Source organism: Pseudomonas yangonensis, from assembly GCF_009932725.1.
Lineage (GTDB): Bacteria > Pseudomonadota > Gammaproteobacteria > Pseudomonadales > Pseudomonadaceae > Aquipseudomonas > Aquipseudomonas yangonensis.
In genome coordinates, this window is sequence record NZ_BLJU01000010.1 from 1 (window position 1) to 57671 (window position 57671).

52 protein-coding genes and 1 pseudogene (1 of these 53 running past the window's edge) are annotated in these 57671 nt (G+C 62.8%); 28 read left to right on the plus strand and 25 right to left on the minus strand.

The annotated features are described in order from the left end of the window. Window positions 1–136: 136 nt before the first annotated feature. On the minus strand, window positions 137–1336 hold the full coding sequence (gene tyrS, locus GYB81_RS13690) for a tyrosine--tRNA ligase (RefSeq protein ID WP_161897863.1): 1200 nt from the start codon (window positions 1334–1336) through the stop codon (window positions 137–139). A 181-nt stretch (window positions 1337–1517) separates the two neighbouring features. Here tyrS and GYB81_RS13695 point away from each other — a divergent pair, with 181 nt between their 5' ends. Both GYB81_RS13695 and GYB81_RS13700 read left to right on the plus strand, forming a co-directional pair. Further along, complete coding sequence (locus tag GYB81_RS13695) at window positions 1518–2945, plus strand: peptidoglycan DD-metalloendopeptidase family protein (protein WP_161865911.1); 1428 nt, start codon at window positions 1518–1520, stop codon at window positions 2943–2945. A 3-nt stretch (window positions 2946–2948) separates the two neighbouring features. Then, window positions 2949–4040, plus strand: coding sequence for an anhydro-N-acetylmuramic acid kinase (locus GYB81_RS13700; protein WP_161865912.1), 1092 nt, complete (start codon window positions 2949–2951; stop codon window positions 4038–4040). Between the two features lie 49 nt (window positions 4041–4089). Here GYB81_RS13700 and erpA read toward each other — a convergent pair whose 3' ends face one another. The 4 genes from erpA to argC form a co-directional block, all read right to left on the minus strand. Beyond that, the gene (gene erpA / locus GYB81_RS13705) at window positions 4090–4440 is read right to left on the minus strand and encodes an iron-sulfur cluster insertion protein ErpA (protein ID WP_004373465.1); all 351 of its coding nucleotides are present in this window, start codon (window positions 4438–4440) and stop codon (window positions 4090–4092) included. A gap of 128 nt (window positions 4441–4568) precedes the next feature. After that, window positions 4569–4979, minus strand: a complete 411-nt coding sequence (locus GYB81_RS13710; RefSeq protein ID WP_161865913.1) for a bactofilin family protein — start codon at window positions 4977–4979, stop codon at window positions 4569–4571. A gap of 15 nt (window positions 4980–4994) precedes the next feature. Beyond that, window positions 4995–5651 carry a DUF6776 family protein gene (locus tag GYB81_RS13715; RefSeq protein WP_178101830.1) on the minus strand — a complete coding sequence of 219 codons (657 nt, stop codon included), beginning with the start codon at window positions 5649–5651 and terminating at the stop codon, window positions 4995–4997. Between the two features lie 56 nt (window positions 5652–5707). Continuing rightward, window positions 5708–6742 carry an N-acetyl-gamma-glutamyl-phosphate reductase gene (argC, locus tag GYB81_RS13720; RefSeq protein WP_161866202.1) on the minus strand — a complete coding sequence of 345 codons (1035 nt, stop codon included), beginning with the start codon at window positions 6740–6742 and terminating at the stop codon, window positions 5708–5710. A gap of 134 nt (window positions 6743–6876) precedes the next feature. Here argC and hemJ point away from each other — a divergent pair, with 134 nt between their 5' ends. The 5 genes from hemJ (at window position 6877) to GYB81_RS13745 (ending at window position 11612) form a co-directional block, all read left to right on the plus strand. Next, on the plus strand, window positions 6877–7305 hold the full coding sequence (gene hemJ / locus GYB81_RS13725) for a protoporphyrinogen oxidase HemJ (RefSeq protein WP_161865914.1): 429 nt from the start codon (window positions 6877–6879) through the stop codon (window positions 7303–7305). Window positions 7306–7504: 199 nt separating this feature from the next. Continuing rightward, window positions 7505–8467: an NAD(P)H-dependent flavin oxidoreductase gene (locus GYB81_RS13730; RefSeq protein WP_161865915.1), complete on the plus strand. Its 963-nt coding sequence runs from the start codon at window positions 7505–7507 to the stop codon at window positions 8465–8467. Continuing rightward, a complete protein-coding gene (locus GYB81_RS13735) occupies window positions 8464–9726 on the plus strand; it encodes an alanine racemase (protein ID WP_161865916.1) in 1263 nt (420 codons plus the stop codon). The genes GYB81_RS13730 and GYB81_RS13735 overlap by 4 nt, the downstream gene beginning before the upstream one ends. Before the next feature lie 125 nt (window positions 9727–9851). After that, window positions 9852–10814 (plus strand): DUF805 domain-containing protein, encoded by a 963-nt coding sequence (locus tag GYB81_RS13740; protein WP_161865917.1) that lies wholly within the window; start codon window positions 9852–9854, stop codon window positions 10812–10814. A gap of 9 nt (window positions 10815–10823) precedes the next feature. Continuing rightward, window positions 10824–11612: an SDR family NAD(P)-dependent oxidoreductase gene (locus tag GYB81_RS13745; protein WP_161865918.1), complete on the plus strand. Its 789-nt coding sequence runs from the start codon at window positions 10824–10826 to the stop codon at window positions 11610–11612. Here GYB81_RS13745 and GYB81_RS13750 read toward each other — a convergent pair whose 3' ends face one another. After that, window positions 11613–13094, minus strand: coding sequence for an AAA family ATPase (locus GYB81_RS13750; protein WP_161865919.1), 1482 nt, complete (start codon window positions 13092–13094; stop codon window positions 11613–11615). Window positions 13095–13216: 122 nt separating this feature from the next. Between GYB81_RS13750 and GYB81_RS13755 the strand changes: the two genes are divergently transcribed. Both GYB81_RS13755 and coq7 read left to right on the plus strand, forming a co-directional pair. After that, window positions 13217–14053: a formylglycine-generating enzyme family protein gene (locus GYB81_RS13755; RefSeq protein ID WP_161865920.1), complete on the plus strand. Its 837-nt coding sequence runs from the start codon at window positions 13217–13219 to the stop codon at window positions 14051–14053. Window positions 14054–14343: 290 nt separating this feature from the next. After that, on the plus strand, window positions 14344–14991 hold the full coding sequence (coq7, locus tag GYB81_RS13760; protein WP_161865921.1) for a 2-polyprenyl-3-methyl-6-methoxy-1,4-benzoquinone monooxygenase: 648 nt from the start codon (window positions 14344–14346) through the stop codon (window positions 14989–14991). A 48-nt stretch (window positions 14992–15039) separates the two neighbouring features. Here coq7 and GYB81_RS13765 read toward each other — a convergent pair whose 3' ends face one another. Beyond that, entirely contained in the window at window positions 15040–15462 is a 423-nt protein-coding gene (locus tag GYB81_RS13765; RefSeq protein WP_161865922.1) for an OsmC family protein, read from the minus strand. A gap of 234 nt (window positions 15463–15696) precedes the next feature. Here GYB81_RS13765 and crp point away from each other — a divergent pair, with 234 nt between their 5' ends. Beyond that, window positions 15697–16341: a cAMP-activated global transcriptional regulator CRP gene (gene crp, locus GYB81_RS13770; RefSeq protein ID WP_004373483.1), complete on the plus strand. Its 645-nt coding sequence runs from the start codon at window positions 15697–15699 to the stop codon at window positions 16339–16341. Window positions 16342–16393: 52 nt separating this feature from the next. Here the strand turns inward: crp and trpC are convergent, their stop codons facing one another. From trpC to GYB81_RS13835, 12 genes are all read right to left on the minus strand, one after another. After that, window positions 16394–17233, minus strand: coding sequence for an indole-3-glycerol phosphate synthase TrpC (gene trpC, locus GYB81_RS13775; protein ID WP_161865923.1), 840 nt, complete (start codon window positions 17231–17233; stop codon window positions 16394–16396). Continuing rightward, window positions 17230–18276 carry an anthranilate phosphoribosyltransferase gene (gene trpD / locus GYB81_RS13780; protein ID WP_161865924.1) on the minus strand — a complete coding sequence of 349 codons (1047 nt, stop codon included), beginning with the start codon at window positions 18274–18276 and terminating at the stop codon, window positions 17230–17232. Before trpD ends, trpC begins: the two co-directional genes overlap by 4 nt. Beyond that, on the minus strand, window positions 18273–18869 hold the full coding sequence (locus tag GYB81_RS13785) for an aminodeoxychorismate/anthranilate synthase component II (protein ID WP_161865925.1): 597 nt from the start codon (window positions 18867–18869) through the stop codon (window positions 18273–18275). The genes trpD and GYB81_RS13785 overlap by 4 nt, the downstream gene beginning before the upstream one ends. Before the next feature lie 13 nt (window positions 18870–18882). Continuing rightward, window positions 18883–20373, minus strand: a complete 1491-nt coding sequence (trpE, locus tag GYB81_RS13790; protein WP_161865926.1) for an anthranilate synthase component I — start codon at window positions 20371–20373, stop codon at window positions 18883–18885. Between the two features lie 308 nt (window positions 20374–20681). Continuing rightward, entirely contained in the window at window positions 20682–21362 is a 681-nt protein-coding gene (locus GYB81_RS13800; RefSeq protein ID WP_161865927.1) for a phosphoglycolate phosphatase, read from the minus strand. Continuing rightward, window positions 21359–22033, minus strand: coding sequence for a ribulose-phosphate 3-epimerase (gene rpe, locus GYB81_RS13805; RefSeq protein WP_161865928.1), 675 nt, complete (start codon window positions 22031–22033; stop codon window positions 21359–21361). Before rpe ends, GYB81_RS13800 begins: the two co-directional genes overlap by 4 nt. Before the next feature lie 153 nt (window positions 22034–22186). After that, entirely contained in the window at window positions 22187–23014 is an 828-nt protein-coding gene (locus tag GYB81_RS13810; RefSeq protein WP_161865929.1) for an ABC transporter permease, read from the minus strand. Between the two features lie 156 nt (window positions 23015–23170). Then, window positions 23171–24418 carry an ABC transporter permease gene (locus GYB81_RS13815; RefSeq protein WP_012019853.1) on the minus strand — a complete coding sequence of 416 codons (1248 nt, stop codon included), beginning with the start codon at window positions 24416–24418 and terminating at the stop codon, window positions 23171–23173. A gap of 250 nt (window positions 24419–24668) precedes the next feature. Next, a complete protein-coding gene (locus GYB81_RS13820; protein WP_161865930.1) occupies window positions 24669–25700 on the minus strand; it encodes an ABC transporter substrate-binding protein in 1032 nt (343 codons plus the stop codon). Window positions 25701–25753: 53 nt separating this feature from the next. Further along, window positions 25754–26851 carry an ABC transporter ATP-binding protein gene (locus GYB81_RS13825; protein ID WP_012019855.1) on the minus strand — a complete coding sequence of 366 codons (1098 nt, stop codon included), beginning with the start codon at window positions 26849–26851 and terminating at the stop codon, window positions 25754–25756. A 259-nt stretch (window positions 26852–27110) separates the two neighbouring features. Beyond that, the gene (locus GYB81_RS13830; protein ID WP_003463520.1) at window positions 27111–27740 is read right to left on the minus strand and encodes a response regulator; all 630 of its coding nucleotides are present in this window, start codon (window positions 27738–27740) and stop codon (window positions 27111–27113) included. Continuing rightward, window positions 27737–30142 (minus strand): PAS domain-containing sensor histidine kinase, encoded by a 2406-nt coding sequence (locus GYB81_RS13835; RefSeq protein WP_161865931.1) that lies wholly within the window; start codon window positions 30140–30142, stop codon window positions 27737–27739. The genes GYB81_RS13830 and GYB81_RS13835 overlap by 4 nt, the downstream gene beginning before the upstream one ends. A 113-nt stretch (window positions 30143–30255) precedes the next feature. On the opposite strand from GYB81_RS13835, the gene GYB81_RS13840 reads away from it, so the two are divergent. Further along, window positions 30256–31233, plus strand: a complete 978-nt coding sequence (locus GYB81_RS13840) for an alpha/beta hydrolase family protein (protein WP_161865932.1) — start codon at window positions 30256–30258, stop codon at window positions 31231–31233. On the opposite strand, the gene GYB81_RS13845 is transcribed toward GYB81_RS13840, so the two are convergent. The 3 genes from GYB81_RS13845 to GYB81_RS13855 are packed head-to-tail and all read right to left on the minus strand — an operon-like array spanning window position 31230 to window position 33685. Beyond that, window positions 31230–31991, minus strand: a complete 762-nt coding sequence (locus tag GYB81_RS13845; RefSeq protein WP_161865933.1) for a DnaJ domain-containing protein — start codon at window positions 31989–31991, stop codon at window positions 31230–31232. The genes GYB81_RS13840 and GYB81_RS13845 overlap by 4 nt on opposite strands. Beyond that, on the minus strand, window positions 31992–32663 hold the full coding sequence (gene murU / locus GYB81_RS13850; protein WP_161865934.1) for an N-acetylmuramate alpha-1-phosphate uridylyltransferase MurU: 672 nt from the start codon (window positions 32661–32663) through the stop codon (window positions 31992–31994). Beyond that, window positions 32660–33685 (minus strand): aminoglycoside phosphotransferase family protein, encoded by a 1026-nt coding sequence (locus GYB81_RS13855; protein ID WP_161865935.1) that lies wholly within the window; start codon window positions 33683–33685, stop codon window positions 32660–32662. The genes murU and GYB81_RS13855 overlap by 4 nt, the downstream gene beginning before the upstream one ends. 1271 nt (window positions 33686–34956) lie before the next feature. Here GYB81_RS13855 and ltrA point away from each other — a divergent pair. The 13 genes and pseudogenes from ltrA (at window position 34957) to GYB81_RS13920 (ending at window position 51486) form a co-directional block, all read left to right on the plus strand. Then, window positions 34957–36669, plus strand: coding sequence for a group II intron reverse transcriptase/maturase (gene ltrA / locus GYB81_RS13860; protein ID WP_031687873.1), 1713 nt, complete (start codon window positions 34957–34959; stop codon window positions 36667–36669). Between the two features lie 131 nt (window positions 36670–36800). Continuing rightward, complete coding sequence (locus tag GYB81_RS13865) at window positions 36801–39563, plus strand: LPS-assembly protein LptD (protein WP_161865936.1); 2763 nt, start codon at window positions 36801–36803, stop codon at window positions 39561–39563. Further along, the gene (locus GYB81_RS13870) at window positions 39544–40836 is read left to right on the plus strand and encodes a peptidylprolyl isomerase (RefSeq protein ID WP_161865937.1); all 1293 of its coding nucleotides are present in this window, start codon (window positions 39544–39546) and stop codon (window positions 40834–40836) included. The genes GYB81_RS13865 and GYB81_RS13870 overlap by 20 nt, the downstream gene beginning before the upstream one ends. Before the next feature lie 97 nt (window positions 40837–40933). Further along, on the plus strand, window positions 40934–41929 hold the full coding sequence (gene pdxA, locus GYB81_RS13875; protein ID WP_161865938.1) for a 4-hydroxythreonine-4-phosphate dehydrogenase PdxA: 996 nt from the start codon (window positions 40934–40936) through the stop codon (window positions 41927–41929). Between the two features lie 114 nt (window positions 41930–42043). After that, window positions 42044–42853, plus strand: a complete 810-nt coding sequence (gene rsmA / locus GYB81_RS13880) for a 16S rRNA (adenine(1518)-N(6)/adenine(1519)-N(6))-dimethyltransferase RsmA (RefSeq protein ID WP_161865939.1) — start codon at window positions 42044–42046, stop codon at window positions 42851–42853. Between the two features lie 29 nt (window positions 42854–42882). After that, a complete protein-coding gene (gene apaG / locus GYB81_RS13885; protein ID WP_161865940.1) occupies window positions 42883–43263 on the plus strand; it encodes a Co2+/Mg2+ efflux facilitator ApaG/CorD in 381 nt (126 codons plus the stop codon). Continuing rightward, window positions 43263–44109: pseudogene (locus GYB81_RS13890) on the plus strand (symmetrical bis(5'-nucleosyl)-tetraphosphatase); the annotation flags it as partial. The gene apaG and the pseudogene GYB81_RS13890, both read left to right, overlap by 1 nt. A gap of 1 nt (window position 44110) precedes the next feature. Beyond that, window positions 44111–44440: a thiosulfate sulfurtransferase GlpE gene (glpE, locus tag GYB81_RS13895; protein ID WP_161865942.1), complete on the plus strand. Its 330-nt coding sequence runs from the start codon at window positions 44111–44113 to the stop codon at window positions 44438–44440. A 282-nt stretch (window positions 44441–44722) separates the two neighbouring features. Then, window positions 44723–46645, plus strand: a complete 1923-nt coding sequence (locus GYB81_RS13900) for a PrkA family serine protein kinase (RefSeq protein WP_161865943.1) — start codon at window positions 44723–44725, stop codon at window positions 46643–46645. Window positions 46646–46729: 84 nt separating this feature from the next. Further along, window positions 46730–48001, plus strand: coding sequence for a YeaH/YhbH family protein (locus GYB81_RS13905; protein ID WP_161865944.1), 1272 nt, complete (start codon window positions 46730–46732; stop codon window positions 47999–48001). A gap of 10 nt (window positions 48002–48011) precedes the next feature. Further along, window positions 48012–49577, plus strand: coding sequence for a SpoVR family protein (locus GYB81_RS13910; RefSeq protein ID WP_161865945.1), 1566 nt, complete (start codon window positions 48012–48014; stop codon window positions 49575–49577). A 61-nt stretch (window positions 49578–49638) separates the two neighbouring features. Then, a complete protein-coding gene (locus GYB81_RS13915) occupies window positions 49639–50151 on the plus strand; it encodes a DUF4136 domain-containing protein (protein WP_161865946.1) in 513 nt (170 codons plus the stop codon). Between the two features lie 105 nt (window positions 50152–50256). Beyond that, window positions 50257–51486 (plus strand): multifunctional CCA addition/repair protein, encoded by a 1230-nt coding sequence (locus GYB81_RS13920; protein WP_161865947.1) that lies wholly within the window; start codon window positions 50257–50259, stop codon window positions 51484–51486. 150 nt (window positions 51487–51636) lie between these two features. On the opposite strand, the gene folK is transcribed toward GYB81_RS13920, so the two are convergent. Further along, window positions 51637–52170: a 2-amino-4-hydroxy-6-hydroxymethyldihydropteridine diphosphokinase gene (gene folK / locus GYB81_RS13925; protein ID WP_161865948.1), complete on the minus strand. Its 534-nt coding sequence runs from the start codon at window positions 52168–52170 to the stop codon at window positions 51637–51639. Further along, window positions 52161–52517: a dihydroneopterin aldolase gene (gene folB / locus GYB81_RS13930; RefSeq protein ID WP_161865949.1), complete on the minus strand. Its 357-nt coding sequence runs from the start codon at window positions 52515–52517 to the stop codon at window positions 52161–52163. Before folB ends, folK begins: the two co-directional genes overlap by 10 nt. 74 nt (window positions 52518–52591) lie before the next feature. Here folB and plsY point away from each other — a divergent pair, with 74 nt between their 5' ends. Further along, window positions 52592–53161: a glycerol-3-phosphate 1-O-acyltransferase PlsY gene (gene plsY / locus GYB81_RS13935; RefSeq protein WP_024309705.1), complete on the plus strand. Its 570-nt coding sequence runs from the start codon at window positions 52592–52594 to the stop codon at window positions 53159–53161. A gap of 92 nt (window positions 53162–53253) precedes the next feature. Here the strand turns inward: plsY and tsaD are convergent, their stop codons facing one another. Then, window positions 53254–54279 (minus strand): tRNA (adenosine(37)-N6)-threonylcarbamoyltransferase complex transferase subunit TsaD, encoded by a 1026-nt coding sequence (gene tsaD, locus GYB81_RS13940; RefSeq protein WP_161865950.1) that lies wholly within the window; start codon window positions 54277–54279, stop codon window positions 53254–53256. Between the two features lie 204 nt (window positions 54280–54483). On the opposite strand from tsaD, the gene rpsU reads away from it, so the two are divergent. From rpsU to rpoD, 3 genes are all read left to right on the plus strand, one after another. Continuing rightward, a complete protein-coding gene (gene rpsU, locus GYB81_RS13945) occupies window positions 54484–54699 on the plus strand; it encodes a 30S ribosomal protein S21 (protein WP_003290642.1) in 216 nt (71 codons plus the stop codon). 147 nt (window positions 54700–54846) lie between these two features. After that, entirely contained in the window at window positions 54847–56850 is a 2004-nt protein-coding gene (gene dnaG / locus GYB81_RS13950; protein WP_161865951.1) for a DNA primase, read from the plus strand. A gap of 67 nt (window positions 56851–56917) precedes the next feature. Then, a protein-coding gene (gene rpoD, locus GYB81_RS13955; RefSeq protein WP_161865952.1) for an RNA polymerase sigma factor RpoD crosses the window boundary here: on the plus strand, window positions 56918–57671 show its beginning. 1094 nt of this gene lie beyond the right edge of the window; 754 of the gene's 1848 nt are visible here — the first part of the coding sequence; its start codon is at window positions 56918–56920; its stop codon lies off the right edge, out of view.

Here is a 57671-nt window from a genome sequence, read left to right on the forward strand (position 1 = left end):
CGCCAGATCCAGCTTTGCAAGCCCTTCATTCAACTTAACTTATTGATTAACAAGAAGTTTTTGAAGCGCTTCATCGCTGAAGTGGCGCGCATTCTACATCCAGCAGAATGCGCGTCAAGCTTATTTTGCAGTTTTATTACTCGACCTTGAGCGTAATGCGCGCAAAGGCCTTCTTGCCGGCCTGGCAAACATGCGTAGCCCCCACCTTGAACAGGAAGGTGCGATCAACCACCTCACCATCGACGCGCACACCTCCCGATCCCAGCAGGTCACGTGCAACGGCAGCGTTCTTCACCAGACCCGCCTTATTAAGGACGGACGAAATCGGCATATCTTCAGCCGACGCCAGCTCGACCTCGGGCAGATCCTCCGGCAGCTCGCCATCCTTCATGCGATTACCCGCGGAGCGGTGGGCATTGGCTGCCGCCTCTTCACCATGGAAACGCGCAACGAGCTCTTCAGCCAGCTTGATCTTGATGTCACGCGGGTTCGCCCCCTGCTCGACATCACGCTTGAATTGCTCGATCTCATCCATGGAGCGGAAGCTGAGCAGCTCGAAGTAGCGCCACATCAACGCATCGGGCATGGACACCAGCTTGTTGTACATCACGCCCGGTGCTTCCTGGATGCCCACGTAGTTACCCAGCGACTTGGACATCTTCTTCACGCCATCGAGCCCTTCCAGCAACGGCATGGTAACGATGCACTGTGATTCCTGGCCATAGGCGCGCTGCAGTTCACGACCCATCAGCAGATTGAACTTCTGGTCGGTGCCGCCCAGCTCGACGTCGGCCTTGAGCGCCACGGAGTCGTAGCCCTGCACCAACGGGTAGAGGAACTCATGAATGGCGATCGGCTGGTTGCTGGTGTAGCGCTTGTCGAAGTCATCACGCTCGAGCATCCGAGCCACGGTGTACTGCGAAGCCAGGCGAATGAAGTCAGCCGGCTTGAGCTGATCCATCCAGGTAGAGTTGAAGGCGACCTCGGTCTTGGCCGGATCGAGGATCTTGAACACCTGCTGTTTATAGGTCTCGGCGTTATCCAGCACCTGCTCGCGAGTCAGCGGCGGGCGCGTGGCGCTCTTGCCGCTTGGGTCGCCGATCATGCCGGTGAAGTCGCCGATCAGGAACACCACCTGATGGCCGAGCTCCTGGAACTGACGCAGCTTATTAATAAGGACGGTGTGCCCGAGGTGCAGATCAGGCGCGGTCGGATCGAAACCTGCCTTGATCCGCAGCGGCTGACCACGCCTGAGCTTTTCGACCAGCTCAGCCTCAACCAGAACCTCTTCCGCACCACGCTTGATCAGCGCCAGCTGCTCTTCGACCGACTTCATGACAAAACCCGCAACCACTGGAAATTGAAAGGGAACCAACCATACAAGATCGCGAACTAATTACAAGTTTTGCCCAGGGAAAGCAGCCTGGAGCACCGCTCGGCATGTCAAGGGTTGCCCCGCGCCGATTTTGGTTATATTTTATACAGTTAATGCACATTCCAAGAAAACGCCTCACGCCATGACGCAAAATATCCCAAAAGCCCCGCCCTACCCTAAAAGCCATATCCTGGCTGCTAGCGGTGTAGCTGCGCTGCTGAGCCTGGCTCTGCTGGTGTTTCCTTCGCGTGAAGTCGAAGCGCAGAAAACCTTTCTCGACCTGGATCTGGGCAATGATGCCGAGATGGTGCTGCAGGAAAAGGATGATCTCCGAGCGGGACTGCCAGTGCCAGGCGCCGCCTCTCCTTTCGCCAAGATCGAGCAGAGCGCGGACACCGCCGAAAACAGCGCAGAAGACGCTGACGAGAACATCCTAGAAACAGCCGACACCACTCCTCCCTCCGACCCCAGCCACCACAACATCACGGTTAGCAATGGCGATACGCTTTCTACCGTATTCGCCAAGGTCGGCCTGAGCGCCAATGACCTTCATGAAGCGCTCAACAGCACAAAGGACGCCAAGCAGTTCAGCCGCCTCAAAGTGGGCCAGGTTCTGGAGTTCGAGCTGAATGAAGAAGGCAAGCTGAAGAACCTGCAGAGCAAACTCAGCGACCTGGAAACCATTCGCCTCAGCCGCACCGAAAAAGGCTTCGACTTCCAGCGTGACCAGGTCAAGCCGGAGGTGGTCACCGCCTACAGCCGCGGCGTGATCAACAGTTCGCTGTTCCTCTCTGCCAAGCGCGCCGGTCTATCGCATAGCCTGACCATGGACCTGGCCAACGTCTTCGGCTACGACATCGACTTCGCCATGGATATTCGCGAAGGCGACGAGTTCGAAGTGATCTATGAAGAGAAGGTTGTGAACGGCAAGCGTGTCGGCACCGGCAACATCCTCTCGGCGCGCTTCACCAACCGCGGCAAGACCTACACCGCGGTGCGCTACACCAACAAGCAGGGCACCACCAGCTACTACAACGCCAATGGCGAAAGCATGCGCAAGGCGTTCATCCGCACACCGGTGGACTTCGCGCGCATCAGCTCGCGTTTCTCCACTGGGCGCAAGCATCCGATCCTGAACAAGATCCGTGCGCACAAGGGCGTTGATTATGCTGCGCCACGAGGCACCCCGATCAAGGCAGCCGGTGACGGCCGCGTGACTCTGGCCGGCCGCAACGGCGGTTACGGCAACACCGTGATCATTCAGCATGGCCAGCGCTATCGCACCCTCTACGCGCACATGCAGGGCTTCGCCAAGGGCATTCGCAACGGTGCGAACGTCAAGCAAGGTCAGATCATCGGGTATATCGGCACCACCGGCCTGTCCACCGGACCTCACCTGCACTATGAGTTCCAGGTCAACGGTGTCCATGTCGACCCACTCAGCCAGAAGCTGCCAATGGCCGACCCTATTGCAGCGAGCGAGAAGCAACGCTTCATGCAGCTGAGCAAGCCGCTAATGGCACGCATGGACCAGGAAAAGGCCACCATGCTGGCCGCCAACCAGCAGTAAGCCGTGTCTCTCTATATTGGCGTGATGTCCGGTACCAGTCTGGACGGACTGGACATCGCGCTGATCGATCAGGATCAGCGCCCCCACCTCCTCGCCACGCTCTACCGCCCCATGCCGGATCGACTGCGCAGCGACCTCTTGGCGCTATGCAGCTCAGGCAACGATGAATTGGCACGCGCCGCCGTTGCCGAACAGCATTGGGTCGAGCTGGCTGCAGAAGCGGTCAACGAGCTTCTGCAGCAACAGGGCCTGACTGCCCAACAGGTTCGCGCCATCGGCAGCCATGGCCAGACCGTACGCCACGAGCCTGCGCGCGGCTTCACCATACAGATCGGCAACCCGGCGCTACTGGCCGAGCTCACCGGCATTTGCGTGGTGGGCGACTTTCGTCGTCGCGATGTGGCTGCGGGCGGTCAAGGCGCCCCTCTGGTACCGGCCTTCCATCATGACCTGTTCGGCCATGACCAGAGGCACGTAGCCGTGCTCAACGTAGGTGGTTTCAGCAACCTCAGCCTGCTCTCACCCAACCAGGAAGTACTGGGTTTCGACAGCGGCCCTGGTAACGTGTTACTCGATGCCTGGATTCAGCATTGTCAGGGCCTTGCCTATGATCGTGATGGCGCCTGGGCGGCCAGCGGTAGCGTTCACGACGAGCTGCTGACGCGCTTGCTGAGCGATCCCTTCTTCGCCACCCAAGGCCCGAAGAGCACTGGTCGGGAGCTGTTCAATCTCGATTGGCTGCTGGGCCATCTGCAAACCTTACAGCCACTGGCCAGTGAGGACGTTCAGGCAACTCTCGTGGAACTCACCGCGCGCAGCATCGTCAGCGCCTTGCGTAACGCGCAGGCCCACACGGATACGCTGCTGGTATGCGGTGGTGGTGCCCACAATGCCTGCCTGATGAAGCGCCTGAGCGAGATGCTGCCGGACACCGAAGTAAGCAGCACCGCTGCCGAAGGTGTAGACCCGGACTGGGTTGAAGCCATGGCCTTCGCCTGGCTTGCACACTGCGCATTGGAAGGCATTGCCGGCAATCGCCCGAGCGTGACCGGGGCAAAAGGTCTACGCGTTCTCGGCGCCATCTACCCCGCCTGAAAACGAAAACGCCGCGCATCGAGCGCGGCGTCGTCATGAAATGACGGCTTCAGATCGAGAAGGACGAGCCGCAGCCACAGGTAGTGGTGGCATTGGGGTTCTTGATCACGAAGCGCGATCCTTCCAATCCCTCCTGATAGTCGACCTCGGAGCCCACCAGATACTGGAAGCTCATGGCATCGACCACCAGGCTGACGCCCTCGCGCTCGACGATAGTGTCGTCTTCGGCCACATCCTCGTCGAAGGTGAAGCCGTACTGAAAGCCCGAGCAACCGCCGCCCGTGACAAATACGCGCAGCTTCAGGCGCGGATTGCCTTCTTCATCGACCAGGGTCTTCACCTTGCTGGCCGCTCCCTGGGTGAAGTGCAAGGGGGCAGGGGTGAAGGTTTCGACGCTCATGCTATAACTCCCGGCGCCACGCGCCACACTGCGTTAGCAGGTTGTTGAACACTACCTGCGCTGCCTGGCCATCATCAACGACAGCCTGCTAGGCACGCATTATCCGCTTGCCCTACAAAATTGGTCAACTATTGCCCGATTTCCAGCGATGCCGGAAGCTCAAGTGGACGCTCGCCATCCTTGATGTGGCACAAGCGCCCTTCGATCTGCGCGCCCATGGCCATTTCCATCAGGCCGTACTGCAGGTCGCCACGCACCCGGGAACGAGCCCCCAGCTCCAGATGGCCACTGGCGAACACATCCCCATTGACCTCTCCATCGATCACGATATGGGGTGCACGTATCTCACCTTCAACCACGCCACCAACACTGACGCGCACCAGCCCTTCGGTGGCCAGCAGATTACCGGCGACCCGACCATCCACCTGCACGGCGCCCTGAAAGCGCATGTCGCCTACCAGCTCGGCACCCGCGGCAATCAGACTGGTCTTGCCGCTGAAACGCTGCAGGTCAGGTTTGGTCTTGTCTTTACTCCACATGGGGGGTTATCGCTCCTATTTTATCCATTCGAATGTACGGCTCAGCGGCTTGTCGCCCTCGACCTCCGCCTGAACCTTGACTTGGCGAGGTTCGAATCCCTCAGGCAGTTGTAGCTCGCCAAAGCGACCGGCTTCAGGAAACGACTGAAAATGCTTGAAGGAGAACGGGATGCTGTTCTCGCTGACTTCGTCGGACAACGCCGCGAGCTCCAAGGTGACCGCCTTACTGTCCTGCTGCCCCTCGACCGTGATACGCAGCCGCCCTTGCAGGGCCTCATCACTGGCACCGACCCGGCTCATCAGCAACTTGTAGCGGAATCGCTGCGGCTGTTCCGTGGCTTGCAGCTCGAAAGCGCGAATGCGCATGCCCTCTCGACGACTGGCAGGCGCCAGGACGCCCTTGTAGAAGGCCAGGTCCTGTTGCTGCTTGAAGATCTGCTCCTCCAGCAGCTTGATGGTCCGCCGACTCTGCTCCATGGCCTGCTGCGTTACCTTGTCACTGCTGCCGACCACGGCAAGGCGCTGGCGCAACAGCTCCAACTCCTGCTCCTGCTCGGCAAGCCGGGTCAGCAGCGCCTGAGTATCCTCAGATGCTGGCTGGGGCTGCATCTGCTGCCAATACCACCCCAGAGCGAAGGCCACTGGCACGGCGAGCGCCAGCAGGAACAACAACCAGCGGCGCCTGCGCTCTCGACGCGGATCGCTGAGGCGGACCTCCCAGCCCGGTGTCACGGCAGCAGAGCCGCGTGCGACAGACCAAGACGTTCGTCGAGACCGAAGAGGATGTTCATGTTCTGCACGGCCTGACCGGAGGCGCCCTTGACCAGGTTGTCGATCACCGACAGCACCACCACCAGATCACCACCCTGCGGGCGGTGCACGGCGATGCGGCAGACGTTGCCACCGCGCACACTGCGGGTTTCCGGGTGGCTACCGGCCGGCATCACGTCGACGAAGGGCTCATTGGCATAACGCTTCTCGAACAGGGCTTGAAGATCCACCGAGGTGTCGGCCACGCGTGCGTAAAGGGTCGCATGGATGCCGCGGATCATCGGTGTCAGGTGCGGCACGAAGGTCAGACCGACGTCGCCACCTGCAGCCTGACGCAACCCCTGGCGAATTTCCGGCAGGTGGCGATGGCCCTTGACCGAGTAGGCCTTCATGCTCTCGCCGGCCTCGCAGAACAGCGAGCCGACACTGGCACCACGGCCGGCGCCACTGACGCCACTCTTGCAGTCGGCGATCAGGCTGCTTGCATCGGCCAGGCCGGCTTCCAGCAGTGGGATCAGGCCGAGCTGGGTCGCGGTCGGGTAGCAGCCGGGCACGGCGATCAGGCGCGCCGTCTTGATCGCCTCGCGGTTGACCTCGGGCAGGCCGTACACAGCCTCGCTCAGCAGCTCGGGAGCGCCGTGCGGCTGGCCGTACCACTTGGCCCACTCCTCGGCGTCCTGCAGACGGAAGTCGGCGGACAGGTCGATCACCCGCGTGCCGGCAGCGAGCAGCTCACCGGCCAGGGCATGGGCGACGCCATGAGGCGTGGCGAAGAATACCACGTCACAGGCGCCCAGCGTAGCGACGTCCGGCACGCTGAAAGCCAGCTCCGGATAGTGGCCGCGCAGGTTGGGGTACATCTCGTCGACGCGCAGGCCGGCCTCGGAACGGGAAGTGATCACGGTCACCTCTGCCTGCGGGTGTTGCGCCAGCAGACGCAGCAGTTCGACACCGGTGTAGCCCGTGCCGCCGACGATACCGACCTTGATCATCACATGCCCCTTTGCAAAAGCCATTGGAAAGCTGCCGATGATAAAGCCGCATCGGCCAAGCTCCAACCGTAGAGGTGACGCAGGCCGTCGCCTACCTCTACTATCGAGGCCATTTTTCCGCGTGAGAGGCGAAAATGCTCTATCTCTGGCTCAAGGCTCTACACATCATCGCCATGGTCTGCTGGTTCGCCGGCCTGTTCTATTTGCCGCGTCTGTTCGTCTATCACGCCATGAGCGACGACGCCGCGAGCCAAGAACGTTTCTGCATCATGGAGCGCAAGCTGTATCGCGGCATCATGATCCCGTCGATGATCGCCACGCTGGCATTGGGTATCTGGCTGCTGACGCTCAATCCCGGCTATTACTTCAGCCAGGGCTGGATGCACGCCAAGCTCACCCTGGTGGTGGCGTTGGTGATCTATCACCACCTGTGCGGCGCCCAGCTCAAGCGCTTTGCCCGCGGCGAGAACAGCCGCAGTCACGTGTTCTATCGTTGGTTCAATGAAGCGCCGGTGCTGGCCCTGCTGGGGATCGTCATCCTGGTCGTCGTCCGCCCCTTCTAGCAGGCCGTTGAAAAACTACCTGCGTTGCCATTTGCTGCGTTAAAAACAGGCTCGTGCGCGAGTCCGATCAAAATGCTCATTTACAACTCGTAAAGTCGGTCGCGACCCCGGCCGTTTTCGCCTGTTTTTGTGGGGCCGCCATCGGTGTTGCAATGACTGCCTCGCCTACATTTTTCCACAGCATACTCAGGAGTTCGCCATGTCTCTGCCCGCCCTGCTCGAACAACGTCTGCGCCTGCCCCTGGTCGCTGCGCCGATGTTTCTGGTATCCAATCCGACTCTGGTCAGTGCCTGCTGCAACAGCGGCATCGTCGGCAGCTTTCCGGCGCTGAACCAGCGTGAGAGTGCGGGCTTCGCAGCCTGGCTCGACGAGATCGGAGCCAACCTCTCGGTTGACGCAGCCCCCTTCGCCGTCAACCTGATCGTGCATAACAGCAACCCACGACTGCAGGCCGACCTGGCTATCTGCGTCGAACGCCGCGTCCCCATCGTCATCACCAGCCTGGGGGCGGTGAAGGAAGTGGTCGATGCCGTGCACAGCTACGGTGGCCTGGTGTTCCATGACGTGACCACACGCCGCCATGCGGAAAAGGCCGCCGAGGCCGGCGTGGATGGGCTGATCGCCGTGGCCGCAGGTGCCGGTGGTCACGCCGGCACCTGGAGTCCCTTCGCCCTACTGACGGAGATTCGCCAGTTCTTCGACAAGACCGTACTGCTGTCCGGCTGCCTCAACCACGGCCATGAAATTCTCGCAGCCCAGCTGCTGGGCGCCGATCTGGCCTACATGGGCACCCGCTTCATCGCCACCACCGAGAACAATGCCTCTGCCGACTACAAGCAGATGATCCTCGACGCACGGGCCGCCGATATCATCCACACGCCCGCCGTGTCCGGCGTACCGGCCAGTTTCATGCGCCAAAGTCTGGAGCGGGCCGGCTATGACCTGAAACAGCTGCAGAACAAGGGCGATATCAACTACGGCGAGAAGCTCAAGCCGATGGACGAAGAAGCCAAGGCCTGGAAAACCGTCTGGTCAGCCGGCCAGGGCGTCGGCGGTATCGACGATCTGCCCTCGGTCCAGGCGCTGGTGTCGCGGCTTGATCGCGAGTATCGCGCCGCGCTGACACGCAGCGAGCAATTGGGGCAACGCTGGCCACGATGAAGCGTCGCCACCTGCTGGGGCTGGGCGCGCTTGGGCTTATCGGCGGCTGGGCGCTGCGCCCGGCTGATCGTGGTCGCGCGCATGACGCCTACTTTGCCGAGCTCAACAGACAGCTGCAGCACGATGGCGAGGGCGTGCCCACCCTGCTGCTCGATCTCGACCGGCTCGATGCCAACGCCGACCAGCTGGCGACGCGTCTGGCCGGACGCTTCCAGCTGCGCCTGGTCGCCAAGTCCCTGGCCAGCACAGGCCTGCTGGAGTATCTGGCCAAGCGCCTGCAAACCCAGCGCTTCATGGTCTTCCATCAACCGCAACTCAATCGTCTGGCCAGAAGTTTCCCGCAGGCCGACCTGCTGCTGGGCAAGCCCATGCCGGTTGCTGCCGCGCTGAACTTCTATCGCCAGTTGCCGCGTCATCTCGTTTTCGATCCCGATCGCCAGGTGACCTGGCTGATCGACAGCGAGCAACGCCTGCTGCACTACGCCGAACTGGCCAAGGCGCTGGGACGGCGGCTGCGCATCGCACTGGAGATCGACATCGGCCTCGAGCGCGGCGGCTTCGCCACAGCGCAGGCTCTGACTCAGGCAATGCGGCAGCTTGGGCAACTACCGGGCCTGCAGCTGCAAGGGCTGATGGGATACGACGCGCATGTTGCCCATAACCCTCCCTGGCAAGGCCAGATCAAAGCGTTCAACGAGGCCGACAGGCGCTATCACCAGTTTATCGCCAGCGCCCGGGCGTTCAGCGAGCTATGGCCGACCGCGCCGCTGCTAAATGGCGGGGGCAGCCTGACCTACCTGCTGCACAGCCAGCAGCAAAGTTCGCTTAATGAGGTCGCCATTGGTTCTGCCTTGCTCAAGCCTGCGGAGTTCGATACGCCATTGCTGCAGGCGCATCAGCCAGCGTTGTGGATCGCCAGCCCGGTACTCAAGGCGCTCGACGGCGCCCTGCCCTACCTGCAGTCGCTGCAACCGCTGATCGCAGCCTGGAACCCCAACCGCCAGCACGCCTACTACCTCTACGGCGGTCGCTGGCCAGCGCAGCCCGTCTCACCAGCTGGGCTCGACTTTGACCAACTCTACGGCCGCAGCGCCAATCAGGAACGCCTGATCGGCAGCGCCGCCACGCAGCTGACGAATCAGGACTGGGTATTTCTGCGCCCCGCGATCAGCGAAGGCCTGCTCGGCGATTTCAGAGAAATACGTCTACTACGCCGCGGCCAACTGGTCGGCCGCTGGAGCACAATAGGCAACGCCTGAAATTCCTCGACTGCGGCACTTCAGGCCGCTCGTATATTGGCCTCACGGCACTCTAGGCTTATGCCTCGCTCGTTGCTGAACAGGCACCTCACTCCTCCTCACTTCCCGCCGACAAGGAAGCTCGCATGAACCCACCGCGCTACAAGATAGTGTTCGACGGCCAACTGATGCCCGAGGCCTCGTTGGAAATGGTCAAGGAAAACCTGGCTCGCCTGTTCAAGAGCGACCCGGCGCGTATCGACAGTCTGTTCAGCGGGGCGCCGGTAGCGCTCAAGCGCGATCTGGGCGAGAGCGAGGCACAGCAGTACCTGAGCGCCCTGCAGAAGGCCGGCGCCAATGTGCGCAAGGAACTGGACCAGGCAGCCAGTCTCAGCCTGGTGCCGACCGAGGCCGAGACGGTGCAGGCCGAGCAAGCCGCAACGCCGACCATGACCTGCCCCAAATGCGGCCATGAACAAGCCAAGGCCGCCGAGTGCTCCGCCTGCGGCATCATCATCGACAAGTACCTCGCCCGTCAGGCGCAACTGGCCGAAGCGGCGCCCGTACAAGCCCCAGCTGCATCAGCGGCCTCGCCCTATGCTCCGCCGCAGGCGAATGTAGCCGAGCAACTGCCGCAATACTCGGAACTCAAGGTATTCAGCGTCAGCGGCCGGATTGGCCGCGTACGTTATCTGGGCTGGACCATGGCCATGCTGCTGTGCATGTTGCCAATGCTCCTGCTGTTTGCAGGCGCCTCAGCCATTTCCAGCGCCCTGGGCACCCTGATCATGGCCGCCGGCGTGATCGCCATGATCGTCATCGGGGTGTTCATCGGCGTCCAGCGTCTGCACGACATTGGCTGGTCCGGCTGGCTGTGGCTGCTCAACTTCGTTCCTTTCATTGGCAGTGTATTCGCACTGCTGATGCTGATCATTCCGGGCACTCAGGGGGCCAACCGCTACGGCCCGCCGCCGCCGCCTAACAGCACCGGAGTGAAGATCCTGGCCTGGCTGTTCCTGCTGGTGCCGTTGACCGGCATTATCGCCGCCATCGCCCTGCCCCAGTATCAGGGCTATGTCGAGCGTGCCGCCGAGTATCAGGAGCAGTAATCCGCGACCATGCGCAGCTATGCATTGATCACAGGTGCCTCCAGCGGCATCGGCTTGGCCCTGGCCGAAGCCCTGGCGCGCCGGGGTCGCAATCTGATCCTGGTGGCACGCAGGCGTGACGCCCTGGAGAGCATCGCCTGCGAGTTGGCGCAGCGCTTCGGCGTCGAGGTGCTGTTTCGCCTCTGCGATCTGAGCGAGCCGCTGCAGCTGTCCGGCCTGTTACTGGAGCTGGAAGAAGGTCAGTGGCAAATCGACCTGCTGGTGAACAATGCCGGCCTGGGTTGCGCCGGCCCGTTCCTTGAGCAGGACTGGAGCCGCGAGCTGGAGCAGCTGGAGGTCAACGTCTTGGCGCTGACCCGTCTGTGTCATGCACTTGGTCAGCGCATGGCCGAGCAGGGCGCTGGGCAGATTCTCAACGTCGCCTCGGTCGCGGCCTTCCAGCCCGGCCCCTGGATGAGCAGCTACTACGCCAGCAAGGCCTATGTGCTGCACTTCAGCGAAGGCTTGCGCGAGGAACTGAAAAGCCGCGGCGTGCGCGTATCGGTGCTCTGCCCCGGGCCAACCCACAGCGCCTTCTTTCGCGCGGCGCAGATGGACGTCACCCGTCTCGCCGGCAGCAAGCTGATGATGAGCGCCGAGGAAGTGGCGCTGCTCACCGTGCGCGCGCTGGAAAAGAACCGCGCCATCATCATTCCCGGTTGGCGCAACCGCCTGCTGGCACTGAGCCCACGCCTCGGGCCACGCTGGCTGATGCGCAAACTCAGCGGCCGCCTGACCCGCCCCTTCACTGGTGCCTGATCAACCGGCGTTGACCGTTCGTCCATCCGCCCAGGCACGCAAGGCTGCCAAGCGCTCGGCCATCACCACCGACAGCGGCGCGGTGTTCTGCAACGTGCGCAGCAGCAGTTGCTGATCGACCGCCTGCTGCTGCGCCTGTCCGGCGTACAAGGCGCTGACCACGGCCTGCTCGATCTCGGCGCCGGAATAGCCCTCGCTGGCCGCGGCGAGCTGCGCCAGGTCGAAGGTGGCGGGGTCCAGTTCGCGGCGCTGCAGGTGGATACGGAAGATATCGGCACGCACTTCGGCACTGGGCAGGTCGACGAAGAAGAGTTCGTCGAAGCGCCCTTTGCGCACCAGCTCAGGCGGCAGGCGGTCGATGGCGTTGGCCGTGGCGACGACGAATACCGGCGCCTTGCGCTCGGCCATCCAGGTCAGCAGGGTGCCCAATACACGCTGGCTCACGCCACCGTCATGGTCGCCACTGGCCAGTCCCTTCTCCACCTCGTCCATCCACAGCACGCAGGGCGCCATCTGTTCGGCCAGGCGCAACGCCTCGCGCAGGTTACGCTCGGTCTCGCCGAAGAACTTGTTGTACAGGCAGGCGAAATCCAGGCGCAGCAGCGGCAGGCCCCAGAGCCCTGCAACAGCCTTGGCGGCCAGACTCTTGCCGCCGCCCTGCACGCCGACCAGCATCACACCCTTGGGCGCATCGATGCCACTACCTTCGAGAAAGCCCGCCTGACGCTCGGCCAACCAGCGCTTGAGGTTGAGCAGGCCACCCACTTCGGCGAAGCGCGCCGTGTCGTATTCGAAGCTGAGCACGCCCTCCAGATCCAGCAGCTGGAACTTGGTCTTGTTCAGCTCGGGAATGTCTTCCTGGGTGATCGCACCGTCGTCGCAAATGACGTTGCGCGCCAGCGCCCGCGCCTCGGCATGACTCAGGCCGCGCAGGTTCTTGACCACCTGCTGCAGGGTACGATTGTCGGTGCGTACGCGTGCACCGCGGTTGCCTTCGCTCCAGCGCGCTGCCTCGTCGCGCACGATGCCCAGCAGTTCGTCCTCCGACGGCAGCGCGAGACTGAAGCGCGCCGCGAAACGCTGCACTTCGGCCGGCAACTTGAGCGCATGTGACACCAGCACCAGCGTCGGCTTGTGCGCCGCCTCGCTCATGGCGATTTCCTTGAGCAGGCGTACCAGCCGCGGGTTGTCATCGAGAAATGGATGCAGATCGCACATCACGTAGAGATTCGGCTGCGGGTCGGCCTTGATCATGCGCAGCGCCGCTTCCGGCTCCAGGGTCGGCGACTCGTCGACCGGCGCGCCGCCGAAGCCCAGGCGCTGCAAGCCCTCGGTCACCGACCAGGTGTGCAGACCGAGACCGCGCTTGACCGCCAGGCCAGTAAGGGTTTCCAGCACGCGCATCTCGTCCCACGACTCGATCACCACCAGCTTGACCTTGGAATCGAGCACCAGCCCGAGATCATGAATATCGTTCTTCAACACCCGCTCCTTGTGAAGTTTGGCCAGCCGGAAAAGCAGGGTTACCATCCGCGATTTCGCAGAATCGGAGCACACAGCATGGACCGTCTGAACAGGCAGATCGTCGCCGCAGGTCTCACGTCGTGCAAGTGCTGAAAGCGCGCTGCGTCACAGCCGTCGTCTCCATTGCCATCGCCACTAGTGCGCTGCTGGTGAACCGAGCGGCCGTCGCCATCGAGGCTATCAGCGATCCACTATCCAGCGGCGGCCAGGGCCCTGAAATGGTGGTTGTTCCGGCTGGCGCGTTTGCCATGGGCGATGCCAGCGGTCGCGGCAACGACAACGAGCGCCCGCCAAGGACCATCGCCTTCGATCAGCCCTTCGCCATCGGTCGCTACGAAGTCACTTTTGCCGACTGGCAGAAATACGCCGACGCCAACGAGCTGCCCATGCCCGATAACGAGGGCTGGGGCCTTTCCGCGCAGCGCCCGGTAATCCACGTGTCATGGCGCGACGCCCACGCCTATGCCCAATGGCTTTCACGCGAGACCGGTGCGCGCTATCGCCTGCCGACCGAAGCCGAATGGGAGTATGCAGCGCGAGGCGGCAGCCAGAGCTACTACTGGTGGGGGGACGAGCTCGACAGCAACGAACAGGCGCCACGCGCCCATTGCCGTGGTTGTGCCAGCTCGCGCCTGCTGCGTAACAAGACGGCCGCCGTCGGCCAGTTCCCGGCCAATGGCTTCGGCCTGCATGACACCGCAGGCAATGTCTGGGAATGGACGGCCTCGAACTACACGCAACGCTTCGACGGTAGCGAAACGCAGAGCGCCGGGCTGCTCGACAACAGCCCGCGCGCGGTGCGCGGCGGTGCCTGGAACAGCGGCCCAACCTATCTGCGCAGCAGCATGCGCGACCTCAAGCAGCCCCATCATCGCGACTATGCGCTGGGGTTTCGTGTGCTGCGCGAGCTGCCCTGAGAGACTGCCCAAGTCTGCTGCGCGTCGGCCCTGCTGCGTTAAAAACAGGCTCGGAGGCCGCTTGCGGCCAACGTCCTTCAGGGCGGCCCCGAAGGTGCGAGCGGAGCGAGTCATGCTCATGTACAAAAGTACAGTCGCCCGCGACTCCGACCGTTCCTCACCTGTTTTTGCAGGGCCGCCATCGGTATTGCACGATCCTAGCTCGCGAGACTTTAGAACAGCCGCTGAGCCACGGACGGCCTGGCGACTTTGCAGTAGACTAGCGCTGTTGTTACCTCTGGAGGTGCCTTATGGCCAGCGAACGCCAGTATTCCCCCGTCGACCGCCTGCTGCTGCAAGCCGATGCCGCGCTGCGTACCCTGCTGCCCTTCAGCGGCGCATCGGGCCGACCATCACCCGCCATCGTGCAGAACGATACGGAACTGAGCAGCGAGGAGTCGCGCCACGTCGCCGGCCTGATGCGCATCAACCACACTGGCGAAGTGTGCGCTCAGGCGCTCTATCAGGGGCAGGCGCTGACCGCCAAGCTGCCGGAAGTGCGCAGCGCCATGGAACATGCCGCCGATGAGGAGATCGACCATCTGGCCTGGTGCGAACAGCGCATTCGCGAACTGGGCAGCCATCCGAGCGTGCTCAACCCGTTGTTCTATGGCCTGTCATTCGGCGTGGGCGCGGTTGCCGGGCTGGTCAGTGATCGCGTCAGCCTGGGATTCGTCGCCGCCACCGAAGACCAGGTATGCAAGCATCTGGATGAACATCTGGAGCAACTGCCCGAGCATGACGCCAAGTCACGCGCCATCCTCGAGCAGATGCGCGTCGACGAGCAACAGCATGCCAACAGCGCCCTGGCAGCTGGTGGCGTACGCTTCCCGGCACCGGTGAAGTTCGGCATGACCCTGTTGTCGAAAGTCATGACCAAGAGCACCTACCGCATCTGAACGAACAAGGGCGCCATCCGGCGCCCTTTTCATTTGCAGCGAGCCGGCTCAGCCCAACTCGACGATTTCGTAGTCGTGGCTGATATCGACGCCGGCACGGCCGAGCATGATCGAGGCCGAGCAGTACTTCTCCGCCGACAGCTCCACCGCTCGCTTGACCTGGGCTTCCTTTAGGCCGCGACCTTTGACGACGAAGTGCAAGTGAATCTTGGTGAACACCTTGGGCTCCTCGCCTGCACGCTCGGCATCGAGAAAGACCTCGCAGCTTTCCACGGGTTGGCGCCCCTTGCGCAGGATGCTCACCACATCGAAATTGCTGCAGCCACCGAGGCCGATCAGCAACATCTCCATCGGCCGAATTCCGAGATTGCGACCGCCGGCATCGGGCGGACCATCCATGACGACGGCATGACCGCTACCGGACTCGCCGAGGAACAGAGCTTCACCGGCCCACTGCACACGCGCTTTCATCGATATTCGCTCCCAGAGTGGCAAAGTCAGGCAGATTAACATAGGTAAAGGACAAACCGATTTGCCCCCGAAGCGAGAAAGTTCCCTTGACTTGTGTTACCCAGATCGCAAAAAAAAACCTACTCGTAGCACGTCTGTTAAGCTGACGCCGGATTGCTGGCACACTTGGCCAGATAACTAATAAGAAATTGCCGTTGGACAAAGGCCTTCACTTTTCATATTCGGGACTCGGGCATGGTTGCTATCACCCTTACACCTAAAATCAAGAACCTCGACAAGCTTCTCGCACACTGTCATCGCCGCCGCTACACCGCCAAAAGCACCATCATCTACGCAGGCGATCGCTGCGAAACCCTGTTCTTCATCGTCAAAGGATCGGTCACCATCCTGATCGAGGATGACGATGGCCGCGAGATGATCATCGCCTACCTCAACTCTGGCGATTTCTTCGGTGAAATGGGCCTGTTCGAGAAGGATGGCGCGGAGAAGGAGCGCAGTGCCTGGGTACGCGCCAAGACCGAATGCGAGGTCGCGGAAATCAGCTACGCCAAGTTCCGCGAACTGACTCAGCAGGATCCGGACATCCTCTTCGCCCTGGGCAGCCAGATGGCCGAGCGTCTGCGCAACACCACGCGCAAGGTCGGCGACCTGGCCTTCCTCGACGTGACCGGCCGCGTCGCACGCACCCTGCTCGATCTGTGCAAGCAGCCGGACGCCATGACCCACCCGGACGGCATGCAGATCAAGATCACCCGTCAGGAAATCGGTCGCATCGTCGGCTGCTCGCGGGAGATGGTCGGCCGCGTGCTCAAGTCCCTGGAAGAACAGGGCCTGGTGCACGTCAAGGGCAAGACCATGGTGGTGTTCGGCACGCGCTGAACAACCAACCCAAAAGAAAAAGCCGGCTTGATCGCCGGCTTTTTCATGCGTCCTATTCGGGGTCGTTGCCGACCACCGCAGCGCGGCCGCGCTCGGGAAAGAACAGGCGCTGCAATTCACTGCCCGGACTTTCCGCACGCATAAAGGCTTCACCCACGAGGAAGGCGTAGACCTCGTTGATCTCCATCAGCTCAACGTCGGCGCGATTGAGAATGCCGCTCTCGGTCACCACCAGGCGATCACGCGGGATGCGCGGCAGCAGGTCAAGGGTGGTTTCCAGACTGACATCGAAGGTGTGCAGGTTGCGGTTGTTGATTCCCACCAGCGGCGTGTCCAGGGTATGCAGCGCACGCTCCAACTCCTCGCCGTCATGCACCTCGACCAGCACATCGAGGCCGACGTCCTTGGCCACCGAGGCCAGTTCGGCCATGCGCACGTCATCCAGACAGGACACGATCAGCAGCACACAGTCAGCCCCCAGGGCGCGTGCTTCTACGATCTGATAGGGATCGACCATGAAATCCTTGCGGATCACCGGTAGTGCGCAGGCCGCACGGGCCTGCTGCAGATACTGGTCGGCGCCCTGGAAGAAATCGATATCGGTGAGCACCGACAGGCAGGTGGCACCACCTGCCTCGTAGCTGCGGGCGATATCGGCCGGGACGAAGTCGGCGCGCAGCACGCCCTTGCTCGGCGAGGCCTTCTTGATCTCGGCGATTACCGCTGGCTGCTTGCGTGCTGCCTGTTCCAGCAGGGCGCGAGCAAAGCCACGCGGCGCATCGGCGGCGCGGGCGGCCGCCTCGAGTTCGGCCAGGCTGACCTGCGCACGGCGCGCGGCAACCTCCTCGAACTTACGGGTGACGATTTTCTCCAGTACGGTTGGCACGCTCACCCTTCGTTCTCCTGTTTGAATACCGCGGTAAAGGACACCAGCTCCTCCAGCTTCTCACGCGCCAGCCCGGTGTGCAGCGCATCATGCGCCAGCTGGATACCTTCGCGCAGACTGCTGGCGTGATCGGCAGCATAGAGCGCAGCGCCCGCGTTGAGCACGATCATGTCGGCAGCCTTCTGGCCGTTCTCGGTCCTGCGCCGGCCCAGCGCATCGCGGATCAGTTCCAGCGACTGCTCGGCGTTGTCGACGGTCAGGCCGATCAGGCTCTGGCTCTTGATGCCGAAATCCTCGGGCTGGATGCGGTACTCGCTGACCTTGCCGTCCTTGAGCTCGGCGACGAAGGTCGGTGCAGCCAGGCTGATCTCGTCCAGACCATCCTGCGCATGCACCACCAGCACGTGCTCGCTGCCCAGGCGCTGCAGCACTTCGGCCATGGGGCGGCACAGCGCCTGGCTGAACACGCCGATGACCTGATGCCTGGCACCCGCCGGATTGGTCATCGGGCCGAGCATGTTGAAGATGGTGCGCAGGCCCAGCTCACGACGCGGTCCGATGGCATGCTTCATCGCGCCATGATGGGACGGGGCGAACATGAAGCCGACGCCCACGCTCTCGACGCAGCGCGCCACCTGCTCGGGCTTGAGCCCCAGGTAGACACCGGCGGCTTCCAGCAGATCGGCGCTGCCGCTCTTGCCGGAGACTGCGCGGTTGCCGTGCTTGGCCACCTTGCCGCCGGCCGCCGCGACGACGAAGGCCGCCGCGGTGGAGACGTTGAAGATGTTCATGCCATCGCCACCGGTGCCGCAGGTGTCGACCAGGCGCTCGGCGTCGATGACCACCGGCGCGGCCAGCTCACGCATGACGCTGGCCGCGCCGACGATCTCGTCGATGGTCTCGCTCTTCATGCGCATGCCCATGAGGAAGGCGCCGATCTGCGCGTCGGTGCACTGGCCGGTCATGATTTCGCGCATCACCGCCTGCATTTCCTCGGTGGTCAGATCGAGCTGGGCGACGATCCGGTTGAGGGCTTCCTTGATATTCATGCGCGCACGCCTCCGGTCTGCTTGAGGAAGTTGGCGAACAGTTCGTGGCCCTGCTCGGTGAGGATGGACTCGGGGTGGAACTGCACGCCCTCGACGTTCAGGGTCTTGTGGCGCAGGCCCATGATCTCGTCGACCGAGCCGTCGTCATGCTGGGTCCAGGCGGTGATCTCCAGGCAATCCGGCAGGGTTTCGCACTTGACCACTAGGGAATGATAGCGGGTCACGGTGAGCGGGTTGTTCAGACCGGCGAACACGCCCTTGTCCGCATGGAACACCGGGCTGGTCTTGCCGTGCATCACCTGGCGGGCGCGCACCACATCGCCGCCGTAGGCCTGGCCGATGCTCTGGTGGCCGAGGCAGACGCCGAGGATCGGCAACTTGCCGGCGAAATGCAGGATGGCCTCGATGGACACCCCCGCCTCGGTCGGCGTGCACGGGCCGGGCGAGACGACGATGCGCTCGGGCTTCAGTGCTTCGATCTCGGCGATGCTCAGTTCGTCGTTGCGAATCACGTGTACGTCGGCGCCCAGCTCACCCAGGTACTGCACGACGTTGTAGGTGAAGGAGTCGTAATTATCGATCATCAAAAGCATGGTACGGCTCCTGTTATTCCTGGGCCTGGACGGCAGTCTGTTCGGCGAGCGCAACGGCGCGGAACATGGCGCGGCGCTTGTTCAGGGTTTCTTCCCACTCCAGGGCGGGCACCGAGTCGGCGACGATGCCGGCGCCGGCCTGCACGTGCAGCTCAAAGTCCTTGATCACCGCAGTACGGATGGCGATGGCGGTGTCCATGTTGCCGTTCCAGGCGTAGTAGCCGACTGCGCCGCCGTAGACGCCGCGCTTGACCGGCTCCAGCTCGTCGATGATTTCCATGGCGCGAATCTTCGGCGCGCCGGACAGGGTGCCGGCCGGCAGGATGGCGCGCAGCGCGTCCATTGCCGACAACTCGGGTTTCAGCTGACCGGTGACGTTGGAAACGATATGCATGACGTTGGAATAGCGCTCGATGACCATCTTCTCGGTGAGCTTGACCGAGCCTATCTGCGAAACACGGCCGGTATCGTTACGGCCCAGGTCGATCAGCATCAGGTGCTCGGCGATTTCCTTGGCGTCGGACAGCAGATCATCCTCCAGTGCTTTGTCCGCCTCCTCGCTGGCTCCGCGCGGGCGCGTACCGGCGATCGGGCGCACGGTGACCAAACCGTCCTCGACGCGCACCAGCACCTCCGGCGAGGAGCCAACCACATGGAAGTCGCCGAAGTTGAAGAAGTACATGTAAGGCGTCGGGTTGATGCAGCGTAGCGCGCGGTACAGGTCGATGGGCGCGGCCTTGAAGGGAATCGACATGCGCTGGGAAATCACCACCTGCATGCAGTCGCCGGCCAGGATGTATTCCTTGATCGAACGGACCGCCGCCTCGTAGTCGCCCTGGCTGTAGCTGGAGCGAAACGCCGGTTCCTCGCCCAGCGGCGCGGACAGGTCCACGCCCAGGCGCGGGGTGATCGGCTGACGTAGCTTGTGCAGGATCTCGCGCAGGCGCGCATGGCCTTGCTCGAAGGCATCCTGCTGAGCCGGGTCCGCCAGAACGATGCCGTGCATCTTGCCGGCCAGGTTGTCGAACACCACCACCGCGTCGGAGACCATCAGCAGGATGTCCGGCGTGCCCAGCGCATCGGGATTGACCCCCGCAGCCAGCTTGGGCTCGACGTAGCGCACGCTGTCATAGCCGAAGTAGCCCACCAGGCCACCGTTGAAACGCGGCAGACCGGCGATGGTCGGCACCTTGTAACGCGCCTTGAACTGCTCGACGAACTCCAGCGGGTCGACACATTGGTGGCGCTCGACCTCGACGCCGTCGGTGCTGACCACCACGTCATGGCCATGCACGCGCAACACGGTGCGCGCCGGTAGGCCGATGATCGAATAACGGCCCCACTTCTCCCCGCCCTGCACGGATTCGAGCAGGTAGGAGTTGGGCGCGTCGGCCAGTTTCAGGTAGATGGACAGCGGCGTGTCGAAATCCACCAGGGTTTCGCAGGCCAGGGGAATGCGGTTGTAGCCTTCGGCGGCTAAACGCAGGAATTCTTCATGGGTCATGATCAGCCTCATGGCTCGGGAAAAACGGTCGGGTGCAAACTGGCCGCACGCAGCGGCTGGACGAAATCAGGCGCGCCAGCGCCAACGGGCCAGGGCCTTGATGACCTTCATCCAGAGTTTGCAGCTAACCACCACGGTGCGATCTCGACAGGCGGGAAATAAGGAGAGCGGCCAAGGTAGCAGCTACAAGCTAAGCGCTGCAAGCGGGGCAAAGCGATAGCCTGGTAGGAGCGGATTTATCCGCGATCTCAATCGCCGGTTTCGCGGATAAATCCGCTCCTACAAAAGCCGGATGGCGTGAAGATTCGTCAGAGCAACTCGGCGAGGTTATCGACCACCAGGTTCGGTTTTTCTTCGGCGATCGGGCGGCCATGGTTATAGCCGTAGCTCACCGCGACGCAGGGCACTCCAGCGGCATGAGCGGCCAGCACGTCGTTGCGCGAGTCGCCGATGAACAGCGCTTGCGCCGCCTCGACGCCTGCCAGGTGCATCACCTGCAGCAGAGCAGCCGGATCGGGCTTCTGCTGCGGCAGGGTGTCGCCGCCGATGATCCAGCGAAAGTAGCCACCCAGGCCGACCTGCTCCAGCAACGGCGCGACGAAGCGCTCCGGCTTGTTGGTCACCACTGCCAGTTCGACGGCAGCGGTGCTCAGCGCTTCGAGCAGCTCGTGCACACCCGGGTAGAGCGCGGTCAGGTCATGACAGTCGGCGTAGATATCGAGAAAGCGCGCCAGCGCCTGCTCCGTCTCGGCCTCGCCCACGACCGAATGATCCAGGCCACCGGCCAGGGCGCGCCGCACCAGTACGCGTGCGCCGTTGCCGACCCACTCGCGAACCTGTGCCACGCCAGCCGGCGGACGGCCCAGCTCGACCAGCATGCGGTCGACCGCTGCGGCCAGGTCAGGCACCGAGTCGATCAGCGTGCCATCCAGGTCGAACATCACCAGGCGCGGCAGCTCGCCGCCGCACAGCGCGCGCAGCGGTGTCATCCACGCACCTGGGCCAGTTCGGCGCGCATGGCGTCAATCACCGCCTTGTAGTCCGGCTGGTTGAAGATCGCCGAGCCGGCGACGAAGGTGTCGGCGCCCGCCTCGGCGATCTCGCGAATGTTCTGCACGTTGACGCCACCGTCGATCTCCAGACGGATCTCGCGACCGCTGGCATCGATCAGCGCGCGCGCTTCACGCAGCTTGTCGAGGGTGCCGGGGATGAATTTCTGTCCGCCGAAGCCCGGATTGACGCTCATCAGCAGGATCATGTCGACCTTGTCCATCACGTACTTGAGCACGTCCAGCGGAGTGGCCGGGTTGAATACCAGGCCGGCCTTGGCGCCGCCCGCCTTGATCAGCTGCAGCGAGCGGTCGATGTGCTCGGAGGCTTCCGGGTGGAAGGTGATATAGCTGGCGCCAGCTTCGATGAAGTCGCCGATGATGCGATCCACCGGCTTGACCATCAGGTGCGCATCGATGGGCGAGGTGATGCCATATTTGCGCAGCGCCGCGCAGACCATCGGGCCGATGGTCAGGTTGGGCACATAATGGTTATCCATGACATCGAAGTGGACGATGTCCGCCCCGGCGGCGAGTACGTTGTCCACTTCCTCGCCCAGGCGGGCAAAGTCGGCGGAAAGGATCGACGGGGCGATGGCGAAGGGTTGCATGGCGCACCTCTAAGGGCTTGGGTCACGGTGGCGCGCATTGTAACGGTTGAAACGGTTGCTGGCAGCGCCGCCAAGACGGGCGCGCCAATTCGCCTCACAGCAAAAGGCCCCGCCGGTTTCCCGGCGAGGCCTTGGTCTTGCAGTTGCGGCGGTTTATTCCGGCGTCGAAGTGCGCAACTTCTCGCTACGCCCGCGCAGCCACTCCAGGGTCAGCAGGAGCAGGATGGAGAAGCCGATCAACAGTGTGGCGGCGGCGGCGATGGTCGGCGACAGGTTCTCGCGGATGCCACTGAACATCTGTCTCGGCAGGGTGGCCTGCTCGGGGCCGGCGAGGAACAGGGTCACCACCACTTCATCGAACGAGGTGGCGAAGGCGAACAGCGCCCCGGAGATCACCCCCGGCGCGATCAGCGGCAGGGTCACGCGGCGGAAGGTGGTCAGCGGCGAGGCGCCGAGGCTGGCGGCGGCGCGCACCAGGTTGTGGTTGAAGCCCTGCAGCGTGGCCGACACGGTGATGATGACGAAGGGCACGCCCAGTACCGCATGCACCAGAATCAGCGAGATGTAACTGTTGCCCATGCCCAGCGGCGCGAAGAACAGGTAGCTGGCGACACCGATGATCACCACCGGAACGATCATCGGCGAGATCAGCAGGCTCATCACCAGCGCCTTGCCACGAAACTCGCCACGGGTCAGGCCGATGGCCGCCAGGGTACCGAAGACCATGGCCAGCAGCGTCGCGGCCGGCGCGATGATCAGGCTGTTTTTCAGCGAACGCATCCAGTCGGCGGACATGAAGAAGTCTTCGTACCAGCGCAGCGAGAAGCCCTGCAGCGGGTAGACCAGGAAGGTGCCGGAGTTGAACGACAGCGGCACGATCACCAGTACCGGCAGGATCAGGAACAGCAGCACCAGGGCGCAGATGATACGCAGGCCGTAGTACCAGAGGCGCTCGACGGGTGACAAGTAGGGGCTGAGCATGGCTGTGACTCCATTTAGCGTTTAGCTCCCCTCTACCGCTTGCGGGAGAGGGGTTGGGGGAGAGGGTTGGTAAACAGCCGCCCTCTCCCGCCCTTCGGGCACCCTCTCCCATGAATGGGAGAGGGTCATCAGATGGTCTGCTACGCAGACCGCTTTTTAACCAAGCCTCAGCTTGCTGGCACCGACCAGCCAGCTGTACACCACGTAAAGCACCAGGGTCGCAGCCAGCAACAGGCCGCCAAGGGCCGTGGCCATGCCCCAGTTGATGGTGGTGTTGGTGTAGAAGGCGACGAAGTAGCTGATCATCTGGTCGTTCGGGCTGCCCAGCAGCGCCGGGGTGATGTAGTAGCCGATGGACAGGATGAACACCAGCAGGCAACCGGCGCCGACACCGGCCAGGGTCTGCGGGAAATACACCCGCCAGAAACTGGCGAACGGATGGCAGCCGAGCGACACCGCCGCGCGCATGTAGCTGGGCGAGATGCCCTTCATCACGCTGTAGATCGGCAGGATCATGAACGGCAGCATGATGTGCACCATGGCCACGTAAACACCGCTGCGGTTGAACACCAGCTGCAGGGGCTGCTCGATGATGCCCAGCGACATCAGCGCGCTGTTGATCAACCCGCCCGACTGCAACAGCACGATCCAGGCCGCCACCCGCACCAGAATCGAGGTCCAGAACGGCAGCAGCACCAGAATCATCAACAGGTTGCCGGAGCGGGTCGGCAGGTTGGCCAGCAGATAGGCCAACGGATAGGCCAGCACCAGGCAGATGGCGGTGATCACCAGGCTCATCCAGAAGGTGCGGGCGAAGATGTCCAGATAGATGGCCTGATCCGGCGTGGCCTTGGCCAGCTCACCGAGATCGTCGATACGATGATCGAGCGCAGCCAGCAGGTAATAGGGAGTAACCGGCGAGGCGTTGCGGCGAATTACCTGCCAGTAGGCGGGATCGCCCCAGCGCTCGTCCAGGTCGAGGAAGGCCTCCTGGTAGGACGCCGGCTCCTCGCGCAACGGCAGCTTGCGTGCGGTGCTGCTGACCAGGCTGCGAAAGCCCGCCAGCTCCATGTTCAGGCGCTTGGACAGATCGCCCAGGCTCTGGTTGCGGCGCGCCTCGACGATGTCGCTGGCAATGGCCTGGTACACCGACTCGTCCGGCAAACCACGACCATCCCAGGCACTGATCGCCTCGACGGTGCGCGGCAGACTGCCGACCACTTCCGGGTTGTCGACGCTGCGCAGCAACAGGGCGCCAATGGGCAACAGGAAGGTCAGCAGAAGGAACAGCAACAGCGGCAGGATCAGCGCCTTGGATTTCAGGCGATTGAAACGCTCGGCACGGGCCAGACGCTGCTTCAGGCTCGGCCCGGGCAACTCGGTGGCAGGCAGTACGGCGGCCATGGACAACTCCGCAAGCAAGAAGAAAATTCAGACGGCCCTGCCAATAGGCAGGGCCGGATCGAGTCGCAGAACCTGTTCACGAGCTGGCGAGCTAGAGCGATGCAAGGCGCTACGTTAGTAACAGCCTTCGGCTGGTCAAAACACGTGAGGAACGGTCGGAGTCGCGGGCGACTTTACGAGCTGTAAATGAGCATTCCGAACATGTTTTTAACGCAGCAGCGTCGACGCGCAGCAGGTCGTAAATAGGTTCTTAGCGCGCGGCCCAGGCGTTGAAACGTTGCTCCAGCTGCTCGCCGTAGTCAGCCCAGAAGGTCACGTCGATGGCCACCTGGTTGGCGATGTTTTCCGGCGTGGTCGGCATCAGGTTCAGGCGCTCCGGCGCCAGCAGATCGATGGCCTGCTTGTTGGCCGGACCGTAGGCGATGTTCTCCGAGTAGGTCTTCTGCGCTTCGGGCTTGACCGAATAGGCGATGAACTCCTTGGCCAGCTCGACGTTCTTCGCGCCACGCGGGATGGCCCAGGAGTCGAAGTCGTAGATGCCGCCGTTCCACACCACCTGCAGGTTGCTCTCGCCCTGCACCGCGGCGATACGGCCGTTGTAGGCCGAGCTCATCACCACATCGCCGGAGGCGAGGTACTGCGGCGGCTGAGCGCCGGCTTCCCACCACTGGATATTGGGCTTGAGCTCGTCGAGCTTCTTGAACGCGCGATCCTGACCTTCCTTGGTGGCCAGCACCTTGTACACGTCCTTGACCGGCACGCCGTCAGCCATCAGGGCGAATTCCAGGGTGTACTTGGCGCCCTTGCGCAGGCCACGCTTGCCCGGGAATTTCGCAACGTCCCAGAAATCGGCCCAACTGGTCGGCGCCGCGCTGAGTTTGTCGGCGTTGTAGGCCAGCACCGTGGACCAGACGAAGAAGCCCACGCCGCACGGCTGGATGGCGCCGTCGATGAAGTCGGACTCATCGCCGAACAGCGCCGGGTCGAGTTCCTCGAACAGGCCTTCATCGCAACCGCGGGCCAGTTCCGGCGACTCCACCTCGACCAGATCCCAGCTCACGCTGCGGGTATCGACCATGGCTTTGACCTTGGCCATTTCACCGTTGTATTCGCCGCCCAGCACCTTGTTGCCGGTTTCCTTCTCGAAGGGTTCGTAGAACGCCTTGACCTGCGCCGCCTTGTTCGCGCCGCCGAAGGATACCGCTGTCAGGTCCACCGCCAGTGCCGGCATGGCGCAGCTAACGCCCAGGGCCAATGCCGCCAGCTTCAGGGATTTCGTCATTCTTATCAGCTCCTCTGTGTTACGGGGTAAAGGTGAAGCACTGCGCGAAGCGCTCACTCGGCTTGGAGTGGGTCGAGCGCGCGGACATGCTCGACAGACCAGCCGAGCGGAACCAGGTCACCAACCGCCAGCTGCGGATCGAGCTCGGCCACGGGTTGCTTGACGTAGAAATCGGATTTGCCGCAGACCTCCATGCGGATGCGCACGTGGTCGCCCAGGTAGATGAACTCGGCGATGCGCCCGGAGAAACGGTTCGGGCAGGCCTCGCTGTGACCGTTGAGGCGGATGCGCTCGGGGCGGATCGACAGGCTCACCGCCTCGCCCACGGCGCCGACGTTGACCGCCGTGGCGCGCACTTCCTCGCCGCGTGCCAGGCGCACCACGCACTCTTCGCCATCTCGGCTGACCAGCTCGCCGGCCAGGCGGTTGTTCTCACCGATGAACTGGGCGACGAAGGTGTTGTGCGGCGCCTCGTAGAGGTCACGCGGCGGAGCGATCTGCTGGATCTCGCCCTGGTGGAACACGGCCACGCGGTCGGACATGGTCAGCGCCTCACCCTGGTCGTGGGTCACGTAGACCACGGTCACGCCCAGGCGCTGGTGCAGGTGCTTGATTTCCATCTGCATGTGTTCGCGCAGTTGCTTGTCCAGCGCGCCCAGGGGTTCGTCCATCAGCACCAGTTGCGGCTCGAACACCAGCGCACGGGCCAGTGCCACGCGCTGCTGCTGACCACCGGAGAGCTGGCCCGGATAACGATTGCGGAAGCTGTCGAGCTGCACCATGGACAGTGCGCGCTTGACCCGCTCGCTGATGTCGGTGCGCGACATGCCGCGCACACTCAGCGGGAAGGCGAGGTTCTCGGCCACGGTCATGTGCGGGAACAGCGCATAGTTCTGGAACACCATGCCGATGTCGCGCTTGTGCGGCGGCAGTTTGTTCAGCGAACGGCCGTCGAGGAGGATCTCGCCGGCGGTCGGAGTTTCGAAACCGGCCAGCATCATCAGGCTGGTGGTCTTGCCGGAGCCGGACGGGCCGAGCAGGGTCAGGAACTCGCCCTTGCGGATATCCAGGTTGAGGTCTTTGACGATCAGCGTCTCGCCATCGTAGCTCTTCTGCACGCCGCGGAAGCTCACCAGTACATCGTTTGCCATCACACCACACCCTTGTTCTTGTCTCAGGCCGATGACCCAAGATTAGGGCGGCAAGAAAGCGTGAAAAATCGGGCGGGATGACAAGCTGATATCAGGCGCGAGGAGAATCTGCTGTAGGAATTGCCCTACAAAATCCGAGTATTTGCTTCGGTTTTCGAGCGCCCGACGAAGCGTAGGAGCGGCTTCAGCCGCGAAGCTCCCGTAGTCATCATCACCGCTGAAGCGGAATGCTGCACAGCCGCTCCTACAGATTCCGCTATCAGACCAGACGGTGCTCCATCGCGTAGCGCACCAGATCGGCCATCGAATGGGCGCCGAGCTTCTGCATCAGACGCGCCTTGTGCGTGCTCACGGTCTTGTTGCTGATCGCCAGGTGCAGGGCAATATCGTTGACGCCCTCCCCTCGCACCAGACGCTCGAATACCGAGAACTCGCGCTCGGACAGTTGCGCATGAGGCGGACGCGAATCGGTCAGACCAACCTCGAAAACCATGCGGTCGGCCAGGGCCGGGTCGATGTAGCGACCACCGCTGGCCACCTTGCGAATCGCGGTGATCAGCAGCGCCGGGTCGCTGTCCTTGGTGGCGTAACCGGCGGCCCCAGCCTTGAGCGCACGGGCCGCCATCTGCGCCTCGTCGTGCATCGACAGCACCAGAATCGCCGGCGCTTCGGTCAGCGCGCGAATGCGCGGAATCGCCTCCAGACCGTTGACGCCCGGCATGGAGATATCCAGCAGCACCACGTCGCAAGGCGTACGGCGCAGCACCTCGAGCAGCTGCTCGCCATTGCAGGCCTCGCCCGCCACCTCAAGATCGCGGGCCATGCCGATCAGTTGCTTGATGCCTTCCCGCACGATGGTGTGGTCTTCGGCCACCAGTACCCGAATCACGCCGCGATCTCCTCATCCAGGGTTATGCGCGCGTACAGCGTAGTGCCCTCACCCGGCCGGCTGTCAATCTGCAACTGGCCGCCGAGCATGAGCATGCGCTCCTGCATGCCGACCAGACCGAAGGACTGCCCGGGCTTGCGCATGGCGGCATCGAAGCCCTTGCCATCGTCGCTCACCGACAGGCACAAATTGCCCGCTTCCTGCCACAGGCGCACCACCACACTGTGCGCGCCGGCATGACGCATGACATTGGTCAGCGCCTCCTGAAGGATACGGAACAGGCCGATGGCCTGAGCATCGGGCAAACGCGGCAAGTGCTCGGGCACCTCCACCAGACAGGGGATCTGCGTGCGCTCCTCGAAGCGGCGCACCTGCCATTCGATGGCCGAGGCGATACCGGCATCGAGAATCGGTGGACGCAGCGCCGTGGCCACGTCGCGCACCAGTTGAAACAGCTGGGCGATCAGACGCTTCATGCTGGCCAGACGCTCGTCCAGTTCGGGAATCTGTCCGGCGCAGACCAACTCGCACATGGCGGTTTCCAGCTTGAGCACCGTCAGCACCTGGCCCAGTTCGTCGTGCACTTCGCGGGCGATGCGAGCCTTTTCCTCCTCACGCACGCTTTCCAGATGCGCAGACAGTTCGCGCAGGCGCGCCCGCGAGTCGGCCAGCGCCAGCTCGGCCAGCTTGTTCTCGGTGATGTCCCAGAGAATGCCGTCCCAGACCACCCGACCGCCGCCGAGCGAACGCGCGGTGGTGCGGATGTCGGCCCACAGCACCTCCTGCTCGGCAGTGAGGATGCGCCCCTGCCAGTACCAGTCGCTCTCGCCTTCCAGCGCCAGCGTCTGGCTGTTGAGGTAGCTGGGGAGATCCTGCGGGTGCACCAGGCTGCGAATGCCGCGATCCTCACGCTGCAGCTCATGCGCCGGCCAGCCGACCATCTCCTGACTGGCCTCGCTGATATAGGCGAAGTTGACTGTCTGCCCCGGCCCGGCGCGCTCCAGGCGAAACACCAGGCCGGGCACGTTGCCGGCGATGCCCTTGAAGCGCGCCTCGCTCTCTTCCAGTGCCGCGCGCGCACGGCGGCGCTCGGTCACGTCGCTGAGAAACACCACCAGATATTCGGCCTGACGATAGCGCAGAAAGCTCAGCGAAACGTCGGCCGGCATGCGGCTACCGTCGGCGCGCAGGCAATCGATTTCGAAACTTGTCGAGCCACCGCCCTGTTCGCGCACCTGCTTCCACAGGTTGAGCCAGCGATCCATGTCGAGGCCCGGTTCCAGCAGGCTCAGAGGCTTGTCCACCAGCTCACCGGCGGCGTAGCCGAGCATGCGTTCGGCAGCGCGGTTGGCATAGCGCAGGTGACTGTCCCAGTTGACCCAGAGAATGCCCACCGTGCTGTGATCGATGGAGAACTGGCTCAGGCGCAGCGCCTCGGCCGCCTGCTGGTGGCGGTCCAGCTCGCCGCGTGCGCCCAGCAAACCCCGTTCGAGCAGGCGCGTCTGCTGGCGCTGGCGGTAGAGCGCCGTGGCGCCGATCAGCAGCAGCAACGCAAGAAACAGCGTGAGGGTCTTCCAGAAGCCGACAAAATCGCTGGACTGCGGGTAACGCAAGGGCATCCAGGTTTCGCGCAGTTCCTCCAGCTCGCGCGCAGGCAATGCTTGCAGGGTCCGATCAACGATGCCGGACAGCGCTGGCTGGTCGCGGCGCGTGGCCAGGCGCAGCAACTGCGGCAGACCGATGTCGCCGACGATACTCAGGTTGGCGAAGCGTGATTCCCGCAGCAGCAGGCTGAGGCTCGCTTCATCCAGCACCGCGTAACTGACCTCCTGATTCAGCACCCGCTGCAACGCGGCGCGTTCCGAAGATGCGGCGCGCAGGCGCAGGTTGGTATGGGTGCGCTCCAGGTATTCGGCAGCCTGACTCGGTGAGCGCACAGCGACCATCTGCTCCAGCGGCAGTTGATCGAGATCCACCGCACCGTTGCCGCTGCGTTCGCCCACCACCAGATGCGGCACGCGCAGGTAGGGCATGGAGTAATGCCAGATGCGCAGACCGGCTGGCGTCTGCTGCAGCCCCGGAGCCAGGTCCACCTCACCCGCGCTGGCCGCTCGCTCCAGCGACTCGTGGTCCGCATACAGGCGCCAGTCAGGGACTACGCCCATGCCCTCCAGCAAACGCTGCATCAGCTCGACATTGGCCCCGGTCAGTTGCCGATTCTGACCGCGCTGAACCCAGGGCGCCTGCTGGACCAGGCCCACGCGCAGCACGGGATGTTCCCTGAGCCAGGCACGCTGCTCGGCATCGAAAGCCGGGCGCAGCGGCATGCGCGGGTTTTCAGCCCAGGCGTTGGAGATCACCAACAGCAGCAACAGGGAGAGGGAGGAAAGAAGGGATTTCATGCACGGCGAATCCGCTGACGCGATCCCATACCTTACTCCAGTCTTGCCCGAGTCGCCTGACAAAAGCGGAGCGCGGCATTAGGCTCTGTAGCAGACGACCAGGAGCCTCATCGATGCGCCTTCATTCACTAGCACTGCTCGGTTTCTGCCTGCTCTCCTGCCCCGCAGCCTGGGCCGAGGAGCCTCCCGAGGACGCGCAGGCTGATACCCTCGACGCCCCCGCTGCGAACGAACGTCCGCTGCTGCCCGAACGCAGCATCAGCGAGGCGCAGACGCTGGAGCAACGCCTGGACAAACGTGAACAGCAAATGCTGCAGGCTGGTGCCGAGAGTTTTCTCGCCCTGTGGCTGCCGGCCAACGTCGGCGAGCCCAGCGGTGCGGTGATCCTGTTGCCTGGCGACGTGGAAAACGCCGATGGCGCTGCCGCAGTCGGCCCGTTACGGCGCAAGTTGCCCGATGCCGGCTGGCACAGCCTGAGCATCACCCTGCCCGATCCCGACGGCGACCCGCTACCGCCGCGCACCACAGCCGTCGAAACGCCCCCCGCCACTGAGAACGAAGCCACCGACGCCGAGGCGGAAAACGCTGCAGAGGATTCGCCGGAGCCGCCAGCCGCACCCGCCGCTACGGAAATCAGCTCCGAACAGCGGCGCCAGGCGCATGTCGAGCGGGTCATGGCCCGCATCGAAGCGGCCATCGCCTTTGCCCAACAGCAGCAGGCCAAGGAGATCGTGCTGCTGGGCCACGGCAGCGGCGCTTACTGGGCTGCGCGTTACCTGAGCGAGCGCAAGCCGGACAATGTGCACAATCTGCTGATGGTCGCAGCCGAGTTGCCAGCAGGCTTCGCTCCACCGTTAGACGAATTGGTGGCGCAGTTGCCGGTGGCCACCGGCGACTTCTATTACAAGGATCAGGTCACCGACCGTACTGCGGCCCTGAAACGCCTGCACGCGAGCAAACGTGCCAAATTGCCCACCTATATCCAGGTGTCGATGAAAGCTCTGCCGGGGAATCTGGACGTGCAGCAGGAGCAGCTCTACCGTCGTTTGCGCGGCTGGCTACAGCTGCATATCCACGCGACCGGCAGCTAGCGCAAGCCTCGACGCTGGCGGATCAGCGCATAGGCCTGATGCAGCTGACGAGTGGTTTCGGTCGCTTCCCGAATGCGTTCGGGCGAAGCGCCGGAACCAGCCAGCTTGTCCGGGTGATGGCGACTGAGCAGGCGCCGGTAGGCGCGCTTGATCTGCTCGGGCTCGCTGCCCTCGGCGACGCCCAACAGACGCAGCGCGTCCTGATAGCTGCCGCCCGCCGGTGCCGGTTGCTGGCTTCGACGCGGCGCATATTCCTCGCCCAGGCTGTCGAGCCGGGCACTGTCCCAGCCGAGCCATTTGCCCCACAGCAGGATCAACTCGTGCTCGCTCGGCGATACCCGCCCATCGACCCAGGCCATGCGCCAACAGGCCCCCAGCATCGCATCGGCGTGCTGGCGCTGGCGCTGCAGCGGCCTGCGCAGATTGTCGCGCCCGGTCTTGCCCCGGGCAAAGGCTTCGATAGCACGGCGCTGAGCAGCGGCGTCCAAGCCGAGTCGCTGCATTTCCGAGCGCGCCTGCTGGATATGACTCTGCACCACACGGCCGCCGCTCTTGGCCAGGCGCCCCAGCATGAGAAACAGCAGGTCATCGTCGGCTGGAGCCGCGCGGCCGCCCAGACGTTGGCGCAGATTGTCCCAGTCATGCAGGCGCAAGCGCCGATCCACTACCTGCCCGAGCAGACCGCCAAGCAAGGCGCCCGGGATGCTGGCCAGGGCCAGTCCGGCCGCAGCGCCTAGCAGAGTCGCCGGCCAAAGCACCTAGCCTGCCTCCTGCAGCAGACGCTCGACTTCAGCCAGGCGCTCGTGCGTGCCGACATCGATCCAGCAGCCGCCGTAATGCTCGCCACTGACCTGCCCCGCCGCCATCGCCTCGCGCAGCAACGGCGCCAGTTTGAAGGCGCCTGGAGCACAGGCAGCGAACAGACGCGGATGCAGCACGGCAAGGCCGCTATAGGTCAGCCGCTCGCCCATCGTGCCGCTGTCCTGCACCTGGCCGGCGGCCAGGACGAAGTCGCCCTGCGGGTGGTGCGCCGGGTTATCCACCAGCACCAGATGCGCCAGACCGGCGAGCGGTTGGCGTAACGCGGCAAAGGCGTAGTCGGTGAAGACATCGCCGTTGACCACCACGAAGGGTTCATTGCCCAGCAGGGGCAGTGCCTTGAAAATGCCGCCGCCGGTTTCCAGCGGCTCACCTTCGGCCGAATAGACGATGCTCACGCCAAAGCGCGCGCCATCGCCGAGGTAATCCTCGATCTGCTGGCCCAGCCAGGCGTGATTGATCACCAGCTCGGTGAACCCGGCGGCGGCGAGGGCGCGGACGTGATACTCGATCAACGGAACGCCGGCCGCCTTCACCAGCGGTTTCGGCGTACGCAGGGTCAGCGGACGCAGGCGTTCGCCCTTGCCGGCGGCGAGAATCATCGCCTTCATGCAAGCGCCCCTTCTTCTATCGCCAGGCTGGCGAACAGTTCATCCAGCTCGGCCAGCTCCGGCCGACGCGCCAGCACCGCCTGGATATAGGCGAAGAAGCGCGGCACGTCGCCCAGATATTTGGGTTTACCGTCGCGGTGGCAGATGCGTGCGAAGATGCCGATGACCTTGAGGTGGCGCTGCACCCCCATCAGATCGCTGGCGCGCAGGAAATCCTCAAGCGATGCCTGAACCGGGATACCAGCAGCCCGCGCCCGCTCCCAGTAGCCCTGCAGCCAGCCTTGCACGCGCTCCTCGGGCCAACTGAGGAAGGCATCTTTGAACAGGCAGGTGATGTCGTAGGTAACCGGGCCATTGACAGCATCCTGAAAGTCCAGCACGCCGGGGTTGGGTGCGCTCTGCATCAGGTTGCGCGGCATGAAGTCGCGGTGCACCACGACCTTGGGCTGCGCCAGGGCACTGTCGATCAGCAGTTGGCTGACGCGTTGCCAGGCGGATTGCTGCTCGGCGGTAAAGGTGCGCCCCAGATGGCGCTGCACATACCACTCGGGGAACAGCTGCAATTCACGACGCAGCAAGGCGTCGTCGTAATGCGGCAGGTCGCCGTCGAGCGGCAGGCGCTGCTGCTTGAGCAAGGCCTCGATGGCGTCGTCGAACAGCTCATCGGCGTTGTGCTCGTCGATCACCTCCAGGTAAGTCTGGCGGCCCAGATCATCGAGAATCAGAAAACCCTGCGCGAGGTCGGCGGCCAATACCTGCGGCACATGCACGCCGGCACTGGCCAATAGCGCAGCGATACGGACGAACGGCTCGCAGTTCTCCTGCGGGGGAGGCGCATCCATCAGAATCAGGCTGCGCTCCCCCGCCTGCCAGCGGAAATAACGACGAAAACTGGCGTCGCTGCTGGCGGTAGTGAGCTCGGCGGCAGGCACTGCCCCCCAGCCGCGTGCGGCGAACAGAGCGGGCAGTTGCCCGGCGAGCCAGGCTTGCAACTGTTGCAGACGTACATCGTGTTCAGACATCAAGGGGTCTCCGACGGCGCTAGCCGTTGCGCGGGTCATGCTTTATTATCCAGCATCTTGTGCGACACGCGTAGCGTGTCTCCGACTCCAAGCTGTAGGGCCAGCTTGGAGGATTTCCGAGAGGAAATCGCACGCTTGGGTATCCATCCCCAGGAACCAAAACCCACCCAGAAGTCCATTGCCTTCAAGGACTTGCCGCAGCGGCGGTGGCAACCCCAAGGTCGCCTAGCACTCGGAAGCGCGACTGCGAACCGGCTCTTTTCGGTTCTGGAGTGCATGCCCAATGGAGGGTGTTATGAATGAGATGAGCCAAGATACCTTCGGCATAATCATGCTCACCGGTTTGCTTCTCGTCTGTTTAGGGATGGCAGCCTGGGCGGATTGGCCGAGGATCAAAAGCTACCTCAAACGACCGCCCTCCAAGCACTAACCCCGGCCCTTGTGGCCTAACCCTTGCGGGAGAGAATCCCCGCTGGGGTTCCTCCTGCCTCAAAACAGGAGGAAACCTTCCCCGAGAGCACGCTGCGCCCGCAGTACCTGCTCACATCAAACTGGAGACATGGGCGGAAGCTCTGTCTGTCATTGTCCAACCACGCCCATCAGGGTGCGGTAGCGGACTCGTTGTGCGACCAACGGTAGCCTACGACGACGTGCATCGCTGGTAACGGCGTTGTGCGAAGCTCGTCCGACAACGTAGCCCCCTATCCAGGGTGCAGTCCTTCCGCGAGGCAGACTGCAGATGCTCGGAGCAGTACCGGGTTGAGGCACCAGGCTGGCTGGTATGGGCAACACATGTGAATCGCTGATAAACACCGTAAGGATAGCCATGCCAAAACTGCTGTCAGGCATGAACCAAAAGGTATGTGGTCGGTTATCTCCGTGGGATGTGGGGATACGTCGCCTTCAAGACCACCGGTGAAAAGGCGAGTCCTAACCCAGTCGTGTGACAGATAGGGAACGTGGTAAGCCCGTATCGCCGCCCTCTGGGCAGGGGAGCCGCAAGGCGAACTGTTGGTGGTGCGGGTATGGGATCGCAGAGAAAGCGAATGCCGGGCTGTAATGGTCTGGATAGGGGTTGAGACATCACCCCACGGGAAACCGGGCAGACTTCTGCGTGGTCTTCCGTCGCAACAGCTCTGACAGAGACCGTCTCAATCAACCCAGGGCCTGCTTCCATCGGCCCTTAACAAACCTACCCTGGCGGGTGCCCCCACCCCGTCAGGGGCGGCGTGCACCTTCCGCTCGGGTAGTTCACTTGAGAGGAAAGCAGCATGAAAGAGCTCAGCCAACAGGCCGGGCCTGCGCTTTCCGGCGCTCCACAGCAATGGCACGACGTCGATTGGAGTCGTGTCCAGCGGAACGTCCGGGGAATGCAGGTGCGGATTGCGAAGGCTTGTCGGGAAGGCAAATGGCGCAGGGTGAAAGCCTTGCAACGGATGCTGACCCGCTCGAAGTCGGCCAGATACTTGGCCGTACGGAGAGTCACGGAAAATCAGGGGAGCCGCACGACGGGAGTCGACAAGCAACTCTGGGATACACCCAACGCGAAATGGGAAGCGGTTGGTCAGTTGAAGACGCGGGGATACAAGGCGCGGCCCCTACGGCGCGTCTTTATTCCGAAGTCGGATGGCCGGGAACGCCCTCTGGGTATCCCGACCATGACGGATAGAGCCATGCAGGCGCTATATCTGCTGGCGCTGTCTCCTGTCGCAGAAACTCGGGGCGATCCGAATAGCTACGGCTTCAGGATCGAACGCTCCACGGCGGACGCGATGGCGCAGTTGTTCGTATGCCTATCCAAACGAGCTTCCGCTCAATGGGTGCTGGACGCGGACATCGAAGGGTTCTTCGACAACATCAACCATGACTGGCTGATAAGGAATGTCCCCACGGATACACGAGTACTCCGGCAATGGTTAAAGGCCGGTGTTGTACACCGAGGGCAGTTGCACGCAACGGATGCAGGTACGCCACAAGGGGGGATCATCTCCCCAACCTTGGCAAATCTGGCGCTGGATGGGCTGGAATCACTCCTCAAGCAACATTTGGGGGTGACGAGGGCGAAGAAGCTGAAGATCAACGTGGTGCGTTACGCGGATGATTTCGTGATCACTGGCTCCTCCCCGGAGGTACTGGAGAACGAGGTCAAACCCTGGGTAGAGCAGTTCCTGGCGGTACGCGGGCTGCGGCTTTCTCCCAAGAAAACCCGCATCGTCCACATCGACGAAGGCTTCGACTTCCTTGGATGGAACTTCCGAAAGTACGACGGAACGTTGTTGATCAAGCCGAGCAAGAAGAACGTCAAGGCGTTCTACGGCAAGGTCAGAGAGGTGATCGACACCCACAAGACGAGTAAGCAAGAGGATTTGATCCGACTGCTAAATCCGATCCTGCGGGGGTGGGCGCTTTACCATCAGCCAGTAGTGGCCAAACAGGCGTATAGCCGGATGGATAACAGGGCGTTTGTTAAGCTCTGGCGCTGGGCCAAAAGGCGGCATCCAAACAAGTCCCTGGACTGGATACGGAAGAAGTATTTCCGTCCACAAGGGGAACGCGGATGGGTGTTCGCCACCACGGTTCTGGAAGCGAACGGAACAAAACGGGAAGTCGAGTTGTACCAGCTTGCTGGGACACCGATCGAGCGGCACAAAAAGATAAGTGGGGAATACAACCCCTACGACCCGACCATGGAGGCGGCAGGCGAAAAACTGCGCATGGAACGGATGCTGAACAAGCTGAAGTACCGGAAGCAAATCGCCAGTCTATTCACCAGCCAAAGTGGGTTATGCGCGCTATGCAAACAGCCGATATCCAGGGAAACCGGGTGGCACGATCACCACATTATCTACCGCTCACAAGGCGGTGGAGACTCCCTGGAGAACCGGGTACTATTGCACCCCATTTGTCACCAACAGCTCCACGCACGTGGTCTGCATGTGAGCAAACCGGCCCCCTTGGGGGTTTTGGATAGGCCTGAGCCGTAAGCGCTGAAAGGTGCACGTACGGTTCTTAGGGGGGGATCAGCCAGTAATGGCTGGTTCCCACCCGACTTTCAGCCCATCGAGAGGCGTGCGGCCCCTGGGCCGGTAGCGCGCAGGAAGCCCGGACTAACAAGATGGCAGTAAAACACCCCGCGTTCCGCAAGAAATTCCCACTGCTGGTTACCGGCAGTTTTCTGGCCTTACAGCCCGTGTTCAGCCTACAGTCCTTTGCCGCCGAGCAATACGATTGCCAGGCGTCGCCAACAGGCGGCTGGGCATGCGCGCCGAAATCAGCCGCCAACGCCCTGCCACCACGTCCGGTGCACAGTCGTGACGCTGTCAGCAGCAGCGGCACGACCGGCGAGGCGGTAGCCAAGCAGGACGCCGCTCCGGTGCTGGTGACCGAGAGCAAGGGCCGCGCCCTTGCCTCGCGCAGCCCTGACTACAGTCACTTGGACTGGGTCCCGCGCGATAAGTTGACCGCAGCGCAGCTGGCCGAGGCCGGTCCGTACTGCGCAGGCGCCTATATCGAGCCGCTGCGTCCGGGCATGGATGACACCACGCCGCTGGACGAGTCGCCGATGTACGTGTCTGCCAAGGCCTCGCGCTTCGAGCAGGAAAAACAGATCGCTACCCTCGCTGGCGATGTGGTCCTGCGTCAGTCCGGCATGCAGGTCGAAGCCGATGAAGCCAGCCTGCACCAGACGGAAAACCGTGGTGAGCTGGTCGGCAACGTGCGTCTGCGTGACAAAGGCACCCTGGTGGTCGGCGACCGCGCCGAGCTGCAGCTGGATAACGGCGAAGCCCGTATCGACAACGCCGAGTACGTGATGCATCAGGCTCACGTACGCGGCAGCGCGCTCTACGCCAAGCGCGAAGAGACCGCAATCATCCGTCTTAAGGACGGCACCTATACCCGCTGCGAGCCGGGCGACAATGCCTGGCACCTGAAGGGCAACAACGTCACGCTGAACCCGGCTACCGGCTTCGGCACCGCGACCAACGTGACGCTGCGGGTCAAGGACATTCCGGTGTTCTACACCCCGTACATCTATTTCCCGATCGACGACCGTCGCCAGTCCGGCTTCCTGCCGCCCAGCCTCGGCACGTCGAGCAGCAATGGGTTCTCGCTGCAAACGCCTTACTACTTCAACCTGGCGCCGAACTACGACGCCACGCTCTACCCGACCTATATGGCCAAACGCGGCCTGCTGATGGAAGGCGAGTTCCGCTACCTGACCGAAAGCAGCGAAGGCCAGGTCGGCGGCGCCTGGCTGAATGACCAGGAAGACGAGCGCAAACTGCAGTCCGAGTACGAAGACCAGCGCTGGATGTACAGCTGGCAGCACAGGCAGGGCCTGAACTCACGCCTGCTGGCCGAGGTCGACTATACCGATATCAGCGATCCCTATTACTTCCAGGATCTGGATACCGATCTGGGTATCGACAAGCAAACCTACGTCAACCAGCGCGGCACCCTGACCTATCGCGGCAACAGCTACACGGCGCGCCTGAACCTGCATGCTTATGAGCTGGCCAACATCACCGATGTGACCCCGTACGACCGTCTGCCACAGATCACCCTGGATGGCAAACTGCCTTTCAACCCGGGTGGCCTGGATTTCACCTACGGCACGGAGTACGTGCGCTTCGACCGTAATCTGCGCTCGGGCAACTTCATCAATAAAGAGGGTATAGAGGAGCAGAGCTGGTACGACACCCGTATCCAGGGCCTGGAGCGCGCCACCGGTGAGCGCCTGCACCTGGAGCCGGGCGTCGGCCTGCCTCTAGACTGGACGTGGGGCTATATAAAACCGCAGTTCAAGTACTTGCAGACCAACTATGACCTCAGCCTGGATCAACAGGGCAAGAACACCCTACTCGCCGAGCAGAACTACAAAGGCACTCAAAGCCGCGGCATAGGCTTGTTCAGCGTCGACAGTGGCCTGTACTTCGACCGTAACACCCAGCTGTTCGGCAAGGATTTCCGTCAGACCTTGGAACCGCGTGCGTTCTACCTCTACGTACCGAAAGAAGATCAAAGCGACATCCCGGTCTTCGACACTGGCGAGCCGACCTTCAGCTATGCCTCGTTGTGGCGTGAAAACCGCTTCAGCGGTAAAGACCGTATCGGCGACGAAAACAAACTGTCGCTGGGCGTGACCAGCCGCTGGATCGAGCCAAACGGCTTCGAGCGCCAGCGTTTCAGCATAGGCCAGGCCTTCTACTTCGAAGATCGCAAGGTGCAGCTGCCGGGTATCGATTACCGTAACCGTAAAGAATCCATCTCTGACGTGTCACCGTACGCGCTGGAATACCTGTATCGCTTCAACCGTGACTGGCGTTTCTCCTCGACCTTCAACTGGGACCCGGACCAGCACGCAACTCGTTCGGGCAGCGCGATGTTCCACTACCAACCGGAAGACAATCCGAACAAGGTCGTCAATCTTGGTTATCGCTATCGTAATGACACCGTTCGTTATGACCGCGATACCGGGCGCTGGAGCACCAGCCCGGACTACGGCGAGCCTGGCAGCCCAAACTACATCAAAGATTATTACAAGATCGACCAGCATGACTTCTCCGTCATCTGGCCGTTGGCTCCGCAGTGGAGCCTGATCTCGCGCTGGCAATACGACTACGGCCGCAACCGTACCCTCGAAGCCTTCGGTGGCTTCGAGTACGACAGCTGCTGCTGGAAGCTGCGCCTGATCAACCGCTACTGGATCGATTACGACGAAGTCAGCCTCGACCCATCGCGCAACGACGAGCCGGACCGCGGCATCTTCCTGCAGATCGTCCTCAAGGGCCTCGGCGGCGTTGTTGGCAACAAGGTGGAAACTTTCCTCGACCAAGGCATTCAAGGTTACCGTGAACGTGAAGACCAAGCTTTCTGATTGCCTGCGCCCCCTGTTGTTGGGCGTAGCGCTACTGGCGGCAACGGCTCAGGCCCAGGTTCGCCCACTGGACCGCGTCGTGGCCATCGTCGACAACGATGTGGTCATGCAAAGCCAACTCGATGCGCGCCTGCGTGAAGTGCAACAGACCATCGACAAGCGGGGCGGCTCCCTGCCACCCGAGCACGTGCTCAGTCAGCAGGTGCTCGAACGCCTGATCATCGAGAACATCCAGCTGCAGATCGGCGAACGCTCCGGCATTCGCATCACCGACGAAGAGCTGAACCAGGCCATGGGCACCATTGCCCAGCGCAATGGCATGAGTCTGGAGCAGTTCCGCGATGCCCTGGCACGTGACGGCCTCTCCTATGCCGACGCCCGTGATCAGGTGCGCCGCGAGATGATCATCAGCCGCGTGCGCCAGCGCCGGGTCGCCGAGCGCATCCAGGTGACCGATCAGGAAGTGCAGAACTTCCTCGCCTCCGATCTGGGCAAGATGCAGCTGTCGGAAGAGTTCCGCCTGGCCAATATCCTGATTCCCGTTTCCGAAGGCGCCTCCTCCAGCGAAATCCAGGCCGCCGACCGTCAGGCGCAGGAGCTGTATCAGCAACTGCAGCAAGGCGCGGACTTCGGCCAGCTGGCGGTCTCTCGCTCAGCCAGCGAGAACGCTCTGGAAGGTGGTGAAATGGGCTGGCGCAAGGCCGGTCAGCTACCGCCGCCCTTCGATAGCATGATCAGTCAGCTGAACCCGGGCGAGGTCACCGAGCCGGTGCGTACACCGGGCGGCTTTATCATCCTCAAGCTGATCGAGAAGCGTGGTGGCGACACTCAGGTGCGTGACGAAGTGCATGTCCGTCACATTCTGATCAAGCCCAGCGAAATCCGCAGCGAAGAGGAAACCCGCCGCCTGGTCGAGCGCCTGTATCAGCGTATCGTGGATGGCGAGGATTTCGCCGAGCTGGCCAAGAGCTTTTCCGAAGACCCGGGCTCGGCGCTCAACGGCGGCGATCTGAACTGGATCGACCCCAACGCGCTGGTGCCCGAGTTCCGTGAGGTGATGAACAATACCGCCAGTGGCGAGCTGTCCAAACCGTTCAAGAGTCCTTACGGCTGGCACGTGCTGCAAGTTCTGGGGCGCCGCGCCACTGACAGCAGCGCGCAGTTCCGCGAGCAGCAAGCTGCCAATCTGCTGCGTAATCGCAAGTACGATGAGGAACTGCAGGCCTGGCTACGCCAGATCCGCGACGAAGCCTACGTCGAAACCAAGCTGTAAAAGCCGTTTCGAAAGACAAAAGCCCGGCCCAGTGCCGGGCTTTTTCGTTCCTGGCCCGGCAGCGTACACTGGCGCCCCATGCATACCGAGAGCGACCATGACTGCTCAGCAATGCTTTGCCCTTACCCCAGGCGAGCCCGCCGGCATCGGCCCCGATCTCTGCCTGTTGCTGGCCCAGCAGGCTCAGCCTGCACCGCTGGTCGCCATTGCCAGCCGGGACCTGTTGGCTGAACGCGCAAGGCAACTGGGACTGGATATCGAGCTGCTGGACGCAGGCCCGACGCAGTGGCCAGATCGCCCTGCCCCTGCAGGCGCGCTGTATGTCTGGGATACACCACTGGCCGCTGCTGCAACGCCAGGCAAACTGACCCCCGCCAACGCTGCCTACGTGCTGGAAACCCTCACCCGCGCTGGCCAGGGCTGCCTGGACGGGACCTTTGCCGGAATGATCACGGCCCCCGTGCACAAAGGCGTGATCAACGAGGCAGGCATCGCTTTCTCTGGCCATACCGAGTTTCTCGCCGAGCTGACCCACACCGAGCAGGTGGTGATGATGCTGGCGACCCATGGCTTGCGCGTGGCGCTGGTTACCACTCACCTGCCGCTGAAGGATGTTGCAACCGCCATCACCGCCGAGCGCCTGGAACGAGTCACCCGCATCCTGCACGCAGATCTGCAAAGCAAGTTCGGCATCGCCGAGCCGCGCATCCTGGTCTGCGGGCTCAATCCGCATGCAGGCGAAGGCGGCCATCTGGGCCGCGAGGAAATCGAGATCATCGAGCCGACGCTGGAACGTCTGCGCAGCGAGGGCATGAACCTGATTGGCCCGCTGCCGGCCGACACCCTGTTCACCCCCAAATATCTCGAACAGGCCGATGCGGTGCTGGCCATGTACCACGACCAGGGTCTGCCCGTGCTCAAGTTCAAGGGGTTCGGCGCGGCGCTCAACGTCACCCTGGGTCTGCCGATCATCCGGACCTCGGTGGATCATGGCACTGCGCTGGATCTCGCCGGTACGGGCAAGATCGACATCGGCAGCTTACAGGTAGCGCTGGAGACCGCCTACCAGATGGCTGCCAGCCGCAAGCGATGAACCGCTGAGCCCCATGGCCCGCGCCCGCGACGCCATTCGCTGGTAGACTGTGCGACTTTCTTTTTTGTATTTAGCCTCGAGCGCCACGCTTCGGGGCGCTGCGCGGAGCCGTACATGTCCGAATATCAACACCGCGCGCGCAAGCGCTTCGGCCAGAACTTCCTGCATGACGCCGGAGTGATCGACCGCATCCTGCGCGCCATCCGCGCCAAGGAAGATGAGCGCCTGCTGGAAATCGGCCCGGGCCAGGGTGCGATTACCGAGGGTTTGCTCAGCAGCGGTGCGCAGCTCGACGTGATCGAACTCGACCTTGACCTGATCCCCATCCTGCAAAGCAAGTTCGGCGACAATCCGCGCTTTCGCCTGAACCAGGGCGACGCATTGAAATTCGACTTCGCCCGCCTCGAAGCGGCGCCACGCAGTCTGCGAGTAGTCGGCAACCTGCCCTACAACATCTCCACGCCGCTGATTTTCCATCTGCTGGACAACGCGCCCCTGATTCGCGACATGCACTTCATGCTGCAGAAGGAAGTTGTCGAGCGCATGGCCGCCGGCCCGGGTGGTGGCGACTGGGGCCGCCTGTCGATCATGGTGCAGTATCACTGCCGTGTGGAGCATCTGTTCAACGTCGGCCCCGGCGCCTTCAACCCGCCACCCAAGGTGGACTCGGCAATCGTGCGCCTGGTGCCGCATGAAACCCTGCCGCACCCGGCCAAGGATCACCGCCTGCTCGAGCGCGTGGTGCGCGAGGCCTTCAACCAGCGCCGCAAGACCCTGCGCAATACGCTCAAACAGCTGTTGCCGGCCGAAGCCATCGAGGCTGCCGGCGTCGACGGCAGTCTGCGCCCCGAACAGCTGGATCTGGCCGCCTTCGTCCGCCTGGCTGACCAGCTGGCTATGCAGCCCACTGCTGCGCAGGACTAAACTGCAATCAGGCTCAACGGATCATACGCATGTCCGACCCTCGTTATCAGATCGACGTCAGCGTCACCACCCGCTATCTGGCTGCGCAGTCGCAGCCGGAGCAGAACCGCTACGCGTTCTCCTACACCGTGACCATCGTCAACAATGGCGAACTGCCCGCCCAGTTGCTGTCGCGTCACTGGATCATCACCGATGGCGACGGCCGCGTGCAGGAAGTCCGCGGCGCCGGGGTGATCGGCCAACAACCGCATATCGAACCCGGCGCCAGCCACATTTATAGTAGTGGCACGGTAATGGCCACCCAGGTTGGCACCATGCAGGGCAGCTACCAGATGCTCGCCGAGGACGGCAAACGCTTCGACGCGACCATCGCGCCGTTCCGCCTGGCGGTGCCGGGAGCGCTGCACTGATGGCCGTCTATGCCGTCGGCGACCTGCAGGGCTGCCTGAAACCATTACAGTGCCTGCTCGAGCGGGTTTCCTTCGATCCGGCCGAAGACCAGCTGTGGCTGGTAGGTGACCTGGTCAACCGCGGCCCGCAGTCGTTGGAAACCCTGCGCTTCCTTTACTCCATCCGCCAGGCGGTCACCTGCGTGCTGGGCAACCATGACCTGCATCTGCTGGCGGTAGCGCACAACATCGAGCGCCTCAAGAAGGGCGATACTCTGCGCGAAATTCTCGACGCGCCGGATCGCAACGACCTGCTCGACTGGCTGCGCATGCAGAAACTGGTGCACCACGACGCCGAGCGCAAGGTGACGCTGGTGCATGCCGGCATCCCGCCGCAATGGACGCTGAGCAAGGCGCTGCGCCGGGCCGCCGAGGTTGAAGAGGTGCTGCGTGACGACGCCCGCCTGCCGCTGTTCCTCGATGGCATGTACGGTAACGAGCCGGCCAAATGGAACAAGGATCTGCAGGGCGCTGCACGCTTGCGGGTGATCACCAACTACTTCACCCGCATGCGCTTCTGCAAGGCAGATGGCACGCTGGACCTGAAGACCAAGGAAGGCATCGACAACGCGCCCCCCGGTTTCGCGCCCTGGTTCAGTCACCCGCAGCGCAAGATGCGCGGCGAGAAGATCATCTTCGGTCACTGGGCGGCACTGGAAGGCAATTGCAACGAGCCAGGCCTCTACGCCCTGGACACCGGCTGCGTCTGGGGTAATGCGATGACCCTGCTCGACGTCGACAGCGGAGAACTTCACCGCTGCACCTGTCCCAAGGAATAAGCCCGCCAAACCCGGTAAAGGTCCCGAACATGAGCGAATTCAAGCGTATCTCCCCTCAACAGGCGCAAGAGCTGCGCGCCCACGGCGCCGTGGTGGTCGACATTCGCGACCCGCACAGCTTCGCCAATGGCCACATCAGCGGCTCGCGCCATCTGGACAACCACTCACTGCATGACTTCATCACCCACGCCGACCTCGACGCGCCGCTGATCGTCTCTTGCTACCACGGCAACTCCAGCCAGAGCGCTGCCGCCTACCTGGTGGGCCAGGGCTTTTCCGAAGTCTACAGCCTCGACGGCGGTTTCGAGCTTTGGCGCGCCACCTACCCAAGCGAGACGGCACAAAGTTCCGAAGAATAAATTTCTTCACGCGGCAGGCCGCGCCCGCTCTGGCCTGCCGCCGCTTCCCGAGGCACGGTAACATCCAGTTATCGTTGTCCCGACCTTGACGCTCTGCAGAACGAACTATTCTGTTACTCAGGCCATCCCACTGAAGGTAGAGCCGGCCAACCGGCATCGGGCCATCGGAGCGACTTTTAGGTTTTGGGGGATTGTTCCCGACTTCTTCGGAGCCGGCGTCACCCAGCACCTGCATGCACGACCGATCCCGAGCCAGCTTTCAGCATCGAGCGAGGTGAAGTCATGAGCATTTTCAGTCACTTCCAACAACGTTTCGAGGCGACCCGCCAGGAGGAGTACTCGCTGCAGGAGTACCTCGAACTGTGCAAACAGGATCGCAGCGCCTACGCCACTGCGGCCGAGCGCCTGCTGATGGCCATTGGCGAGCCGGAGTTGCTGGACACCTCCAGTGATCCACGGCTGTCACGCATATTCTCCAACAAGGTGATCCGCCGCTATCCGGCCTTCGCCGACTTCCATGGCATGGAAGAATGCATCGACCAGATCGTCTCCTACTTCCGCCATGCGGCGCAGGGCCTGGAAGAGAAGAAGCAGATCCTCTACCTGCTGGGTCCGGTGGGCGGCGGTAAATCCTCGCTGGCCGAAAAGCTCAAGCAGCTGATGGAGAAGGTGCCGTTCTACGCCATCAAGGGCTCGCCGGTGTTCGAGTCGCCGCTGGGGCTGTTCAATGCCACCGAAGACGGCGCCATTCTCGAAGAGGACTACGGCATCCCACGGCGTTACCTCAGCTCGATCATGTCACCCTGGGCCACCAAACGCCTGCAGGAGTTCGGCGGCGACATCAGCCAGTTCCGCGTGGTCAAGCTGTACCCCTCGATCCTCAACCAGATCGCCGTGGCCAAGACCGAGCCGGGCGACGAGAACAACCAGGACATCTCCGCCCTGGTGGGCAAGGTGGATATCCGCAAGCTGGAGGAATACCCACAGAACGATGCCGACGCCTACAGCTACTCGGGCGCGCTGTGCCGGGCCAACCAGGGCCTGATGGAATTCGTCGAGATGTTCAAGGCGCCGATCAAGGTCCTGCACCCGTTGCTGACCGCAACGCAGGAAGGCAACTACAACAGTACCGAGGGCCTCGGTGCGATTCCCTACAGCGGCATCCTGCTGGCCCACTCCAACGAATCGGAATGGCACAGCTTCCGCAACAACAAGAACAACGAAGCCTTCATCGACCGGATCTACATCGTCAAGGTGCCCTACTGCCTGCGCGTCACCGATGAAATCCGCATCTACGACAAGCTGCTGATCAACAGCTCGCTGGCCAAGGCGCACTGCGCGCCCGACACCCTGAAGATGCTCGCCCAGTTCAGCGTGCTGAGCCGCCTCAAGGAGCCGGAAAACTCCAACATCTACTCGAAGATGCGCGTCTACGACGGCGAGAACCTCAAGGATACCGATCCGAAAGCCAAGTCGATCCAGGAGTACCGAGACAGCGCCGGCGTGGACGAAGGCATGAACGGCCTGTCGACCCGCTTCGCCTTCAAGATCCTCTCCAAGGTGTTCAACTTCGACCCGCACGAGGTGGCGGCCAACCCGGTGCACCTGCTCTACGTGCTGGAGCAGCAGATCGAGCAGGAGCAGTTCCCCGCCGAGGTACGCGAACGCTACCTGCGCTATATCAAGGAATACCTGGCGCCGCGCTACATCGAGTTCATCGGCAAGGAAATTCAGACCGCCTACCTGGAGTCCTACAGCGAGTACGGGCAAAACATCTTCGACCGCTACGTGCTGTATGCCGATTTCTGGATTCAGGACCAGGAGTACCGCGACCCGGAAACCGGCGAAATCCTCAACCGCGTCGCCCTCAACGAGGAATTGGAGAAGATCGAGAAACCGGCCGGCATCAGCAACCCGAAGGATTTCCGCAACGAGATCGTCAACTTCGTGCTGCGCGCCCGCGCCAACAACAACGGCAAGAACCCCACCTGGCTCAGCTACGAGAAGCTGCGTGTGGTCATCGAGAAGAAGATGTTCTCCAACACCGAGGACCTGCTCCCGGTCATCAGCTTCAACGCCAAGGGCAGCAAGGAGGATCAGCAGAAGCACAACGACTTCGTCAAACGCATGGTCGAGCGCGGCTACACCGAGAAGCAGGTGCGCCTGCTGTCGGAGTGGTACCTGCGGGTACGTAAATCGCAATAAGCGGCCTCAGGCGACAGGCTGCAGGCTCCAGGCGAAAGCGCTTGCAGCCTGCGGCCTGAAGCCTGCAGCGCCCGGAGGGCTCGTATGAGTTATGTGATCGACCGGCGCCTCAATGGCAAGAACAAGAGCACGGTGAATCGCCAGCGCTTTTTGCGGCGTTACCGTGAACACATCAAAAAGGCAGTGGAGGAAGCCGTCAGCCGACGCTCCATCACCGACATGGAGCACGGCGAGCAGATCAGTATTCCCGGCCGCGATATCGACGAGCCGGTGCTGCATCATGGTCGTGGCGGCAAGCAGACCATCGTTCACCCTGGCAACAAGGAGTTCACCACCGGCGAACGCATTCCACGCCCGCAAGGCGGTGGCGGCGGACGAGGCAGCGGCAAGGCGAGCAATTCCGGCGAAGGCATGGACGAGTTCGTTTTCCAGATCACCCAGGAGGAATTTCTCGACTTCATGTTCGAGGATCTGGAGCTGCCCAACCTGGTCAAGCGTCACCTCACCGGCGCCGACACTTTCAAGACCGTGCGCGCCGGTATCAGCAACGAGGGCAACCCGTCACGCATCAACATCGTGCGCACCCTGCGCTCGGCACATGCGAGGCGCATCGCCCTGTCCGGTTCCAGCCGCGCCAAACTGCGTGAAGCCAAGGCCGAGCTGGAGCGCCTACGCCGTGAAGAGCCAGACAACTTCGGCGATATCCAGGCCATTCAGGAGGAAATCGAACGCCTCAGCGCGCGCATCCACCGCGTGCCCTTCCTCGACACCTTCGACCTCAAGTACAACCTGCTGACCAAGCAGCCCAACCCCAGCTCCAAGGCGGTTATGTTCTGCCTGATGGACGTGTCCGGCTCCATGACCCAGGCCACCAAGGACGTCGCCAAGCGCTTCTTCATCCTCCTGTACCTGTTCCTCAAGCGCAATTACGACAAGATCGACGTGGTGTTCATCCGCCATCACACCAGCGCCAAGGAAGTGGACGAAGAAGAGTTCTTCTACTCCCGCGAGACCGGCGGCACCATCGTCTCCAGCGCGTTGAAGCTGATGCAGGAAGTGATGGCCGAGCGCTATCCGATCAACGAGTGGAATATCTACGCCGCCCAGGCGTCGGACGGCGACAACTGGAACGACGACTCCCCGGTATGCCGGGATATATTGATCAACCAGATCATGCCGTTCGTGCAGTACTTCACCTACGTCGAGATCACCCCACGTGAGCACCAGGCGCTGTGGTTCGAGTACGAACAGGTGGCCGAAGCCTTCGCCGACAGCTTCGCCCAGCAGCAACTGGTGTCCGCCGCAGACATCTACCCGGTGTTCCGCGAACTGTTCCAGCGTCGCCTGGTGAGTTGAGGGCCAAGCCATGAATGCCAGTACGAGAAAGCGCGAGCCGATCTCCACCGGTTCGGAATGGACCTTCGACCTCATCCGTCAATACGACAAGGAAATCGCGCGCATCGCCGAACGCTATGCGCTGGATACCTACCCCAACCAGATCGAAGTGATCACCGCTGAGCAGATGATGGATGCCTACGCCTCGGTCGGCATGCCGCTGGGCTATCACCACTGGTCCTACGGCAAGCACTTCCTCGCCACCGAAAAAGGCTACAAGCGCGGTCAGATGGGCCTGGCCTACGAGATCGTGATCAATTCCGACCCGTGCATCGCCTATCTGATGGAGGAAAACACCATCTGCATGCAGGCGCTGGTGATCGCCCACGCCTGCTACGGTCACAACAGCTTTTTCAAGGGTAATTACCTGTTCCGCACCTGGACCGACGCCAGCTCAATCATCGACTACCTGGTGTTCGCCAAGCAGTACATCATGCAGTGCGAGGAGCGTTACGGCATCGACGCGGTGGAGGAACTGCTCGACTCCTGCCACGCGCTGATGAACTACGGCGTCGACCGCTACAAGCGCCCCTATCCCATCTCCGCCGAAGAGGAGCGGCGCCGCCAGAAGGACCGCGAAGAACATCTGCAGAAGCAGATCAACGACCTATGGCGCACCATTCCCAGAAACGCGGACAAGGCCAGCGAGAAGGACAACAAGCGTTTCCCGGCCGAGCCGCAGGAAAACATCCTCTATTTCCTCGAGAAACACGCCCCGCTGCTGGAGCCCTGGCAGCGCGAGGTGATCCGCATCGTGCGCAAGATCGCCCAGTACTTCTACCCGCAGCGCCAGACCCAGGTGATGAACGAAGGCTGGGCCACCTTCTGGCACTACACCCTGATGAACGACCTGTACGACGAGGGTCTGGTTACCGACGGCTTCATGATGGAGTTCCTGCAGTCGCACACCAGCGTGGTCTACCAGCCGCCGTTCGACAGCCCCTACTACAGCGGCATCAACCCTTACGCATTGGGTTTCGCCATGTACCGCGACATCCGCCGCATCTGCGAAGAGCCCACCGAAGAAGACAAGCGCTGGTTCCCCGACATCGCCGGCAGCGATTGGCTGACCACCCTCAAGTTCGCCATGACCAGTTTCAAGGACGAGAGCTTCATCCTGCAGTTCCTCTCGCCCAAGGTGATTCGCGACTTCAAGCTGTTCGGCATCCTCGATGACGATCAAAAGGACGAGCTGCTGGTGCCGGCCATCCATGACGAATCCGGCTACCGCACCATCCGCGAGCTGCTCGCAGCGCAGTACAACCTGGGCAACCGCGAACCCAACGTGCAGATCTGGAACATCGACCGCCGCGGCGACCGCTCGCTGACTCTGCGCCATCAGCAGCACGACCGCAAACCGCTGGGCGACTCCACCGGCGAGGTGCTCAAGCATCTGCATCGGCTGTGGGGCTTCGACATCCATCTGGAGGTGTGCCAGGGCGACCAGCTGATCACCACTCAGCATGTGCCGCCACGCAGTAGCGCGGAGAGCGACAACGAATACCCGCGGCTGGACCTGGTCATTCCACCCATTTGATCGGTTGCCGGTCATGGCCAGGGGCATCAGCATCGCAGGCAGACTCCGCGAGATGCCATGCATGCGCCTATTCCTTGTAATCCTGCTGTGCCTGGGGCTGGCCACCTGTACCAGCCATGTCCCGCAGGCACGCATCCTCAGCCCCGCCGATGCCTCGCTGGCCGGGCGCCACAGTTTCGAACTGATCGACCCACAGGCCAGCCTGGAGGGCGACGCGCCCTTTCCCGAGCGCTATCGCCAGTTGCCGCAACTGTTGCGCCATGGCCTGTCCACCCGCGGTTATCACGAGAGCCAGCAGCCACAGTTACGCGTCTATTACTGGCTGGCCGTGCAGGATGGTCCGCTGCTGTTCAAGGTCGACACGCCGCCGCCCGACCCGCTCGGCCCCTACCAGGCGATCCATCGTTTGCGTGACGAAACCGGCACCTTGCGCCTGCGCCTGACCGACTTCGACCAGCGCATCCTCTGGGAAGGCGTGATCAGCACCGGACTGAGCCCGGCACGCGACAGTGCCGAGCAGTTGGAGCGTGCCGTGCGAGTGTTGACCGAGCAGATTCCGCAAGCCACACCGTAGCCCGGATGCAATCCGCGGATATCCGCGCGAACGTCCCGGATTGCATCCGGGCTACCTCCCAGTCCCGACCAGCCGCTATCCTCTGCGCTCAGCGGAGGAACACACATGCAGATTTACAAAGTCGGCGGTGCAGTGCGTGATCGCCTGCTCGGCCGTCCCGTCAGTGAAGTGGATTGGGTCGTGGTCGGCGCCAGCGCAGAGCAGATGCTGGAACTCGGTTATCGCCCGGTTGGCGCCGATTTTCCGGTGTTCCTGCACCCGCAGACGGGTGAGGAATATGCCCTGGCGCGCACCGAGCGCAAGAGCGGCCGCGGCTATGGCGGATTCACCTTTCATGCCAGCCCGGATGTCACGCTGGAAGACGACCTGATCCGCCGCGACCTGACCGTCAACGCCATGGCCGAAGACGAACATGGCCGGCTGATCGATCCGTATGGCGGTCAGCAGGATCTTCAGGCCCGCCTGCTACGCCACGTTTCCCCGGCCTTCGCCGAAGATCCGCTACGCGTACTGCGTGTTGCCCGCTTCGCCGCACGCTATGCGCCGCTGGGATTCAGCGTGGCGCCAGAAACCCTCGACCTGATGCACCAACTGGCGGAGTCCGGCGAACTGGGCCATCTCACCGCCGAACGTAGCTGGAAGGAAATCTCCCGCGCGCTGATGGAGCCGCGCCCGGACGTGTTCATTCAGGTGCTGCGCGATTGCGGCGCGCTGGCGGCGCTGCTGCCGGAAGTGGATAAGTTGTTCGGCGTGCCGCAACCGCAGGCGCATCACCCCGAAGTCGACACCGGCGTGCATGTACTGAGCGTGCTGCGTCAGTGCGCAGAGCATGACCAGCCGCTCAACGTACGCTGGGCCTGCCTGCTGCATGATGTCGGCAAAGGGCTGACGCCCGAGGCTGACTGGCCGCGGCATATCGCTCATGAACACAAGGGGCTGCGCCTGATCCAGGCGATCAACGAGCGCTGCAAGGCGCCGCGCGACTGCGCCGAGCTGGCAGCGCTGGTGGGAGAGTTCCATACCCATGGCCACCGAGCACTGGAACTGAGGCCCTCGACGCTGCTGGAGTTACTGCAACGCTTCGACGTCTTCCGCCGCCCGCAACGCTTCGCCGAATTCGTCGCCGCTTGCGAGATGGATGCCCGCGGGCGCCAGGGCCTGGAACAGCGCGACTATCCACAAGCCGCTTACCTGCTGGGCGCAGCCGAGGTAGCGCGGCAGGTGGCGGTCAAACCGCTGCTGGAGAAGGGCTTCAAGGGCGCGGAGTTGGGCGAGGCGCTCAATCGCGAGCGTCTGCAGGCACTCAAGGCCTACAAACAGCAGCACGCCTCGTAGGAGCGGCTGGGCGGCATTCCGTTTCAGCCGCGATCATCACAGCTCCACGGCCCGCCTTTTCGCGGATAAATCCGCGCCTACCGATCAAGTCCACGTAGCCCGGATGCAATCCGGGAAACAGGTCTTGCCGAGGCCCCGGATTGCATCCGGCTACGAAGAGCGCGCCTGCAACAGCTCGGCCGGCGTCAACTCGGCGCCGCGCCACTGGAAGGCGGCCGGCCATAGCTGCTGATCGATCTGCGCCGTGGACCATAATTCTGCGAACGAACGGCCATCGAGCGGGTGACACACCTCCGGTGCCAGCAAGGCCAAAGGCCAGAGCACGAAGGCGTTCTTGAGAATTTCCGCACGCGGCAGGATCAGACCGTTGAAGTTGCCGACCTGCTCGCCGTACAGCAGCACATCGATATCCAGCGGCAGGCCTTTGCGATCCGGCGCGTAGCGGCCGTTATCGGCCTCGATGAACTTCAGCCGGCGATCCAGCTCCAGCAGCGGCAGCTCGGTTTCGCCCACCACCACCAGATTGAAGAAATTACCGCTCTTGATGCCCACCGCATGGCTTTCGAAGACCGGCGAGCAGCGCATGTCGCTGAGCACGCCAGCCAACGCATCGAGCCCGGCACAAAGGTGAGCCTCGCGCTGCACATTGCTGCCGAGGCCGAGAAAGACCCGAGTCAGAGGCATCCGCGCTCGATCTCCACACCTACGCCGCCACGTGCGGCCGGCACTGCGCCGGGCTTGGTCAGTTTCAGACGTATCCAGGGGATGTTGAACTCTTCCATCAGGAGCTGTACCAGGCGCTCGGCGAAGGTTTCGACCAGAATGAACTGCGATTCGGCGGCAAAGGCCTGGATGCGCGCGGAGACGCTGGCATAGTCGAGTGCCAGGTTGAGGTCATCACCCGCCGCGGCCGGGCGGTTGTCCCAGGCCATCTGCAGGTCCAGACGCAGGCACTGGCGAATGTCGCGCTCCCAATCGTAGGCGCCGATCACCGTGTCGACTTCCAGCCCCTCGATAAATACTCTGTCCACCGCACTCTCCGCGCCACGACAAGGGCGCTGCACCTCGTTAGAATCGGGCCACCCCATGCCCTGGAATGGCCACCATGTTCTGGCTTCTGGCAATCCTTGCCTACCTGCTCGGTTCGTTGTCCTTCGCCATCCTGCTCAGCCGACTCGCTGGCGGGCCGGACCCGCGTGCCAGTGGCTCGGGCAACCCCGGCGCCACCAACATGCTGCGCGTGGCCGGCAAGAAGCTCGCCGTCATGACGCTGATCGGCGACCTGTTCAAGGGCCTGCTGCCGATCCTCATCGCCAAGCTGCTCGGCCTGAGCCTGCACCAGCAGGCCTGGATCGGCCTGGCGGCCGTCGTCGGCCACCTTTACCCGCTGTACTTCCGTTTTCGTGGCGGCAAGGGCGTCGCCACTGCCGCCGGCATGTTGCTCGGCCTCTATCCACCGGCCGCCTTGCTCGCCCTGGCAGCCTGGGCGCTGGTATTCCTGCTCACCCGCACCAGCTCGCTGGCATCACTGATCGCCACGCCGCTGACGCTACCGCTGCTGGCCTGGCAACAACCGGCGGCCCTGCTGCCGGCCTGCGTACTCACCGGGCTGATCGTCTGGCGGCACCGCAGCAATCTGCGCGATCTGTTCGCCGGCCGCGAACGGCGTTTTTGATTCGATAACAAAAAACTGTAGGAGCGAGCTCTGCTCGCGAATTTTTCGGTTCGCGAGCAGAGCTCGCTCCTACGCGTAAATCCCTTGGGCGCTCACAGCGCCGGCAGCGACTCCATCGGCCAGCGCGCCTGCACCTTGATTGCCAGATCTTCATGCTGCCCGGCCAGCAAACGCTGGCAACCGGCGTAGGCGATCATCGCGCCATTGTCGGTACAGAAACGCGGCCGCGCATAAAACACCTTGCCCTTCATTTCGCCCAGCATACGTTCCAGATGCCCGCGCAGCGCCTTGTTGGCACTCACACCGCCAGCGATCACCAGGCTGTTCAGCCCGCTCTGCTTGAGCGCACGTTTGCACTTGATGGTCAGAGTCTCAACCACCGCCTGCTGGAAGGCCAGCGCGATGTCGCGCCGGGCTTGGTCGAGGTCGTCGCCACTGTCGCGGCATTGCTGCCAGGTATTCAGAGCGAAGGTCTTCAGGCCGCTGAAACTGAAATCCAGCCCCGGCCGATCGGTCATCGGCCGCGGGAAGACGAAACGCCCCGGCGTACCCTGCTCGGCCAGCTTGGCGATCTCCGGGCCACCGGGGTAATTCAGGCCCATCAGCTTGGCGGTCTTGTCGAAGGCTTCACCGGCGGCATCGTCCAGCGACTCGCCGAGCAACTGGTACTGGCCGATGCCATCGACCCGCACCAGCTGCGTGTGACCACCGGATACCAGCAGGGCGACGAACGGAAAGGCCGGCGGCTGCTCTTCGAGCATCGGTGCCAGCAGATGACCTTCCATATGGTGCACGCCGACGGCCGGCACGCCCCAGGCAAAGGCCAGCGCCTGCGCGCAGGAAGCCCCCACCAGCAGCGCCCCGACCAGGCCCGGGCCGGCCGTATAGGCCAGCGCATCGATATCGCTGGCCTGCTTGCCGGCTTCATCCAGCACCTGGCGGATCAGCGGCAGCATGCGTTTGACGTGATCACGCGAGGCCAACTCGGGCACCACGCCGCCATATACACGGTGCAGGTCGATCTGGCTGAACAGGGCGTCAGCCAGCAGGCCACGCTCGCTGTCATAGAGCGCGACGCCTGTTTCATCGCAGGAAGTTTCCAATCCCAGTACGAGCATGGAGCTTGAACCTTGGTTTGCCGCGTGGAACAAAGGCGCGCATGATAAGCGCCGCCCGGCGGAGCGGCCAGCGCTTTTCGATCAGAGGCTTTGCATTCCGCAGCCCGAGGCGGTAACATCCGCAACCCTTAAAAACCGACGCATCCCGAGCCTCATTTGCCGGGTACGCGTTAAACCCGGTAATTAAAGATAGGTACGACCTGGATGCCAGCCGTCAAAGTTAAAGAGAACGAACCCTTCGACGTAGCCCTGCGTCGTTTCAAGCGCTCCTGCGAAAAAGCCGGTGTACTGGCTGAAGTTCGCAGCCGCGAATTCTACGAAAAGCCGACCGCTGAGCGTAAGCGCAAAGCCGCTGCCGCCGTTAAGCGTCACGCCAAGAAAGTGCAGCGCGAGCAGCGCCGCAGCGTTCGCCTGTACTAATACCGTACACGCCACGCTCGAATGCCCGGCTCCGGCCGGGCATTGCATTTACAGAACTCCGCTTCGCCTGCTGGCGAATGGCCGGAGTTTTTTGCTTTTCTACCCATCACTGTTCCGCTTTCGCGCCGAGCAGTATGCTGAGCGCCTATGGCCGGCCTGATCCCGCAATCCTTCATCGATGACCTGCTCAACCGCACCGACATCGTCGATGTGGTGAGCTCGCGCATCCAGCTGAAGAAGACCGGCAAGAATTACAGCGCCTGCTGTCCTTTTCACAAGGAAAAGACCCCCTCCTTCACCGTCAGTCCGGACAAGCAGTTCTACTACTGCTTCGGCTGCGGCGCCGGCGGCAATGCCCTCGGCTTCGTCATGGACCACGATCAACTGGAGTTCCCCCAGGCGATCGAGGAACTGGCCAAGCGCGCCGGCATGGATGTGCCGCGCGAGGAAAGCGGGCGCGGGCGCACACCGCGCCAGCCGGTGGACTCGCCGCTCTACCCGCTGCTCAATGCCGCCGCCGAGCACTATCGCCAGGCTCTGAAAAGCCATCCGCAGCGCAAGTACGCAGTGGATTACCTCAAGGGCCGCGGCCTGACGGGGGAAATCGCCCGTGACTTCGGCATCGGCTTCGCCCCGCCCGGCTGGGACAACCTGCTCAAGCAACTGGGCGCCGACGCCCTGCAGCAAAAAGTCATGATCGACGCCGGCCTGCTGATCGAGAACGCCGAAAACGGCAGGCGCTACGACCGCTTCCGCGACCGCATCATGTTCCCCATCCGCGACAGCCGCGGCCGGGTGATCGCCTTCGGCGGCCGCGTGCTGGGCGACGACAAGCCCAAGTACCTGAACTCACCGGAAACCCCGGTGTTCCACAAGGGTCAGGAACTCTACGGCCTGTACGAGGCGCGCAAGCACAACCGCGATCTCGACGAGATCATGGTGGTCGAAGGCTACATGGACGTCATCGCCCTCGCTCAGCAGGGCCTGCGCAATGCCGTGGCGACCCTCGGCACGGCCACCAGCGAGGAGCACCTCAAGCGCCTGTTCCGCATCGTGCCCAGCGTGCTGTTCTGCTTCGACGGCGACGCCGCCGGGCGCAACGCTGCCTGGCGCGCCCTGGAGTCGACCCTGCCGAGCCTGCAGGACGGTCGCCGCGCGCGCTTCCTGTTCCTGCCCGAAGGCGAGGACCCGGACACCCTGGTGCGCGCCGAAGGCACCGATGCCTTCCGCGCACGCATCAACCAGCACGCCCAGCCGCTGGCCGACTACTTCTTCCAGCAGCTTTGTGAAGAGGCCGACCCGCGCTCGCTGGAAGGCAAGGCGCATCTGGTGACGCTGGCCGCGCCACTGATCGACAAGATCCCCGGCAACAACCTGCGCGCCCTGATGCGCCAGCGCCTGAGCGAGATCACCGGCCTTTCCGGCGAAGCCATGAGCCAGGTCGCCAGCGCCCCGCGCAGCCATGCGCCCAGCACGCCGAACCACGCCCCCAGCAGCGACTACCCGGATTACGGCGATATCCCCGACAGCGCCTACTACGACAGCTTGCCGGACGTCGGAGGCTACGAGCAGCCCGCACCGCCCCAGCAGCAACACTACGAACGTAGCAACGAAGGCGGCAAAGGCAGCTGGAAAAAAGACGGCAGCGGCAAGTGGAACAAGAAGGGCAAGGGCGATTTCGCGCCACGTGCCCCGCGCACCGCGGTGAGCGTCGAATCACCACATCTGATCGCCCTGCGCACCTTGCTGCACCATCCGCAGCTGGCGCAAAAGGTCGAGGATGTCAGCCACTTCGCCGACGAAGAGGACACCTACGCGCAACTTCTGGTAGCGCTGGTCGGTGCCCTGCAGAAAACGCCCAACCTGCGTTCGCTGCAACTGATCGCTCGCTGGCACGGCACCGAACAGGGCCGTTTGCTGCGGGCACTGGCGGAGAAGGAATGGCTGATTCAGGGCGACAACCTTGAACAGCAGTTTTTCGACACCATTACTACACTTGCAAACAGTCAATCGCAGAGGCGGCGTGAAAAGGCGCTCCGCAGCATCATTCATAAAAGCCCCAGCGAGCTCACAGACGAGGAAAAGACATTGCTCAGAGAGCACTACAGCCTCACTTCGTCACCGAGCAGCAAGTCCCCAACTGGCGCCTAAAGCCAAAACCGAGGTATAATCCTCGGCTTGTTTTCAGCCCGCCAAGACCTTCAGTGGATAGGGTGTTATGTCCGTAAAAGCGCAACAGCAATCTCGTTTGAAAGAATTGATCAGCCGCGGTCGCGAGCAGGGTTACCTGACGTACGCGGAGGTCAATGACCACCTGCCGGAAGATATTTCCGATCCGGAACAGGTGGAAGACATCATCCGCATGATCAACGACATGGGGATCAACGTATTCGAGAGTGCTCCGGATGCGGACGCCCTGTTGTTGGCCGAAGCCGACACCGACGAGGCTGCAGCCGAAGAAGCCGCTGCCGCCCTCGCCGCCGTTGAGACCGATATCGGCCGCACCACCGACCCGGTGCGCATGTACATGCGCGAAATGGGCACCGTGGAGCTGCTGACCCGCGAAGGCGAAATCGAAATCGCCAAGCGCATCGAGGAAGGCATCCGCGAAGTCATGAGCGCCATCGCTCACTTCCCCGGCACCGTCGAAGGCATCCTTGCCGAGTACAACCGCGTCACCACCGAAGGCGGCCGCCTGGCCGAAGTCCTCAGTGGCTACATCGACCCGGATGACGGCAGCGTGCCCGACGAAGCCGCCGCCCCCGTTCCCGTCAAGGAAGGCGCCGCCGCTGAAGAAAGCGACGACGAAGAAGAAGACGAGAGCGGCGACGACGAGGAAGAAGAAGGCGACGGCGGCCCGGACCCGGAAGAAGCGGCTCGCCGTTTCAGCGCCGTGGCCGAGCAGCAGGACAAAGTCCAGAAGGCCCTGAAGAAGCACGGTCGCGGCAGCAAGCAGGCCACCGAAGAGCTGG

Excerpts from the sequence above, each read along its gene's own strand:
- tyrS (WP_161897863.1), bottom strand. The coding sequence starts at position 1,336 with ATGAAGTCGGTCGAAGAGCAGCTGGCGCTGATCAAGCGTGGTGCGGAA.
- GYB81_RS13695 (WP_161865911.1), top strand. The coding sequence starts at position 1,518 with ATGACGCAAAATATCCCAAAAGCCCCGCCCTACCCTAAAAGCCATATC.
- erpA (WP_004373465.1), bottom strand. The coding sequence starts at position 4,440 with ATGAGCGTCGAAACCTTCACCCCTGCCCCCTTGCACTTCACCCAGGGA.
- GYB81_RS13710 (WP_161865913.1), bottom strand. The coding sequence starts at position 4,979 with ATGTGGAGTAAAGACAAGACCAAACCTGACCTGCAGCGTTTCAGCGGC.
- argC (WP_161866202.1), bottom strand. The coding sequence starts at position 6,742 with ATGATCAAGGTCGGTATCGTCGGCGGCACGGGCTACACCGGTGTCGAA.
- hemJ (WP_161865914.1), top strand. The coding sequence starts at position 6,877 with ATGCTCTATCTCTGGCTCAAGGCTCTACACATCATCGCCATGGTCTGC.
- GYB81_RS13730 (WP_161865915.1), top strand. The coding sequence starts at position 7,505 with ATGTCTCTGCCCGCCCTGCTCGAACAACGTCTGCGCCTGCCCCTGGTC.
- GYB81_RS13735 (WP_161865916.1), top strand. The coding sequence starts at position 8,464 with ATGAAGCGTCGCCACCTGCTGGGGCTGGGCGCGCTTGGGCTTATCGGC.
- GYB81_RS13740 (WP_161865917.1), top strand. The coding sequence starts at position 9,852 with ATGAACCCACCGCGCTACAAGATAGTGTTCGACGGCCAACTGATGCCC.
- GYB81_RS13745 (WP_161865918.1), top strand. The coding sequence starts at position 10,824 with ATGCGCAGCTATGCATTGATCACAGGTGCCTCCAGCGGCATCGGCTTG.
- coq7 (WP_161865921.1), top strand. The coding sequence starts at position 14,344 with ATGGCCAGCGAACGCCAGTATTCCCCCGTCGACCGCCTGCTGCTGCAA.
- GYB81_RS13765 (WP_161865922.1), bottom strand. The coding sequence starts at position 15,462 with ATGAAAGCGCGTGTGCAGTGGGCCGGTGAAGCTCTGTTCCTCGGCGAG.
- crp (WP_004373483.1), top strand. The coding sequence starts at position 15,697 with ATGGTTGCTATCACCCTTACACCTAAAATCAAGAACCTCGACAAGCTT.
- trpD (WP_161865924.1), bottom strand. The coding sequence starts at position 18,276 with ATGAATATCAAGGAAGCCCTCAACCGGATCGTCGCCCAGCTCGATCTG.
- GYB81_RS13785 (WP_161865925.1), bottom strand. The coding sequence starts at position 18,869 with ATGCTTTTGATGATCGATAATTACGACTCCTTCACCTACAACGTCGTG.
- trpE (WP_161865926.1), bottom strand. The coding sequence starts at position 20,373 with ATGACCCATGAAGAATTCCTGCGTTTAGCCGCCGAAGGCTACAACCGC.
- GYB81_RS13800 (WP_161865927.1), bottom strand. The coding sequence starts at position 21,362 with ATGACACCGCTGCGCGCGCTGTGCGGCGGCGAGCTGCCGCGCCTGGTG.
- rpe (WP_161865928.1), bottom strand. The coding sequence starts at position 22,033 with ATGCAACCCTTCGCCATCGCCCCGTCGATCCTTTCCGCCGACTTTGCC.
- GYB81_RS13810 (WP_161865929.1), bottom strand. The coding sequence starts at position 23,014 with ATGCTCAGCCCCTACTTGTCACCCGTCGAGCGCCTCTGGTACTACGGC.
- GYB81_RS13815 (WP_012019853.1), bottom strand. The coding sequence starts at position 24,418 with ATGGCCGCCGTACTGCCTGCCACCGAGTTGCCCGGGCCGAGCCTGAAG.
- GYB81_RS13820 (WP_161865930.1), bottom strand. The coding sequence starts at position 25,700 with ATGACGAAATCCCTGAAGCTGGCGGCATTGGCCCTGGGCGTTAGCTGC.
- GYB81_RS13825 (WP_012019855.1), bottom strand. The coding sequence starts at position 26,851 with ATGGCAAACGATGTACTGGTGAGCTTCCGCGGCGTGCAGAAGAGCTAC.
- GYB81_RS13835 (WP_161865931.1), bottom strand. The coding sequence starts at position 30,142 with ATGAAATCCCTTCTTTCCTCCCTCTCCCTGTTGCTGCTGTTGGTGATC.
- GYB81_RS13840 (WP_161865932.1), top strand. The coding sequence starts at position 30,256 with ATGCGCCTTCATTCACTAGCACTGCTCGGTTTCTGCCTGCTCTCCTGC.
- murU (WP_161865934.1), bottom strand. The coding sequence starts at position 32,663 with ATGAAGGCGATGATTCTCGCCGCCGGCAAGGGCGAACGCCTGCGTCCG.
- GYB81_RS13855 (WP_161865935.1), bottom strand. The coding sequence starts at position 33,685 with ATGTCTGAACACGATGTACGTCTGCAACAGTTGCAAGCCTGGCTCGCC.
- ltrA (WP_031687873.1), top strand. The coding sequence starts at position 34,957 with ATGAAAGAGCTCAGCCAACAGGCCGGGCCTGCGCTTTCCGGCGCTCCA.
- GYB81_RS13865 (WP_161865936.1), top strand. The coding sequence starts at position 36,801 with ATGGCAGTAAAACACCCCGCGTTCCGCAAGAAATTCCCACTGCTGGTT.
- pdxA (WP_161865938.1), top strand. The coding sequence starts at position 40,934 with ATGACTGCTCAGCAATGCTTTGCCCTTACCCCAGGCGAGCCCGCCGGC.
- rsmA (WP_161865939.1), top strand. The coding sequence starts at position 42,044 with ATGTCCGAATATCAACACCGCGCGCGCAAGCGCTTCGGCCAGAACTTC.
- apaG (WP_161865940.1), top strand. The coding sequence starts at position 42,883 with ATGTCCGACCCTCGTTATCAGATCGACGTCAGCGTCACCACCCGCTAT.
- glpE (WP_161865942.1), top strand. The coding sequence starts at position 44,111 with ATGAGCGAATTCAAGCGTATCTCCCCTCAACAGGCGCAAGAGCTGCGC.
- GYB81_RS13900 (WP_161865943.1), top strand. The coding sequence starts at position 44,723 with ATGAGCATTTTCAGTCACTTCCAACAACGTTTCGAGGCGACCCGCCAG.
- GYB81_RS13905 (WP_161865944.1), top strand. The coding sequence starts at position 46,730 with ATGAGTTATGTGATCGACCGGCGCCTCAATGGCAAGAACAAGAGCACG.
- GYB81_RS13910 (WP_161865945.1), top strand. The coding sequence starts at position 48,012 with ATGAATGCCAGTACGAGAAAGCGCGAGCCGATCTCCACCGGTTCGGAA.
- GYB81_RS13915 (WP_161865946.1), top strand. The coding sequence starts at position 49,639 with ATGCGCCTATTCCTTGTAATCCTGCTGTGCCTGGGGCTGGCCACCTGT.
- GYB81_RS13920 (WP_161865947.1), top strand. The coding sequence starts at position 50,257 with ATGCAGATTTACAAAGTCGGCGGTGCAGTGCGTGATCGCCTGCTCGGC.
- folK (WP_161865948.1), bottom strand. The coding sequence starts at position 52,170 with ATGCCTCTGACTCGGGTCTTTCTCGGCCTCGGCAGCAATGTGCAGCGC.
- plsY (WP_024309705.1), top strand. The coding sequence starts at position 52,592 with ATGTTCTGGCTTCTGGCAATCCTTGCCTACCTGCTCGGTTCGTTGTCC.
- tsaD (WP_161865950.1), bottom strand. The coding sequence starts at position 54,279 with ATGCTCGTACTGGGATTGGAAACTTCCTGCGATGAAACAGGCGTCGCG.
- rpsU (WP_003290642.1), top strand. The coding sequence starts at position 54,484 with ATGCCAGCCGTCAAAGTTAAAGAGAACGAACCCTTCGACGTAGCCCTG.
- dnaG (WP_161865951.1), top strand. The coding sequence starts at position 54,847 with ATGGCCGGCCTGATCCCGCAATCCTTCATCGATGACCTGCTCAACCGC.